Origin of the sequence: Methanoculleus sp. (genome assembly GCF_030019085.1) — an archaeon.
GTDB lineage: Archaea > Halobacteriota > Methanomicrobia > Methanomicrobiales > Methanoculleaceae > Methanoculleus.
In genome coordinates this window covers 1-56489 of record NZ_JASEFJ010000009.1, presented here as the reverse complement: position 1 = coordinate 56489, position 56489 = coordinate 1, and the positions used below count along the sequence as shown (strand labels likewise).

Annotated in this window: 56 protein-coding genes and 2 tRNA genes (1 of these 58 running past the window's edge); 29 read left to right on the top strand and 29 right to left on the bottom strand. The window is 60.6% G+C overall.

Going from position 1 to position 56489, the window contains the following annotated elements:
• On the bottom strand, window positions 1-652 hold the 5' portion of the coding sequence (locus QMC91_RS05680) for an adenosylhomocysteinase (protein ID WP_300236636.1). Its footprint begins 575 nt before the window's first position; only the first 652 of its 1227 coding nucleotides appear in the window; the start codon lies at window positions 650-652; its stop codon lies beyond the left edge, outside the window.
• Window positions 653-1197: 545 nt separating this feature from the next.
• On the opposite strand from QMC91_RS05680, the gene hisF reads away from it, so the two are divergent.
• The gene (gene hisF, locus QMC91_RS05675) at window positions 1198-2004 is read left to right on the top strand and encodes an imidazole glycerol phosphate synthase subunit HisF (RefSeq protein ID WP_300236633.1); all 807 of its coding nucleotides are present in this window, start codon (window positions 1198-1200) and stop codon (window positions 2002-2004) included.
• Here the strand turns inward: hisF and pheT are convergent.
• From pheT to endA, 4 genes are read right to left on the bottom strand one after another with little or no spacing between them, the layout of a single operon-like run.
• The gene (gene pheT, locus QMC91_RS05670) at window positions 1946-3601 is read right to left on the bottom strand and encodes a phenylalanine--tRNA ligase subunit beta (RefSeq protein WP_300236630.1); all 1656 of its coding nucleotides are present in this window, start codon (window positions 3599-3601) and stop codon (window positions 1946-1948) included. The two genes, hisF and pheT, sit on opposite strands and share 59 nt — an antisense overlap.
• A gap of 2 nt (window positions 3602-3603) precedes the next feature.
• Window positions 3604-5052 (bottom strand): phenylalanine--tRNA ligase subunit alpha, encoded by a 1449-nt coding sequence (locus QMC91_RS05665; protein WP_300236627.1) that lies wholly within the window; start codon window positions 5050-5052, stop codon window positions 3604-3606.
• Window positions 5053-5056: 4 nt separating this feature from the next.
• Window positions 5057-6313 (bottom strand): tryptophan--tRNA ligase, encoded by a 1257-nt coding sequence (locus QMC91_RS05660; RefSeq protein ID WP_300236624.1) that lies wholly within the window; start codon window positions 6311-6313, stop codon window positions 5057-5059.
• 10 nt (window positions 6314-6323) lie between these two features.
• Window positions 6324-7334, bottom strand: a complete 1011-nt coding sequence (endA, locus tag QMC91_RS05655) for a tRNA-intron lyase (RefSeq protein ID WP_300236620.1) — start codon at window positions 7332-7334, stop codon at window positions 6324-6326.
• Window positions 7335-7432: 98 nt separating this feature from the next.
• On the opposite strand from endA, the gene QMC91_RS05650 reads away from it, so the two are divergent.
• A complete protein-coding gene (locus QMC91_RS05650; RefSeq protein WP_300236617.1) occupies window positions 7433-8659 on the top strand; it encodes a hypothetical protein in 1227 nt (408 codons plus the stop codon).
• 90 nt (window positions 8660-8749) lie between these two features.
• A complete protein-coding gene (locus tag QMC91_RS05645) occupies window positions 8750-9265 on the top strand; it encodes an ASCH domain-containing protein (RefSeq protein WP_300236614.1) in 516 nt (171 codons plus the stop codon).
• Here the strand turns inward: QMC91_RS05645 and QMC91_RS05640 are convergent.
• A tRNA-Gly gene (locus QMC91_RS05640) sits at window positions 9258-9328 on the bottom strand. The genes QMC91_RS05645 and QMC91_RS05640 overlap by 8 nt on opposite strands.
• Window positions 9329-9576: 248 nt before the next feature.
• Here QMC91_RS05640 and QMC91_RS05635 point away from each other — a divergent pair.
• The 8 genes from QMC91_RS05635 to QMC91_RS05600 all read left to right on the top strand — a co-directional run bounded on the left by QMC91_RS05635 (window position 9577) and on the right by QMC91_RS05600 (window position 16499).
• Window positions 9577-10035: a 30S ribosomal protein S15 gene (locus tag QMC91_RS05635; protein ID WP_300236611.1), complete on the top strand. Its 459-nt coding sequence runs from the start codon at window positions 9577-9579 to the stop codon at window positions 10033-10035.
• Window positions 10036-10042: 7 nt separating this feature from the next.
• Window positions 10043-11260, top strand: a complete 1218-nt coding sequence (locus QMC91_RS05630; RefSeq protein ID WP_300236608.1) for a DHHA1 domain-containing protein — start codon at window positions 10043-10045, stop codon at window positions 11258-11260.
• Window positions 11257-11532, top strand: coding sequence for a KEOPS complex subunit Pcc1 (locus tag QMC91_RS05625; RefSeq protein WP_300236605.1), 276 nt, complete (start codon window positions 11257-11259; stop codon window positions 11530-11532). Before QMC91_RS05630 ends, QMC91_RS05625 begins: the two co-directional genes overlap by 4 nt.
• Window positions 11533-11545: 13 nt before the next feature.
• The gene (locus tag QMC91_RS05620; protein ID WP_300236601.1) at window positions 11546-12139 is read left to right on the top strand and encodes a 30S ribosomal protein S3ae; all 594 of its coding nucleotides are present in this window, start codon (window positions 11546-11548) and stop codon (window positions 12137-12139) included.
• A gap of 88 nt (window positions 12140-12227) precedes the next feature.
• Window positions 12228-13463 carry a 2,3-bisphosphoglycerate-independent phosphoglycerate mutase gene (locus tag QMC91_RS05615; protein WP_300236598.1) on the top strand — a complete coding sequence of 412 codons (1236 nt, stop codon included), beginning with the start codon at window positions 12228-12230 and terminating at the stop codon, window positions 13461-13463.
• 16 nt (window positions 13464-13479) lie between these two features.
• Window positions 13480-14334: a polymer-forming cytoskeletal protein gene (locus QMC91_RS05610; protein WP_300236596.1), complete on the top strand. Its 855-nt coding sequence runs from the start codon at window positions 13480-13482 to the stop codon at window positions 14332-14334.
• Window positions 14331-15161 (top strand): hypothetical protein, encoded by an 831-nt coding sequence (locus tag QMC91_RS05605; protein ID WP_300236593.1) that lies wholly within the window; start codon window positions 14331-14333, stop codon window positions 15159-15161. The genes QMC91_RS05610 and QMC91_RS05605 overlap by 4 nt, the downstream gene beginning before the upstream one ends.
• A gap of 117 nt (window positions 15162-15278) precedes the next feature.
• Window positions 15279-16499, top strand: coding sequence for an MFS transporter (locus QMC91_RS05600; protein WP_300236590.1), 1221 nt, complete (start codon window positions 15279-15281; stop codon window positions 16497-16499).
• 324 nt (window positions 16500-16823) lie between these two features.
• Here the strand turns inward: QMC91_RS05600 and QMC91_RS05595 are convergent, their stop codons facing one another.
• From QMC91_RS05595 to QMC91_RS05585, 3 genes are read right to left on the bottom strand one after another with little or no spacing between them, the layout of a single operon-like run.
• Window positions 16824-18836, bottom strand: a complete 2013-nt coding sequence (locus QMC91_RS05595; RefSeq protein WP_300236587.1) for a DEAD/DEAH box helicase — start codon at window positions 18834-18836, stop codon at window positions 16824-16826.
• Window positions 18833-19642: a winged helix-turn-helix transcriptional regulator gene (locus QMC91_RS05590; RefSeq protein WP_300236584.1), complete on the bottom strand. Its 810-nt coding sequence runs from the start codon at window positions 19640-19642 to the stop codon at window positions 18833-18835. Before QMC91_RS05590 ends, QMC91_RS05595 begins: the two co-directional genes overlap by 4 nt.
• The gene (locus QMC91_RS05585) at window positions 19629-20138 is read right to left on the bottom strand and encodes an ArsR family transcriptional regulator (RefSeq protein ID WP_300236581.1); all 510 of its coding nucleotides are present in this window, start codon (window positions 20136-20138) and stop codon (window positions 19629-19631) included. The genes QMC91_RS05590 and QMC91_RS05585 overlap by 14 nt, the downstream gene beginning before the upstream one ends.
• A gap of 57 nt (window positions 20139-20195) precedes the next feature.
• On the opposite strand from QMC91_RS05585, the gene hypF reads away from it, so the two are divergent.
• Together hypF and QMC91_RS05575 are read left to right on the top strand one after the other, a co-directional pair.
• Window positions 20196-22406: a carbamoyltransferase HypF gene (gene hypF / locus QMC91_RS05580; protein WP_300236578.1), complete on the top strand. Its 2211-nt coding sequence runs from the start codon at window positions 20196-20198 to the stop codon at window positions 22404-22406.
• Between the two features lie 235 nt (window positions 22407-22641).
• On the top strand, window positions 22642-22803 hold the full coding sequence (locus tag QMC91_RS05575; protein WP_300236575.1) for a hypothetical protein: 162 nt from the start codon (window positions 22642-22644) through the stop codon (window positions 22801-22803).
• 220 nt (window positions 22804-23023) lie between these two features.
• Here QMC91_RS05575 and rpl12p read toward each other — a convergent pair whose 3' ends face one another.
• From rpl12p to QMC91_RS05535, 8 genes are all read right to left on the bottom strand, one after another.
• Window positions 23024-23338 carry a 50S ribosomal protein P1 gene (gene rpl12p, locus QMC91_RS05570; protein WP_300236572.1) on the bottom strand — a complete coding sequence of 105 codons (315 nt, stop codon included), beginning with the start codon at window positions 23336-23338 and terminating at the stop codon, window positions 23024-23026.
• 26 nt (window positions 23339-23364) lie between these two features.
• Window positions 23365-24390, bottom strand: a complete 1026-nt coding sequence (locus tag QMC91_RS05565; protein WP_300236569.1) for a 50S ribosomal protein L10 — start codon at window positions 24388-24390, stop codon at window positions 23365-23367.
• Entirely contained in the window at window positions 24390-25031 is a 642-nt protein-coding gene (locus tag QMC91_RS05560) for a 50S ribosomal protein L1 (RefSeq protein WP_300236566.1), read from the bottom strand. The genes QMC91_RS05565 and QMC91_RS05560 overlap by 1 nt, the downstream gene beginning before the upstream one ends.
• Window positions 25032-25082: 51 nt before the next feature.
• Window positions 25083-25559, bottom strand: a complete 477-nt coding sequence (locus QMC91_RS05555; RefSeq protein WP_300236563.1) for a 50S ribosomal protein L11 — start codon at window positions 25557-25559, stop codon at window positions 25083-25085.
• A 148-nt stretch (window positions 25560-25707) separates the two neighbouring features.
• Window positions 25708-26181, bottom strand: coding sequence for a transcription elongation factor Spt5 (locus QMC91_RS05550; RefSeq protein WP_300236560.1), 474 nt, complete (start codon window positions 26179-26181; stop codon window positions 25708-25710).
• Window positions 26182-26186: 5 nt separating this feature from the next.
• The gene (locus QMC91_RS05545; protein ID WP_300236557.1) at window positions 26187-26393 is read right to left on the bottom strand and encodes a protein translocase SEC61 complex subunit gamma; all 207 of its coding nucleotides are present in this window, start codon (window positions 26391-26393) and stop codon (window positions 26187-26189) included.
• Between the two features lie 9 nt (window positions 26394-26402).
• On the bottom strand, window positions 26403-27500 hold the full coding sequence (gene ftsZ / locus QMC91_RS05540) for a cell division protein FtsZ (RefSeq protein WP_300236554.1): 1098 nt from the start codon (window positions 27498-27500) through the stop codon (window positions 26403-26405).
• The gene (locus QMC91_RS05535; protein ID WP_300236551.1) at window positions 27497-28810 is read right to left on the bottom strand and encodes a D-aminoacyl-tRNA deacylase; all 1314 of its coding nucleotides are present in this window, start codon (window positions 28808-28810) and stop codon (window positions 27497-27499) included. The genes ftsZ and QMC91_RS05535 overlap by 4 nt, the downstream gene beginning before the upstream one ends.
• On the opposite strand from QMC91_RS05535, the gene QMC91_RS05530 reads away from it, so the two are divergent.
• Genes QMC91_RS05530 through QMC91_RS05520 form a run of 3 tightly spaced genes read left to right on the top strand, consistent with a single transcriptional unit; the run spans window position 28800 to window position 32133 of the window.
• Complete coding sequence (locus QMC91_RS05530; RefSeq protein ID WP_300236549.1) at window positions 28800-29078, top strand: hypothetical protein; 279 nt, start codon at window positions 28800-28802, stop codon at window positions 29076-29078. The genes QMC91_RS05535 and QMC91_RS05530 overlap by 11 nt on opposite strands.
• Window positions 29075-30277, top strand: a complete 1203-nt coding sequence (gene glp / locus QMC91_RS05525; protein ID WP_300236546.1) for a gephyrin-like molybdotransferase Glp — start codon at window positions 29075-29077, stop codon at window positions 30275-30277. Before QMC91_RS05530 ends, glp begins: the two co-directional genes overlap by 4 nt.
• The gene (locus QMC91_RS05520) at window positions 30271-32133 is read left to right on the top strand and encodes a molybdopterin biosynthesis protein (RefSeq protein WP_300236658.1); all 1863 of its coding nucleotides are present in this window, start codon (window positions 30271-30273) and stop codon (window positions 32131-32133) included. The genes glp and QMC91_RS05520 overlap by 7 nt, the downstream gene beginning before the upstream one ends.
• On the opposite strand, the gene QMC91_RS05515 is transcribed toward QMC91_RS05520, so the two are convergent.
• Window positions 32060-32542 carry a TIGR00725 family protein gene (locus tag QMC91_RS05515; RefSeq protein ID WP_300236543.1) on the bottom strand — a complete coding sequence of 161 codons (483 nt, stop codon included), beginning with the start codon at window positions 32540-32542 and terminating at the stop codon, window positions 32060-32062. The two genes, QMC91_RS05520 and QMC91_RS05515, sit on opposite strands and share 74 nt — an antisense overlap.
• Window positions 32543-33042: 500 nt before the next feature.
• Here QMC91_RS05515 and ileS point away from each other — a divergent pair, with 500 nt between their 5' ends.
• Entirely contained in the window at window positions 33043-36225 is a 3183-nt protein-coding gene (gene ileS / locus QMC91_RS05510) for an isoleucine--tRNA ligase (RefSeq protein WP_300236540.1), read from the top strand.
• On the opposite strand, the gene QMC91_RS05505 is transcribed toward ileS, so the two are convergent.
• On the bottom strand, window positions 36208-36942 hold the full coding sequence (locus tag QMC91_RS05505) for a tRNA(His) guanylyltransferase Thg1 family protein (RefSeq protein WP_300236537.1): 735 nt from the start codon (window positions 36940-36942) through the stop codon (window positions 36208-36210). The genes ileS and QMC91_RS05505 overlap by 18 nt on opposite strands.
• Window positions 36943-36978: 36 nt before the next feature.
• Window positions 36979-37248 (bottom strand): PRC-barrel domain-containing protein, encoded by a 270-nt coding sequence (locus QMC91_RS05500; protein ID WP_300236535.1) that lies wholly within the window; start codon window positions 37246-37248, stop codon window positions 36979-36981.
• Between the two features lie 51 nt (window positions 37249-37299).
• Between QMC91_RS05500 and QMC91_RS05495 the strand changes: the two genes are divergently transcribed.
• A complete protein-coding gene (locus QMC91_RS05495) occupies window positions 37300-38433 on the top strand; it encodes a CBS domain-containing protein (protein ID WP_300236532.1) in 1134 nt (377 codons plus the stop codon).
• Between the two features lie 126 nt (window positions 38434-38559).
• Here QMC91_RS05495 and QMC91_RS05490 read toward each other — a convergent pair whose 3' ends face one another.
• The 4 genes from QMC91_RS05490 to QMC91_RS05475 are packed head-to-tail and all read right to left on the bottom strand — an operon-like array spanning window position 38560 to window position 42032.
• A complete protein-coding gene (locus tag QMC91_RS05490; RefSeq protein WP_300236529.1) occupies window positions 38560-39294 on the bottom strand; it encodes a DUF1614 domain-containing protein in 735 nt (244 codons plus the stop codon).
• 31 nt (window positions 39295-39325) lie between these two features.
• Window positions 39326-39925 (bottom strand): fibrillarin-like rRNA/tRNA 2'-O-methyltransferase, encoded by a 600-nt coding sequence (locus tag QMC91_RS05485; RefSeq protein ID WP_300236526.1) that lies wholly within the window; start codon window positions 39923-39925, stop codon window positions 39326-39328.
• On the bottom strand, window positions 39922-40785 hold the full coding sequence (locus tag QMC91_RS05480; RefSeq protein ID WP_300236523.1) for an RNA-processing protein: 864 nt from the start codon (window positions 40783-40785) through the stop codon (window positions 39922-39924). Before QMC91_RS05480 ends, QMC91_RS05485 begins: the two co-directional genes overlap by 4 nt.
• A gap of 35 nt (window positions 40786-40820) precedes the next feature.
• Window positions 40821-42032, bottom strand: coding sequence for a tripartite tricarboxylate transporter permease (locus tag QMC91_RS05475; RefSeq protein WP_300236522.1), 1212 nt, complete (start codon window positions 42030-42032; stop codon window positions 40821-40823).
• A 90-nt stretch (window positions 42033-42122) separates the two neighbouring features.
• On the opposite strand from QMC91_RS05475, the gene QMC91_RS05470 reads away from it, so the two are divergent.
• From QMC91_RS05470 to QMC91_RS05460, 3 genes are all read left to right on the top strand, one after another.
• Window positions 42123-42806 carry a uroporphyrinogen-III synthase gene (locus QMC91_RS05470; RefSeq protein ID WP_300236519.1) on the top strand — a complete coding sequence of 228 codons (684 nt, stop codon included), beginning with the start codon at window positions 42123-42125 and terminating at the stop codon, window positions 42804-42806.
• A gap of 6 nt (window positions 42807-42812) precedes the next feature.
• Window positions 42813-43721, top strand: a complete 909-nt coding sequence (locus QMC91_RS05465; protein ID WP_300236516.1) for an RNA-guided pseudouridylation complex pseudouridine synthase subunit Cbf5 — start codon at window positions 42813-42815, stop codon at window positions 43719-43721.
• A gap of 41 nt (window positions 43722-43762) precedes the next feature.
• Window positions 43763-43849, top strand: a tRNA-Ser gene (locus QMC91_RS05460).
• A gap of 86 nt (window positions 43850-43935) precedes the next feature.
• Here the strand turns inward: QMC91_RS05460 and QMC91_RS05455 are convergent.
• From QMC91_RS05455 to QMC91_RS05445, 3 genes are read right to left on the bottom strand one after another with little or no spacing between them, the layout of a single operon-like run.
• Entirely contained in the window at window positions 43936-45066 is a 1131-nt protein-coding gene (locus QMC91_RS05455) for a CPBP family intramembrane glutamic endopeptidase (RefSeq protein ID WP_300236513.1), read from the bottom strand.
• Window positions 45067-45103: 37 nt separating this feature from the next.
• Window positions 45104-46294 carry an MFS transporter gene (locus QMC91_RS05450; RefSeq protein ID WP_300236510.1) on the bottom strand — a complete coding sequence of 397 codons (1191 nt, stop codon included), beginning with the start codon at window positions 46292-46294 and terminating at the stop codon, window positions 45104-45106.
• A 35-nt stretch (window positions 46295-46329) separates the two neighbouring features.
• Window positions 46330-47661, bottom strand: coding sequence for a cobyrinate a,c-diamide synthase (locus tag QMC91_RS05445; RefSeq protein WP_300236507.1), 1332 nt, complete (start codon window positions 47659-47661; stop codon window positions 46330-46332).
• Window positions 47662-47789: 128 nt separating this feature from the next.
• Here QMC91_RS05445 and QMC91_RS05440 point away from each other — a divergent pair, with 128 nt between their 5' ends.
• The 6 genes from QMC91_RS05440 to QMC91_RS05415 all read left to right on the top strand — a co-directional run bounded on the left by QMC91_RS05440 (window position 47790) and on the right by QMC91_RS05415 (window position 53375).
• Window positions 47790-48482 carry an energy-coupling factor ABC transporter permease gene (locus QMC91_RS05440; RefSeq protein ID WP_300236505.1) on the top strand — a complete coding sequence of 231 codons (693 nt, stop codon included), beginning with the start codon at window positions 47790-47792 and terminating at the stop codon, window positions 48480-48482.
• Window positions 48479-48757 (top strand): energy-coupling factor ABC transporter substrate-binding protein, encoded by a 279-nt coding sequence (locus QMC91_RS05435; RefSeq protein ID WP_300236502.1) that lies wholly within the window; start codon window positions 48479-48481, stop codon window positions 48755-48757. The genes QMC91_RS05440 and QMC91_RS05435 overlap by 4 nt, the downstream gene beginning before the upstream one ends.
• Window positions 48758-48793: 36 nt before the next feature.
• The gene (gene cbiQ, locus QMC91_RS05430; protein WP_300236499.1) at window positions 48794-49570 is read left to right on the top strand and encodes a cobalt ECF transporter T component CbiQ; all 777 of its coding nucleotides are present in this window, start codon (window positions 48794-48796) and stop codon (window positions 49568-49570) included.
• Window positions 49567-50772 (top strand): ATP-binding cassette domain-containing protein, encoded by a 1206-nt coding sequence (locus QMC91_RS05425; protein WP_300236496.1) that lies wholly within the window; start codon window positions 49567-49569, stop codon window positions 50770-50772. The genes cbiQ and QMC91_RS05425 overlap by 4 nt, the downstream gene beginning before the upstream one ends.
• A 63-nt stretch (window positions 50773-50835) precedes the next feature.
• Window positions 50836-52320 carry a pyruvate kinase gene (pyk, locus tag QMC91_RS05420; RefSeq protein ID WP_300236493.1) on the top strand — a complete coding sequence of 495 codons (1485 nt, stop codon included), beginning with the start codon at window positions 50836-50838 and terminating at the stop codon, window positions 52318-52320.
• A 71-nt stretch (window positions 52321-52391) separates the two neighbouring features.
• Window positions 52392-53375 carry a cation diffusion facilitator family transporter gene (locus QMC91_RS05415; RefSeq protein ID WP_300236491.1) on the top strand — a complete coding sequence of 328 codons (984 nt, stop codon included), beginning with the start codon at window positions 52392-52394 and terminating at the stop codon, window positions 53373-53375.
• Here QMC91_RS05415 and QMC91_RS05410 read toward each other — a convergent pair.
• Window positions 53372-53920: a phosphatidate cytidylyltransferase gene (locus QMC91_RS05410; RefSeq protein ID WP_300236488.1), complete on the bottom strand. Its 549-nt coding sequence runs from the start codon at window positions 53918-53920 to the stop codon at window positions 53372-53374. The genes QMC91_RS05415 and QMC91_RS05410 overlap by 4 nt on opposite strands.
• A gap of 108 nt (window positions 53921-54028) precedes the next feature.
• Here QMC91_RS05410 and QMC91_RS05405 point away from each other — a divergent pair, with 108 nt between their 5' ends.
• On the top strand, window positions 54029-55273 hold the full coding sequence (locus tag QMC91_RS05405) for a hypothetical protein (RefSeq protein ID WP_300236485.1): 1245 nt from the start codon (window positions 54029-54031) through the stop codon (window positions 55271-55273).
• Here QMC91_RS05405 and QMC91_RS05400 read toward each other — a convergent pair.
• Entirely contained in the window at window positions 55248-55514 is a 267-nt protein-coding gene (locus QMC91_RS05400) for a hypothetical protein (RefSeq protein WP_300236483.1), read from the bottom strand. The two genes, QMC91_RS05405 and QMC91_RS05400, sit on opposite strands and share 26 nt — an antisense overlap.
• Window positions 55515-55633: 119 nt before the next feature.
• Here QMC91_RS05400 and QMC91_RS05395 point away from each other — a divergent pair, with 119 nt between their 5' ends.
• Complete coding sequence (locus tag QMC91_RS05395) at window positions 55634-56356, top strand: small multi-drug export protein (RefSeq protein ID WP_300236480.1); 723 nt, start codon at window positions 55634-55636, stop codon at window positions 56354-56356.
• Window positions 56357-56489 lie beyond the last annotated feature (133 nt).

The window sequence follows — 56489 nt, the reverse complement described above, 5'->3', positions numbered from 1 at the left end:
TCCTGGCCTTCTGCGCGAGTCCCCGGCCGCAGTAGCCGTATCCCGCGACAACGAGACGTTTCCCGGCAATGAGGACGTTTGTGGTGATCATGATCGATGCAAGCGAACTCTCGCCGGTGCCGTGGACGTTGTCGAAGAAGTGTTTCATGGGGGTGTCGTTGACGGCGACGACCGGGAACCTGAGCGCTCCATCCCGCGCCATTGCGCGAAGCCGGTGGATGCCGGTCGTGGTCTCCTCACAACCCCCGATGATCGTATCCAGCACCTCCTGGCGCTCCGTGTGGATGCGATGGATGAGGTCCATGCCGTCGTCGATTGTGATCGCCGGCCTTGCGTCGAGTACCCGGTCGATGGCCGCGTAGTAATCGTCCACCCCCACACCCCTGCGGGCGTAGGAATGGATCCCCTCACGGGTGTTGAGCGCGGCGGATACATCGTCCTGGGTCGAGAGAGGGTTGCACCCGGTGATGTGCACCTCAGCACCGCCCGCCGCCAGTGTCTCAACAAGCACCGCGGTCTTTGCCTCGACGTGTAACGCCATCCCGATTGTCATGCCGGAGAACGGCTTTTCCTCAACGAAACGGTTCCGGATGGACGAGAGTACCGGCATGTACTGCCGCGCCCATGCAATCTTAAGATCTCCAGACTCCATATAAAAATCACCAGACCGGTTATCCCGCCCGGATGCTCCTCCAGTTTGTCTCTAAAAGTATTCTTCAGGATGACTTAAACGTAGAGGAGTTTTACACGGGGAAGGTTGTGGGTGGAGAGGGGCTGACGGGGTGAGGGAGGCAGAGAGTGGGTGATGATAGGCCCGGATGGCCGTGCACATGGAAGAATAAGACGATCCGGAGGTTGCCTCTCCCGGAGACTGTATCGATAGGGAATCGCCACCCCCCGGGGGGAGGTGGGGCGGAACGCCCCCGCCTCCCGGCCTCTCATGGGAGCGGGCGGTCTGTGGCGATTGACCGGGGGCGGTGCACGGGGATGGAAATGGGATACCCACGGAGTTTCATGCGAGAACATGGTGAAACCCTCTTCCCGGCCGGCACTGCATCCATGGTAAATCACCCACTCGCGGCGTGTCGCCCGGAAACGGTATATTGCTTGCAGGACACCCCCCCTTCCCACGCCACCGGCGACAATTTCTCCCACCGAACAAAACCCTCATCAACTCACGCTCAATAACCAGTACCCATGGTTCTAACGAAGCGGATCATCCCCTGCCTTGACCTCAAAGATGGGCGGGTCGTCAAGGGCACGCACTTCGTCGGGCTGCAGGACGCGGGCGACCCCGTGGAACTCGCCCGACGCTACAACGAGCAGGGCGCCGATGAGGTGGTCTTCCTTGATATCACCGCCACCCGCGAAGACCGGGGCACCATCATCGAGGTGGTCCAGCGGGCGGCAGACCACCTCTTCCTCCCGCTCACCGTCGGTGGCGGCATCCGGAACATTGACGACATGAAACAGATCCTCCGTGCGGGCGCCGACAAGGTGAGCATCAACTCAAGCGCCGTCAAAGACCCCGACCTTATCACAAAAGGCGCCGAGAAGTTCGGCACCCAGTGCATCGTCGTCGCGATAGACGTCCGGCGCAACTACGATATGGCCCCCGGCAAGACGCCGATCAGCCTCGCCGACGGCCGGGAGTGCTGGTATGAGGTCGTGACCCACGGCGGCAGCAGACCCACGGGACTTGACGCCGTAAAATGGGCGATGGAAGCCGAAGAACGTGGGGCCGGCGAGATCCTGCTCACAAGCATGGAGACCGACGGTACCCGGGAGGGGTTTGATATCCCGATCACCAGAGCGATCTCGGAAGCGGTCGGGATCCCGGTCGTCGCAAGCGGCGGCGTGGGATCGCTCGAAGACTTCTACAAAGGGTTTACAGAGGGGAAGGCCGACGCCTGCCTCGCGGCAAGCGTCTTCCACTACGGCGAGTTCACCGTCCGCCAGGTGAAGGAGTACCTGGCGGAGCGGGGTATCCCGGTACGGCTCTGAGATCGAGCGCCAGCGCCGCAACCGGGTGCTCGAGATCGAACGCCCGCAACACCGCCGGATGGATCTCCCCGAACACCCCGACAACCTTTCCATCGAGAACTATATCACCGCGACGGCCATCGATGAACGCCGGGTCGGCCGACTCCCTGACACTGTAACCGATCGAGAGCTCCCGGCAGAGGACGTCCGCCGCCGCGTACGCCTCCGAGAAGTCCGCCGCCGGGTGGATGCTGACCGCCGCAACCTTCTGGTAGGTCAGACAGTCCTCCACCACATCACCAACCGCAAACAACCGCTGCGGCAGGTCACGGTGCTTGTTTGCAAGGAGCGCCTCCATCAACAGCGGCAACAGGTCAGTCCGAACCACCGTCTGCTCCTCGCTGATCGGGTGGAGCAACCGCAGCGTCCCCGGCAACGGAGGCCGCTGCATGTTCGTATACAGCACCCGCTCGTTCGTGAGGGTGAACGGGATCATCTCGATATACCCAAGCCCCGTCATCACCGCCCGCGCCGCCCTCTCGATCCTCGTGACCGGGTGCTCCACTGCTATGGTCGAGACCGCAGGGAGTGTGGCATCGAAGTTCTCAAACCCGTAGGCGATCGCCACATCCTCAAATATATCCCAGTCGTGGAGGATGTCCGCCCGGTAACATGGGATCTCAACCCGGATCCGTGAATCATCCGCAGGTTCCGCGCCAAACCTCATCCGGCCGAGCAACCGTGTCATCTCTCCCGGAGTGAGGGGGATCCCGAGGAGCGAGGAACACTCCTCGACCGAGACCAGCCTCTCCGACGGTGCAAGGGTGGGCATCTCTTCCCCATCCACGCTGACCGACTCGATGCTCGCCCCCGCCTCGGCGAGTGCTGTGCAGATGATGTTTACCGCCGTCATCACCGCCTTACGGTCGGTACCGGTGCAGTCGAGCAGGATGTTCTTTGTCGCCGTCGTTACCCGCGTAAGTTCGCCGTTGATGATCGGCGGGAACGAGAGCACCCGGTCGTCGGCATCGACGATCAGCGGGAACCGCGGGAAGTTCTCAACCAGGTGAGCGTAATCCCGGCCTTTTGGGTGGTCGACCAGGATCTCCTCCATCGTCATCTCCCTCTCAAAGTCCAGCGGGACGAACGACCGATCCCGGGGCGAGGCGATGTAATGGAATGGCGGCCTGACAGCGTCAAGGTCATGGACGCCGATCGCCACCTTGCCACGGCCGCGGCCGACCGCCCAGTGGAGGGCCTCCTGGAGACCCATAAGCGACTCGATCGACTCCTCGTCAAGGTTGACGTTCCGGATCACCGCCGATCCCAGGCACGGCCGTATATCTGCAAGCCCCGGATCGACGGAGAAGGTTATCCCGGAGGGGTGGACGTCGTAGACCGGCAACCCCACCTCGATCCCCAGGAACCCCCGCATCGCCCGTGCAACACCCTCCGGCGAGTAGAGGTCAGGCCTGTCGGGGAAGAACTCGACATCCGCGTGATCTTCCTCGACCCGCTCGATATCAGCCCCGATCATCGGGAGACGCTCTATGATCGTCCCCCGGTCAACCCCGGTTAGCCTTTCAAGGTACCTGTAGGAGAGCGTTATTATCGCCACTCTCACCGCCCCCCGCCGTAGATGGGCGTCTCCCGGATCCACTCAACGTCGCTCCTGTAGAGGTGCCGCAGATCACGCAACCCGAGCCTTAGCATCGCCACCCGGCTGATCCCGAGACCCCAGGCAAGCACGGGATGCTCGATCCCGAAGGGTGCCGTCACCTCTTCACGAAAGATCCCGGCTCCACCAAGTTCCACCCAGCCCAGACCCTCAACGTAGACCTCAGGCTCCACGGAGGGTTCGGTGTAGGGGAAGTAGCCCGGCCGGAACCGGACCTTATCAAACCCCATCTTCGCGTAGAACTCCTTCAAGAACCCGAGGAGATGACGGAAGTTCACGGTCTCGTCCATCACTATACCCTCGAGCTGCTCAAACTCCGCCAGATGGGTGGGGTCGATAGCCTCCCGCCGGTAAACCCGGCCGATGCAGAACGCCTTGACCGGCGGTTCCCGGTGCACCGCCAGGTGCTGGATCGAGAGACCGGTTGTGTGCGTCCGGAGGACGCACTGCTGCGCCTTCTCGGCGCTCCATCTCCCTCCCCATCCGGTGGACGAGGTATCCCCGCCGTGCTCGTGCATATCGCGGACGCGTTCGTAACCCTCGGGAAGAGGCCAGCGTTCGGCCAGGAAGAAGGTATCCTGCATCTCCCGCGCCGGGTGATCCTGGGGCTGGAAGAGGGCGTCGAAGTTCCAGAACGAACTCTGGACTATCCCGCCCGACATCTCGGCAAACCCCATATCAAAGAGGACGCGGCGCATCTCGTCGATGAGACGCTGGTAGGGGTGGGTCTTTCCAGGGTAGACGCGTCGCGGCAGTTTTGTGACGTCGTAGCGCCGGAGGGGGAGGCTCTCCCAGGCGCCGGAGAGGATCTGCTCCCGTGTGAGCGTCCCGACCTCCTCCCGGAGATCAAGCCCCGCGGCCAGGAGATCTCTACCCGCCGGTGTTAGCGAGATGGTGTAGTTGACGGCCTCCTCCTCCCGGATGAGACCGCGTTTCACGAGATCGAGAAGACCCTCCTCGCCAGCGGGAACCTCGCCGGTCTCTCCAAGCCGGGCAAACACGACCTCGTCCGGGCCAGGTGGAGCGTTACCGGTCCTGTGCACCACACCGTCGCGGATTGTGATCCAGCCCTTCCTGCGCATCCAGCCGATCCCGATCTTTGCAAGCGGGTGTTTCTGGAGGTCTCGCATCGGGATAGCGTCTCCGAAACTCTCGAACAACTGCCGCTCGGGAAGACCCTTCCCGATATAGGCCTGCCCCTCTTCCGTCGGCAGATACCGCAGGGCGACGTGTTTCTCGACCTCAACAAGCCCCCGCTCACTGGCGAGGTTCGCATACTGCACCACCGCCTCCGGCCGGGTCTTCATCCTCTCCGCAAGAGTGGTCGCATCGGCCGACCCGAGCGGGGCCAGGGCAACCAGGAGTTTCTTCTCGTTCTGCGTAAGTTCCACCGTATCAGACCTCCTCTGCAAGGTGCTCCACCGCATCCATCCGGTCCCGCAGGTCTGCAAGGAACGCCTGCACCCGTTCCAGGGTCTCTTTCTTGCACTGGCCGCAGGTGAGTTCACCGCTCTCGCAGCGGCGGCGCAGGTCAGCAAGTTCGATATCGTCCTCAAGCATGTGGAAGAGGTTCAGGAGGTAGATCGGACAGGAGTCCGGATCGCCGCCAAGACGTCTCTGCTCCTCAAGCGTCATCCGCCCGCCGGTAAGCGCCGCCATGACCTTCTTCTTTACCGAAGACTCGGATTCATAAAACCCGAAGAGGCTTCCCGGCACGCTGCTTGACATCTTCCCACCCTGAAGCCCGGGCATGAAGATATGGTAGGTCGAGGAGGGGCGGTAGAACCCGAACCCGCCGTGCTCGATCTCGATCCGCCGGACGATCTCTTCCACCTGGGTCTGCGTAAGACCCGGTATATCCACGTGGGCCGCATACTTCTTCGAGTCCGGGAACGCGCGATGAACCGCCTCGATAGCCCCTACAGGGGCGTTCTTTGAGCGGACGCTGATATACTCGCCGCGGTCCTCGACGGTGAACATCCGGAGTTTGTAGGCCACGTCCCGGGTTAGCCGGAGATGCGGGTCCTGGTCAAGGCCGACCGGGACGATCGTGGGCGCCGGACCGGCATCGACCTGCGGGAAGAGGATGTCAGCCACCTGGGTGACGACGCTCATGGCGTGAGAGAGCGACGTATCCGGGCCAAACCCGTATATTGCATTGAGTTCCGAGAAGTTTACCCTGGTTGATGCCTCGAAGGCCAGGTCCTTCAAACGATCGTTTCGGCTCTGGTAGTAGGTCGTGCCCTCGAACCCGAGGGCGTAGAGGGCCTTGAGGTACTCCTTCCCGTATTCCCGGCACTTCTCCCAGGAGACTCCGCGGACGGCGTGCGCCTCCCGGTCGGCGATGGCGACGTAGCCGGTCCCGCCCTGCTGCACGTGCCAGACGACCTCTTTCATGACCATCAGGTGCCCGAGGTGCGGGAGACCGGAGGGCATGAACCCGGTCAGGACATGAAACAGGGTTCTGTTCCGGATGGCGTCGGCGATCAGGTTGTAATCCCGATGCCCTACGACGATACCCCGGCGGATGAACGGCGGTATCTCTGGAAGGTTTCGTGCCACCTCACCTATAGGCTCGATACCAAACTCGGAAAAGAGTCGATCCAGATCGACGGTCTGGCTGTTTGACCACGGGTTGATCTCAGAATCCATGTAATGACGCTCACAGTTTTATTCTGGCAAATTCGACGTACCTGATACCTGTGTTATGTACGCAGGCAAACAACATCTTCTTTTTGACGCTGTGAGCGAGCCTGACGGAGCGCGAGACGGCACTCATCGGCATGGACGATCCTGCCGGTACGGCGTGGACAAGCATCTCGGAGTGGCTCTTCTTTCCGGAGTAGACACGGAAGTGGTGGCCGAACTTGTAGCCCGTCCTCGGGATGTAGCCTTTGTCCCGGAGGTCGGAAAAGACACGTTCTTTCTCGTGGATCTCGAGATCTGTCTGCGCAACCACGTCAAGGAGGGTCTCTGCGGTCATCTGCCCGCCGTCGTGAAGCACTTCAAGACAGCGTTTACGCATCAGGTAGATCGACTCTACGGGGCGGAAGAGGAGGCGTTCGGTATCGAGTCTCTTGCCATACCACTCCTCCTCAAGCTGGTTTCCTGGCGGCAGGTGGGCAAGGGCGTACGTTCCGAGGAGCCTGGCCTCCACCGGCGCTTCACAGGCCAGGGGGTTGCTGACCGGCGGGAGGTCCTGTAGCCGTACCTCGTAGTAGGTCAGTTCGTCTTCGTCGTCGACGACCGCCAGGAGGTACTGTTTTCGCATGTTGACCGCGGCGAGCGCGTCCTGATCCAGACGGTCGAAATCGACGAGATCGCGTTCTGAGAGAACCCGGATCAGGTATCGCGACTTTCCGGACCCTGGTTTATGACCCCGGTGGAAGACACGAAAGTCGTGCGGACCCGGCTGAATCACGTATCCCCGCTCACGGATGTCGCGGTAGACCAGGTACCTGCGGATGAAGTTCGGCCGGTCGGCGAAGAGACCGAGCAGGGTGTCAAAGTCGAGGTCTTTCACCTCGATCTTGTTTCGCTCCATGAGGTAGAGGGCTTCTTCGAGGGAGAGATAGAGACCGTCTTTCTCCGGTCTCCCGTAGCCACCCTGGTCGTAGAGCGTGCGCCCTTCGTTCTTCAGGTGCACCCATGTTCCGTCGAATGTCGCGAGCACGTGCTAGAACTATTGGGAGTCCACGTTCATTAAGGGATTGCCGGTGGCGCGAACCACCACACTTTTTGTGTGTCAGGCCCCACCTCTGATGGATCACCATGACAGAAAAATCTCGGGCCTTCTGGCAACGGGGGGCGATCCTTGTAGCACTGCTCTTTGCGGTGGTGTTGCCGGTGGGGGTCGTCTCTGCAACTGCGACCTCTCCAGAGGTCGTCTGGAACACGACGTTTACGCTGGAGAACGAGAACAAGTTTGATGCCGTTGCAGCCACCGCGGATGGCGGGTTTATCCTCATCGGTTCAACCCTGTCACGAACCATCGGTGGGGTGGAGGACGTGATGCTCGTGAAGACCGATGGCACGGGTAACCAGGTCTGGCTGACAAGGTTACCCGGGATGGCACCGGCCTCCGTTGCGGTGACAGCGGATGGCGGGTTTATCGCCGGTGTATACAACGTCTCAAGCGACGGGGGGACTGTATATCAGGGCACCTCGTTCCTGGTCAGGCTAAACGCTGCGGGTGAAGAGGAGTGGCGGGAGGTTCTTCCGGGGATGAAGGTCTCGTCGGTTGCAGAGACGCCTGATGGCGGGTATGTTGCCGCTGGCTGGCTCTGGAACGAGACGGGCTCTGAGAACGAGACGACGGGGGTGCTGGTGAAGACCGATGGGGACGGGACACCTGTCTGGAACCGGACGTTTCCGGGCACCGCGGTGAACACCGGGATTGTGACTTCTGATGGCGGGTATCTTATCGGGGGGACGTCATCGCCCTTCACGTACGATAAGGGGGACGGGTTCATCATCCGCCTCGATGCTGACGGTAACACCCTCTGGTACAGGAACTACCAGGTTCCGGTCATATTCGACCTCAAGGAGACCGGGGATGGCAGGTTTGTCTACTCCGGGAACTACTGGTATGGGGTTGTTGATTCGGACGGGGAAGAGGTCTGGGTCAGGAACATGGAGGGGTTCGCCGGTTACTCTGTCGCCCTCCAGCCCGCCGGCGGGTATCTGGTTGCAGGTACGGATGCAGTGAGCGGGGAGGGTCTTGCCTTCGGGACGGATTCTGACGGCGCCATCCTCTGGAGTATGAAGTTCCCGGAGAGCCGGGTGTATGCCGCCGCCAGCGTTCCTGATGGCGGTTATGTCCTGGCGGGTATCCAGATCGTCTCCTCCGGCAACAGCACCGCCTGGCTGGCCGTGATCACGGAGCTTGGAGTGGAGACGGGAGAACCGGTACCGACGACGACTGCACCGGGGTTCGGGGCGGCGACGGCCGGGGCGGCGCTAGTCTTCCTGGTCGCGACGCGGTATCGACGGGGGTAGAAACCCCTGCCATAACTTCTGGTGGGGTAGAATTCACAAGAATGGCCCTGCTTTTCAGGGGGGCATAACGTGGTTTTTCAGAGTTCTCGTATGAATGGATCAAGACTAATGGAGGAATCAATGAGAGTTTTACTGTCCATTAAACCAGAATATGCTGATAAAATCCTCTGTGGCTCAAAAAGATGCGAGTTCCGGAAAACCATCTTTAAAAACAAAGGGATCCGAGAGATCGTAATCTACTCCAGCAGCCCCGTGAAGAAAATTGTTGGAACGTGCGTGATAGGCTCGATCACTGAAGACCACCCTCTGAACCTCCGGGAGAGGTTCAGGGACGTCTCCGGACTCTGTGAGGAGGAATACTCTTCCTATTTCAGTGGTAAGGAAAGGGGGGATACGCCATTGAAATTGGAGGTATCAATAAATTCGATAGACCCGTGGACCCACGGGAATTCAACGAAGATTTTATTCCGCCTCAATCCTTCCAGTACATCACTGATTCATTTTATACAAAGATATGCGATCTCTCGTAAAGACCACGTGGGCACAGACGTAAATGCAGGGCCCATCTCGCACCAGAACGATCACACCAAAAACAGAATGCGATAGCCGGGAATCGAACCCGGGCTAGAGGCTTGGGAAGCCCCTGTCCTACCGCTAGACTACTATCGCATCTGTGTTACCAGATCTTGCCCTGAAAGCAGATAAATATTGGGCTCCACCACGACGCCCGGCCCCGGCAGAGGCCGATACCCTTAAGATTCTTCCAGGTAAATAAAGTAGAGCACTGTATGTGCTGGCTATGGTAAGTCCGACGTGCTCCCGGAAGCACTGCCCGCAAGGGCTCGGGATTACAGAGATTAGTCAGGAAACGGACTCTTTTCTGGACTTACATAGTTATACCTAACGGAGGTGCATGAATGGCAAGAATGTACGCTCGGCGTCGGGGAACCAGCGGTTCAGTCCGCCCCTATCGTAAAGAAGCGCCCGAGTGGTCAAACACGGATGTAGCGGAGATCGAGAGACTCATAATCGAGCTCCGCAAAGATGGCCTCTCGGCCAGCCAGATCGGGCTTGTCCTGCGTGACAGACACGCCGTCCCTGACGTCAAGCTCGCCACAGGCAAACGTATAACCGAGATTCTCCGTGAAAACGGTCTTGAATCTGAGATCCCCGAGGACCTCCGGAACCTGATGCAGAAGGCGCTCAGGCTCAGGAAACACCTCGCGGAAAACAAGAAGGACTACCACAACCTCAGGCAGCTTCAGATCGCCGAGTCCAAGGTCCGCAGGCTGGTAAAGTACTACGTCAAAACCGGCCGGTTACCGGCCAACTGGACATACAAACCGGAGACCGCGGAGATTCTGCTCACCCGCTGATCGACCCATGTCGCTTGACACCGCTGCTGCAACCCTGGCCAGCCACCTGCTCGAACAGGAGTTCGTGGAGGTGCTGGCACACCACGATGCAGACGGCATAGCCGCCGCATCCATCCTCTGTCACGCCATGTTCCGCGCAGGCGGACGGTTCAGACTGAGGATCCGCCACCACATCACCGCGGCCGATATACCGCGTGACTGCAGCGTGCTGTTATGCGACTTTGGATCGGCACTTCCGGACCTGCCAGACGACGTGATGGTGGTCGACCACCACCAGCCCCGTTTCGAGGGCGAACTCCACGTCAACCCGCACCTCGCCGGGATCGACGGCGACCTGAACCTCTCAGCGGCCGGCGCCGCATACCTTGTCGCCCAGAAGATGGGGGACAACCGTGATCTCGCCGGGCTCGCACTCCTCGGGGTCCTCGGCGACGACCAGGCCCTCAAGGGCCCGAACCGGGAGATCGCAAACGAAGGGATCGCAAACGGGTTCATCACGCCCGGTCGCGGCCTCCTCCTCGCCGGCAGAGGGCTCGTCGAACAGATCGCGCTCTCCATCGACCCCTACCTACCCGGGCTCTCCGGCGAACCGGACGCCGCCCGCACACTGGTCGCAGCGGTCACCGATGAAGACGAAGTCGATATGGAGATGCTCCTATCCCGGATCGTCCTCAAAGCAGCCAGGGAAGCATCAGTCACCGCCCTCTGCAGCCTCTGGGGGATCACCTACAGCCTTGGCCGCGAGGTGATCGACGACGCAGGTGACCTCACCGCCGTCGTCGACGCCTGTGGGAAGGCCGGGAAAGGCGATATAGGCGCATCACTCTGTCTCCGCTCGAGCCACGCGCTCCAGGAAGCCCGGGAGATCACCGCTCGATACCGGCAGTCGGTCATCGCGGGCGTCCGCGGAGCGCGGCGCCTGGACGAGCGCGCCGCCCTCTATGAGGTGGACGACGAGAGCGTCGCAAGCGACGTCGCGGATGTTCTCGCCCGAGACCTTGACCAGGACGGTCCCGTCTTCGTCATAGGCATGGGCGGCGACCACTGCTCAATCTCAGCACGCTGCCCGCCGGGCGTCGACCTCGACCTGGACGCGCTCATGCGGACGGTTGCCCGGGCATCCGGCGGCCACGGCGGCGGCCACCGACACAGGGCCGGAGCCCGGATCAGCGCCGCTGAGGTAGACCGGTTCAGACACGACCTCCTGGAGGCGATCCTCGCATGATCCGGGTCAGGGGAGTGATCGAGACGCAGCACAACCACCCCGCGTGCGTGGCCGCGGCGCTCGAACCCGACAACCTCACCCTCATCAGGACGGTCGCAACCGGGGAAGGAGTGCGTGCAGAGGTGGATGGAACCAGACTCCGGTCGATCATCGCAACGGTGGATGACTACCTCATGAACCTGGCAATAGCAGATGAAGTCTGCAACGCCGGCATGCGGCAACGAAAGGGTCAGGAAGTGAATTCAGGCTCAAAAGGGATGAAAAACCTATAGAAGAAGTGATACCATGGCAAAGAAGAAACAGGCTGGAAGAAGGCTTGAAGGCTGGAAAGCCAAGAAGTGGTACCGTGTCTACGTACCAGAGACCTTTGGCAAAGTCGAGATCGGCGACACCATCTCGGCCGACCCCGAGAACATGATCGGTCGCGTCATGACCACCACCCTCGGTGAGGTCGCACAGGACTACTCAAAGTCTCACATCAAGATGAGGTTCAAGATCAACAACGTGGCCGGCGACGCTGCCTACACCGAGTTCGTCGGGCACGAAGTGACCCGCGACTACCTGCGGTCGATGGTCAAGCGGCGGACATCCCGCATCGATACCATCCTCCCACTACTCACGAAGGACGGCAAACTCCTCCGGGTTACGGTCGTCTGCCTCACCCTCACAAGGGCCGACCAGAGCCAGGTCCACGCCATCCGCCAGGCGGTCACACAGATACTCACCGCAAGGGCAGCAGAGAGCGATTTCGATACCCTGGTAAAGGACATCGTCTCCGGCGACCTCGCCCGGGACATCTTCAAGGTTGTAAAGACGATCTACCCGATGCGCCGGGTCGAGATCACAAAATCAAAACTGGAGCAGATTGCGGCTGTATAAGCCCCTCTGCTCACCTTATTTTGCCACAACCGGGGATGGGCCACCGGCAAGAGTAAAGTAATCAGGTTTTAGATTACATCTCTTCATTATGATTGCCCAGAAGGTTCTATTCCTGGTACTGGACGGGATCTCAGACCGCCCCTGTGAAGCGCTTGACGGGAAAACACCGCTTGCCGCTGCAAGAACACCCGTTCTCGACAGGATCGCCGCAGAAGGGATATGCGGGATCATGGACACCATATCCCCCGGCATACGCCCCGGTTCCGACACCTCCCACCTTTCGCTGCTCGGCTATCCACCTCAGGACCACTACACCGGCCGCGGACCGCTCGAGGCCGAGGGAACCGGGATCCACATGACCGCCGGGATGATCGGGTTCCGCTGCAACTTCGCCACCGTCGACGAGAACGGTCTGGTCACCGACCGGCGGGCAGGGAGGATCTCCGGGACGAAACCCCTCGCGGAGGCGATCCAGGATAGCGTCGACCTATCAGCCCTGGGTCTTGAGTTCCGGTTCAACTCCGGCGCCGGCCACCGGGCTGCCCTGGCCCTTATCGGGGATGAACTCGGAGATAAGGTCTCCTCGAACGACCCAAAGAAGGAGGGTGTTCGCCCACCAGAGATCCGGGCCTGCACCGACGACCCCGCCGACGCAAAGACCGCCCGCGCCTGTAACGAGTTCATCCGCCAGTCGGCAAAGATCCTCTACCACCACCCCATCAACATCCAGCGGATGAAGGAAGGGCTGCCACCCGCAAACTACCTCCTGATCCGAGGCGCTGGAAAGATGGGCAGGTTCCCGCAGTTCTCCGAACGTTACGGGCTTTCCGGGAGCGTGATCGCGGCGGCCACCCTGATCGTGGGGATCGGGAAGGTCGTGGGGCTCGAACACATCCCGGTGCCGGGAACGACCGGATCGGTCAACTCCGATGTGGGCGCCAAGGTGCGGGCAGCGATAGGGGAACTCGGCCGTAAAGACTTCGTCCTTATGAACATCAAGGGCGCAGACGAGGCCGGTCACGACGGAAACGCCGCCCAGAAACGGGATTTCATAGAGGTTATCGATGCGGCTCTCGAACCGCTGCTCGGTCTCGACGACACCCTGATAGTGGTCTGCGCCGACCACAGCACGCCCTGCTCTGTCAGGGACCACAGCGCCGACCCGGTGCCGGTCGTCATACGCGGTCCCGGCGTCCGGGTTGACCGTGTCAGACAGTTCGATGAGGTCTCGTCTGCGGAGGGAGGATTGCACCGTATCCGCGGCTGCGATCTCATGCCGATCGTCATGGACCTAATCAATAAGAGTCATAAGTATGGCGCATGAAGATCATACTGAGTAAATGGAGACCAGGGTAGACCACGACCGGCTCAGGGGCTGCACCCTCCCGGACCACACCGAACTCCAGGAGAGGATGCTCAAGACCGAGCAGGACATCATAGTCGGCGAGAAATGCCGGATCGATTACGGTCTCTCGGGAAAGGATGTCGTGGTCTGTGAGTTCAGCAGGATCAACGGCAGCATCGTTGCGGCAGGCGATGCCAGGATCGATAACTGGTGTGAGGTCAACGGCGACGTTATCGTGGATGAGGACGCTTACCTCGGGGAAGGGGTAAAGATCCTTGGCAAACTGGTCGTCAGGGGCGACCTGGACATAGGGGACAACGTCCAGATAGAGCGCGGATTTGAGGCGAAAGGCTGGATCTCCATCCGCAACCCCATGCCGGTCATAATCTACATCGTGATGTACCTGGTGGCGATACTCGGGATCGAGAGAGAGGACGAACTGGGTTCAGTCCTGGAAAAGATCTTCGGCGACGATGATGATGAGACCCCTGCCGCAACCCCGCTTATGATCCCCGGCGGTTCCGTCCTGGATATGCAGACCTTCTCCGTCCCGGAGAGGATGGTCATCGGCTCGGGATGCCGGTTGCACGGGAACATCCGTGCCGGTTCGATCGTGGTCAGGGAGGATACGACCATATTCGGGAGCGTCAGCCTTCGAGAAGACGGGAACATCGCGAGAGGTTCGGTCATACACGGGGATCTCCAGAGCGACGGTGATCTGACGATAGAAGAGGGTGCGCACATCCTTGGAAACGTATCCTGCCGCCGTCTCACGCTGCACGAGGACGCCCGTATCGATGGGGTTATCCGGGCGCCTGGCGGATTGAAGATCGAGAGGGGGCCGGCATGAGGGTTGCGGAGATACTTGAGGTCGAGGGTTGCAGGCTCATAGAGCCCTCTTTTGCGGACCTGACGCTTGATTCCTGCACAGATTACCTGCTCCAGATCCGGGCGGACGAAGGCCGTCTCCTGGTCGACGAGGACGAGGAGGTGATCGCGCTTGCGCTCCACGACGAGAGAGGCTGGCACGCCGCCTCGTTCCTCTACCGTGACCCGACCCTTGCCGTCATAGAGTATTTCGAGGCGATCGACGGGGAGATCTACCAGGAGAGACGGGAGACCTGGGCGAGAGCCGTCCGCGAATACTACAGCATGGAACTCCTGGATACGACATCACCCGCCCTGGAAGACCTTCGCCCTGACCGGATAGAGTATATCCACGACCTCCTCCAGGAGGTCTGGGGCGACCGGAGCGGGGAACTCTGCCTTGACTGCTGCTGTGGCTCCGGGGTCGGTACCGCAGCGCTCCGGGCTGGCGGTCTGCGTACGCTCGCCTACGACAACGACCCGGCACTCTTGGCACTCGGCCTCTCGAAGGGGCGTCTCCTCCCGCCCGATACCATCTGTATCGACGCGCGGGAGGCCGACCGCTACGTTGCACCCGCTCCTCTTGGTATCATTCTCATGGCCGGGGAGATCTACCCTTACAACGCGAGCCTCTGGAGAGATATCATAACCACCCTCCTTGACCTCACCGACGAGACGCTGATCACCCTCGGCACGGAGGAGGAGGCGGCCATGGTGGAGTCGTGGTGCGCCGGACGGGATACTGAGGTCTTTGAGAACCAGCGTGACCCGCTCTACGACCGATGGTGCTGCGTTTCACGCCGTGACTGAACCTGCAAGGATCTAAACGTATATGGTGTAGATCCACCAAACACCTTTACTGCAACTTTAATTTTCAGCCACAGGATAGAGACTGTGGTCTTAAACAAAATCTCGGTGTAAAACTGCATGAAAACAGCCAGACGCATATACAATGTTTTATTCATCTCCGTCTTCGCCACGATGCTCGGGCTTGGCGTAGTCAGCCCGCTCCTCCCCATATACGCGGAGAACCTGGGTGCGACCGGGATCTGGCTCGGGATAATCTTCTCGGCCTTCGCGCTCTCCAGGTCGATCTTCATGCCGATCATCGGGAGGATCTCCGACCGCCAGGGCAGGAAGTGGATCATCCTCATAGGCATGTTTGCATACGCCGTCCTCTCCCTCGCCTACGTCATCGCCGGGAGCGTATACTCCCTCACGGTCGTCCGATTCGCCCACGGGATCGCCTCAGCGATGGTCGTCCCGATAGCAATGGCCTACATCGCCGACCTCTCAGAGCGGGGAACGGAAGGGAGTTATATGGGGAACTTCTCCATATCGATGTTCCTCGGCATGGGCGTAGGTCCGCTCCTTGGCGGTTTCCTCAACGACGCTTTCGGGATGGATTCGGTCTTCTACACCATGGCCGCGCTCTCGGTGTTTGCCACAGTCCTGGTCGCCATGTACCTGCCGGAGGCCAGGCGGGCTTCATCCACGATCGCGGAGGTGGAGCCTGCCCCGATCAGTGAGATCTTCAGGCTGCCGATCATGCGGGGTGTCATGGTCTTCACGTTCATCAGCGCTCTCGGCCGTGGGGGAACGATGGTCTTCATCCCGGTCTTTGCTCCGCTGATCGCGCTCAGCCCTTCCAGTGTGGGCGTCATCCTCTCCGTGAACACCTTCATCATGGCGCTGCTTCAGGTGCCGGTGGGGAGGCTCACAGACAGGGGGAACAAGATCGCCCTGATCGTTGTGGGATCGGCCATAGCAGCGATTGCACTTGCCATAATTCCCTTCTCAGGCTCCTTCTGGCAACTGCTCGTGGTGACCTCGCTGATCGGTGTGGGGGGCGCAATCCAGCAGCCGTCGATCATGGCCCTTACGGTCGATGCCGGCCGGACGCTGGGGATGGGAACATCGATGGGCGCCTACAACACCATCTTCGGGATAGGTACGATCATAGCCCCGTTGATGGGAGGTCTGTTCATGGACTACATCGGTATAGATGCCGTGTTCTACGCAGCCGGCGCGATAAGCCTCCTCGGGACAGCGGTCTTTACGGTGATGATGCAGAAGACCGGGGGCGAGGCAAACAACGGACAGAACTCCGGGATGATGGCTGGCCAGACCTCAAACGACCCACGCTAATAGCCTCAATCAGACGCCGGGATGGAGGTTGAGTCGTCGGGGAGAGTTGTGGATGTGAGGAACGGGAGTTTCACATCACCCCCCCCTGCGAGCCTCATGTATAACGCCTTTTGCTCTGGACACCACCCACAGGGGGTCGGGCAAGTATGCGGCGATTGGTGGTGGGAAGCCGTGCCGGGGAGGGTCTCGCTGTGATGGGAGAAGCACTCCCGGAGACGGGATCCATGGAAAAAATCGCCAACCGGCAGCGGAACACCCCCTCCTCTCTCATGGGGCACCCTCTTCCCCGGATGACAACCTCCGAACGGAACGCAATCCGATAGACTACCGCTCATCCTCGGTGGCACACTCAAGTTCTGCCACGATCCCGGCCGCATCGTCCATCCGCCGGACAAGGTCCCTGATCCCGATCAACCTTTCGGCGCCGATGAAGTGCTCTGCCATCACCCGGGCCATATCGGTGAGTTCGATTCGCCCTCCCCGCCGCCTGACCAGCCCGTAGTCGAGGAGCGTCGGGAGAGCGGGTTCCAGCGTCCCGACCATCATGCGGTTCATCCGGATGATCTGCTGCTCATCGCCGCCGCATACAACGGCGTTTGCAACGAACTCCTCCGTGCTCTGCTCCAGGTCATACTCCGGCGCCACCTCCTCCATCTCGCCCCGCAGGAGGGCGATGGCAACCTCCTCCTCAGTCTTCCCGGACGTTCGGGAGTAAGACCCGCCGGGCTCCGCCAGGATGACCACCCGGCCGAGGTCGTGGAAGTCCGGTCGACCCGCCCGGCCCATCATCTGGTAGAACTCCTGGACGGTGAGCCACTGGATCCCCATCGCAAGCGCATCAAAGATCACCTGGGACGCCGGGAAATCCACACCGGCGGCAAGCGCTGCGGTGGTCACGACAGCGGCAACCTCCCCCTTTGAGAACCGCCGCTCCACCTCCCGCCGCTCCTGGGCGCTCAACCCCGCGTGGTATGGCACGGCCATCTTACCCAGTGCGTCAGCGATGACGTGGCAGCGGGCCCGCGAGTTGGTGAAGACTATCGTCTGTCCCCGGTAACCCTTCGATGACCGCATCCGGTACTCCTCGGCGACCATCTGCTTGATGAACGCGATCTTCTTCTCCCGCTCGATAAATATGAGATGACGCTCAAGCGGAACCGGGCGCTCGGCGTAGCGGACAAGGTTCGCCCCGAGTTTCTCCGCAAGCAGCCCCGGAGCCCCGATCGTTGCCGAGAGGTAGAGGAACTGAGCGTCCGGAGCGATATGCTTGAGACGGGCGATCAGCCCGTCGAGGCGGTGGCCGCGCTCCGGGTCTTCGAGCATCTGGACCTCATCGATCACGACCGTCCCGATGTCTTTAAGAGTCTTCCCTGTCCTGAGGAGATGGTCGATCCCCTCATATGTCCCGACCACCACCGGAGCGTTGACGTCGCGGTCCCCTGCCGGTCGGGTCTCGGGAAGGTTGAGACGACTGACCCCAACCTGGAGGGCTACTCTGACAAGGTGACCGTATCGGTCGCGGAACCGCTGGTACTTCTGGTTTGCAAGCGCGACCAGCGGGACCAGAAAGAGCATCCTCCCCCGCCCCTCCAGGAAGTTCTTCATCCCGGCCATCTCCCCGATGAACGTCTTGCCGCTCGCCGTGGCCGAGACCACCAGCAGGTGCTGTCCCTCCAGGAGACCGCTCTGAACGGCCAGGTGCTGAACGGGCATCAGGTAATCGACCCCGGCAGCCTTCACGAACGCAGAGGGCAGAGAGAGGTCGGTGATATGCAGGGTCCTCTCGATCTCATGAGCATCAAGCCTGTCAAATAGTGTCCGCTTCCGGTCGGGGTGCTCGGGCCCCACCGATGCCAGCACACGGTCGAGATCACGGACCTGGGCAAGGAGTTTCTCGAGGTGGACCAGCACCGACCCGCCGAACCTCCCCATGTAGCCGAGTTCGCGACGCATCTCGCGTTTCGCGCACTCCATGCAGATCCACTCCCCACCGTAGCGCACCCCGGCCATCTTATCGACGGGGACGAACCTGTCCTCGAGCTGACAGAACCGGCAGATATTGATATGTGAAAAAGGGATCTGGAGATCGGAGAGGAAAGACTCGAACTCCGGACTCTCAGCCGCGAGGAGGACCATAGAACGGCGCAGCATGGCGATAAAGTCACGCGTCGGAGTGGGTGCTGGTTGCCTGCTGCCGCGACGACGCATCTTGAAGTTCTTAGGCCGCTGACCCTTCTGGGTCGCGGTAAGGGTTACGAAACCCGTTCCTTCAACGCGGTCGCCCTCAACAAAGAGCAGTTTGTACGCACTTTTCTGGGGCTGGACGATGACCTTCATGAGAGTATCAGGTCATGGATCGTGTAGGCGAGTCCCACGGTCTCAAGTCGCTTGAGAAAATCGGTAAACTCTTCATCGACGATAAGGATCGCACAATCAAGACCGTGGAACGCCGCCTCGATGACACCCTCCCTGGCACCAAAGAACATATCCGGGTCGATACCCGCCTTCTTCAGGGCCACATACGACTCAAGCCCGATGGCAGCCACAACCTCGGCACCCCGGACGGCACCCCGGAGGAGATTTAGATCGACCTTGCGTGACCCCCCACGTTCCACCCGCGGGACCTTGCAGACATGGACAGTCCCCTCCTTATGATCGATGATGCCGTTCAACCTGGCAACGCCGAGGTCTTCGCCGGGCCTGGCGTCCATCGTCGCGACACCCATCGCGCTCTGCTCCCTCTCTGTCGCATACAGCCAGCCTTTCCGCATGAAGACGCCTACAGTATCCCCCTTCCGGATCTCGTCCTCCGCAATGGCCGTCCAGACCGCCACCTGCTGGATGATATCGCGGGTGATGTGGCGGGCATACGACTCGAGGGCCTCGGCGTGTCGCATGATCCACTCTACCCCGCTCTTCGTGACCTCATACCTGCCCCGACCGTGAGCGGTAACAAGTCCCTCCTCCACCAGCTCACGGAGGTACTCGGAGATCGCCTGGGGTGTCACACCAAGTTTCTCGGCGATCTCCTGCTGGCGGATGGCGGGCTGGTGTTCGGCGATCTCGACCAGGATCTGAAACCTTGTTGCCTCCCGCTTGCTGCGCAGGATTATGTAGAGCGGGTCTTTATCAGGTTCGGTCAAGCAAAACCATCCCCTGCCCTCTCACATCGAGACCGGGGATCCTCTTTGCCAGCCCCCTTATGAAGATCTGGCTGACTCCGTATTTACGGGATATGTCACCAATAGAGGTTGTTCCGGTCATGATCTCCTGCTGAACCGCATCGACGATCGCACGGAGACTCTCATCGTTTGAGATGGCGATATGCAGCAGATCCCCGAGATCGCCCATGGAACACTGAAAACTGGCCCGGAACTTGCTGTATGTCGCCCTGTATTCTTTCGTGGGTTTCTCGCCGGGTTTCGGCATCCGCCATTGCTCCTCGATAAGGTTACCTTTCTTCAGGATCGCGAGACACTCCGTAACCGTGGACCTCGCCGCGTAGTCTGCGAGATCATCCTCGGTCATCCATGCTTTATTTAAGAGATCGTAGATCTTTTTATATTCTGCATTATTGAACGTTATAAGAAGAGGAACCAGTTCCACCGGATCGTTTAGAATTTTGATATGTCCCGTCACTGCGATACCCTATTATTATATGGGGCTATAACTCCATAAATTTTTGCTGAAATCCAGATGCGTAGAAGTGGCACAATTGTAATCAGGGGCATCGTTCAGGGAGTCGGGTTTCGCCCTTTTGTCTATGCAAAAGCCATGGAATTCGGGATCACCGGGACGGTCAAAAACCTGGGTAGCGAGGTGGAGATCCGTGCCTGGGGGGAGCGTTTTGAGGAGTTCCTGGAGGCTGTTTCAGGGGGTACACCCCTATCCCGCATAGATTCTGTAGATGTTTATAATCTGCGCGATGGGGAGGAGACTGACGGGTTTAGTATCCTCGAGAGCGAGAGGGGGAGTCTCACGGGATTCATCCCAACCGATGTCGCCATATGCGACGAATGTATCACCGATATATTTACGCCCGGTGGCCGGTATGAGGGCTATTGGGCGACGTCCTGCGTCAACTGCGGGCCTCGCTACAGCATAATCACTGACGTCCCATACGACCGGGAACGGACTTCGATGGCAGAGTTCCCGCTCTGCCCCGCATGCCAGAGGGAGTACTCCGACCCATCGTCTCGCCGCCATCACGCCCAGACGATTGCCTGTGCGGCCTGCGGACCACATCTGAGCCTTCTAAGAGCAGACGGGAGACCGGTTGCGGCAGAAGACCCTATACGGGAGACAGCCTCTCTGCTGGATGCGGGCTCGATCGTGGCCATCCGCGGCATAGGGGGGTTCCACATTGCGTGTATCGAGGAGGCAGCAGAAGAACTCAAACGCCGTCTTGGCCGGACGGCACAACCGCTCGCTGTGATGGCAGGACCGGAGGAGGTGGAGCGGATCGCGGTTCTCTCTCCGGATGACCGGCGGATCCTGCACTCGCGGGAGAGACCGATCGTGGTGCTCGAGAAGCGTGATCCGGAGTCGCACCGGACGATCTCGAGGCTGCACACCATCGGCTGCATGCTCCCCTACACCGGGTTGCACTATCTACTGTTTGCACACCTTGACCACCCGCTGCTCGTGATGACGAGCGCGAACCTGCCGGGCTACCCCATGATCACCGACCTCGGGATAGCCCTGGAACGCCTGCCGGGGCAGGTGGACTACATCCTCACCCACGACCGCCGGATCGTCAACCGCTGCGACGACTCGGTCATGAGGGGCGGTTACATCATCCGTCTATCCCGCGGTCTTGCGCCGAAACGGGAGGCGATCGATCTCGGTGACCTGTGTATCCTTGGCGTCGGCCCGGAACTGAACTCGAACATATCGATCTACAAAAACGGGTTCTGCGTCACATCTCCCCATGTTGGGAATGTCAGGAACCCCCAGACCCTGGCCTACCTGAAGGAGACTGTGGAGAAGATCGGGAAACTCACCGGAGCACGGTATGATCTGGTCGTCCACGACCTTCACCCGCAATTCCTCTCGACCCGCTATGCGAGGGAGGTTGCCGAGGCAAGCGGGGCGGAACTTCTTGCCGTCCAGCACCACCGGGCGCATATCGCTGCCGCGACCCCGGATGAGTGTGTGGGGATCGCTATCGATGGTGTCGGGTATGGCGATGATGGGACGGTCTGGGGCGGAGAGGTCTTTGCGGGAGAGGTTCCGTACCTTGAGAGGGTCGCTCACCTGGAGGTTGTTCCGATGCCGGGGGGCGATCTGGCCACCAGGTTCCCGGAACGGATGCTCTACGGCATCCTGCCGACGAGGGAGATACGTGACCTGCTTGCGTCGCGGGGCTGGAGCGAGATGGAGTTAGGGGTCATCAGCAGGCAGGTGGAGCGGGGGTTGAACGTTGCCGCGACCTCGAGCACCGGCCGCGTCCTGGACGCCGCTTCGGCGCTGCTCGGGATCTGCCGGGAGCGGACATACGACGGGGAACCGGCGATGGAACTCGAGTCGGTGGCATGGGCGGGGAAGCCTTCGGTCTGGGACCTCGAGTTCGGGCAGGAGAGAGGGTGCGAGTTTCTATCGACCCGCTCGCTCATGACGGAGGCATACAGGCGTCTGGTCGCAGGCGAGAGACTGGCCGATATCGCTGCATCCGTCCAGTTCAACCTGGCGCGTGGGATAACCGCGATGGCCATCGGGGCGGCAGAGGAGCGGGGGATCCCGCGGGTGGTGCTCTCGGGTGGGGTGGCATACAACCGGGCGATCCGGGAGACGATCCAGAGCGGGGTTCTGGCTGCGGGGCTTGAGTTCATCGTCAGCCGTGAGTACCCGCTGGGGGACGGGTGCATAAGTTTCGGACAGGTGGTATACGGGGGGAGTATGCGGTGATTACAGTGACTGCTCCCCTGATTGAGATCAGAGGCATCCCGGGTATTATCCCTGAGATCGCAGCCCCAATCTCGTGATATTACACGTGATCATATGGATTTATAATTTCAGGTGGACGGGCTGTATCGATCCTGAAACCAGTGAATTTGAGGCCAGAAAGAGGTTGTTAAAGTCTTTTGGCCCATTTCAACACCATTCGTCCGAGAATTCAACCTATGCGGCTTCAATGTCCGGAATGTTTGAACCTATAGGCACGATCGATTATGGCGAGATCTACCCCGCCGAGAACCCTTCAGTAGCGGAAGAGCAGAAAGGCATCACTCCCGTTGAGCGCGAGCCCCTTGAACTCTCGATGAAGAGTCACCGTCGGGCGATCGATCTCCTGGCTCAACATTAATCATACTCTTTCCTGGCAGTTTCCCCGGATCCAGCATTCTACGCCGTCGAGGTCATGCCTATGGTCGCAACCTCACGAAGATAGAGATTCTACATTCCCGCCAATCTGTATCCGCTCATTCCTTTTTGACCGCCCATAGCCCGGACTATTAGACCTGAGAGAGGATATGCAGAACGTGCGAGAGATAATGAAAAGAACACGACAAAAACAGGGAAAAAGTTTAGCCGAAGAGGGCCCCGAGACCGGCAAGACCGCTCTCCTCGTCCTCTTCCTTCTTTGACTCTTCCTTCTCCTCTTCCTCTGCAACCGGTGCAGCAGCAGCCGGAGCCGCAGCGGGTGCTGCAGCGGCGACAGGTGCAAGGGCGGCCTTGTTGATGGCCTCCTCGATGTTCACACCCTCAAGCGCAGCGACAAGCGCCTTCACGCGGGCATCCTGGACCTGGACACCGGCGGATTTCAAGACAGCAGTCACATTCTCTTCAGTAATTTCCTTGCCTGCGTTGTGCAGGAGCAGTGCAGCGTAGATATACTCCATATTTGATTCACCTCGTTTTTGAAATATCAGCCGAAGAGGGCCCCGAGACCGGCAAGACCGCTCTCCTCGTCCTCTTCCTTCTTTGACTCTTCCTTCTCCTCTTCCTCTGCAACCGGTGCAGCAGCAGCCGGAACCGCAGCGGGCACGGTAGCGGCAGCAGCCGTTACCGCTTTCAGGGTCTCCTCGTCAAGGTCGAACCCGTGAGCCTGCGCCGCGAGCGCCACAGCCAGCATATCGCGCCGGGCGCGCCCGATGATCAGGTCGATGATATCCTTCTCGTAGATGCCCGCCTCGACGCCGATGTTCCGCGCCTCACTTACCGCTCTGCCAATGATGGCCCCAATGGTAAGCCTGGTCGGGATTGCAGCGTTGACCGAGAGGTTAAACGCCTGCCTGGCCGCGAGCGCGATATTGTTCGCGTAGGCCTCCTCATCGATTGCAAGCATCTCCGGCGTGAAGACACTACCGTGGTAGTACGCAGCCTGAAGGGCAAGCCCGACATCCATCGGCTTGATCCCGAGTTTCGAAAGCGCCTCGGCGACCTTCCGGTTGATGACCTCACCCTTCTTCACGACCGTCTTCGTCTCACGAATCTTGACCTTGCCACCCTCGATGACCGCGGGTATGCCCACCTGCTGGAATTCGCCAACGATAGGGCCTGGCTTGAAGGTGGTCGGGCCCTTCTGAACAACGATATCCTCGGGCGCAATCTCTCCGGGCTTCGCGGCCATCTTCGTCTTGGTCTTCTCAAGCAGTTTAAAGAGCCTGAAAGGATTCTCGTTTGTGAAGATCAGGGCACTCTGTCCTTCAAAATGCTCGTTTAAGTCTGCAACGCTGCCCTCGAGTTCGTTCAGGGCTCGCTCGATGAGCGTGTTGCGGGACATCTTCACAGTCGCTGTGCCGCGGAGGTTCCGCCGGATATGCTGCACCTGCGAGGCGGGGATACCGTGCATATTCACGATACCGACGACCGAGTGCTCCTTGATGCCCCGCTTGATCTCCTCTACTTCATCTCTCTTCCACCGGGGCAGATGGTGCGTATAGAGTGCCATCAGACCACCCTCACTGCCGGCCCCATAGTTGTCTTCACGTAGACCGAGTGAATATTCATCGCCCCACTCTCCAGCACGGACTCAACCCTTCGGAGAATTGTATCGATGTTCTCAGCGATCTCCGCCGGATCCATCGCGGTGGTCCCGACCTTGGTGTGGAAGACCTTCTTGTCCTTCGTCCGGACCTTCACGGAACTCCTCAGGCGCTGAACGATGGGCCGGATATCGGTTCCCTGCGAGATCGGCATTGGCATCTTTCCGCGCGGACCAAGCCGGACACCGAGATAACGACCTACGAGAGGCATCATTGCCGTCTCAGCCAGGAAGAACCTGTATTCATCCGCAATCTTGCGTGCCTCCCGGGGTTCGCCCCCGAGCCGTTCGATATCCTCAGGACCCAGGATGAGGTCGACTTTGGCCTCTTTCGCCTGCGTGACGATGTCCCCCTTCCCGAGAACAACGATCTTGACGTTGTCAAAACCGTGCGGGAGGTGAATCGTCTCATCGATACGGTTCTTTGGCTGAGACATATCGATATTCCTGAGGTTGACGGTGAGATCCACGCTCTCCCTGAACTTCCGTTCCGGAGCCTTCTCCAGTGCCGTCTTCACGGCTTTCTGTATAGTGGTTGTGTCAACCATCCTTTGCCTCCATAGTACACGACCTCACGATCTTCTATGGTTGTCTGACATCTATGCGACGAGTACGTCGTCATACTCCCCGTTATTGATGGCCTGGATCACGTCCCGGGGCTTCTTCCCCTCGATGTTTACACCCACACTCATGCACGTTCCGGCGACCTCTTTGACCGCCGACTTCAGGTCGTACGAGAGCATACCATCAAACTTCATACGGGCAATACGGACGACGGCCTCCAGCGGCAGATCCCCCGCCACCAGTGTACCCGGCTCAGCCGAACCCTTCTCGATACCGGCCTCTTTCTTGATAAGCGCCGCGGTGGGCGGAATACCCACCTCGATCGTGAAGTTCCGCTTATCGTCGACAGTGACCGTCACCGGCACCTGCATGCCGTTGAATTCGGCCGTCTTTCTGTTGATCTCGTCAACGACAGCCTTCACGTTGATACCGAGAGGACCGAGCGCGGGCCCGAGAGGCGGGCCTGCAGTTGCCTTGCCACCGGGTACCAATACCTCGACCGTTTCTGCCATACAAATTCACCAGCTTATTCCTCAGGGGAATAGTTGCCTGGGTTATCTAAGGTTAACCTGAGAGGATTTAAAGTACAGGGCACGACCCACGGACAGCGGGCAGCCGTGGCATCTCCTGCACCATAAAAAAAAAGACAGGGGTCCTTCTTCAGGAAGCGTCTTCAGAGCGTTCCACAACGCGAACCGAGTCGCCCCTGACGGTGATCGGGATTGGAACCATGCTCTCGTAGAGTTCAACCGTGATCTCTTCCTTCCCGGAATCGATACGTTTTACAACCGCTTTCTCACCCTTGAACGGGCCGGCTATTATCTCGACGATCGTCCCCTCGGTAATGCCGCTGACAACCGGCTTTGGCACCAGGAAGTGTTCCACCTCGTTAAGCGAGGTCGAACCGCGCACAACCGCGCGCGCATGGGGGATCAGTTCCACCAGCTGCTCCATTCGGGCAAGGGAGTCCGGACTCTCCACAAGGACGTAGCCTTTCAGTTCCTCCGGGACCATGACGGCCGTCACACGGATATCCTTCTGCTCCCTTATCACCTTCTCTATATTGTCGGCTACCGTCCGCTCCTGCTTGGCGGTTGTCTTGACCGCGTAAACCCTGTTTTCACTCTCCGCCATATCCATCATCTGGGCAGTAGCAGCATTATCTCGTATATTATAAAGCCAACAAGGCCGATGAGCAGGATACCTGCCGCCGATACTATAGCGATCTTGGTGAACTCATCACGGGTAGGTCTCCGTGCCAGTTTCAGCACGCGCCAGTACTTCTTGAAGAGTTCCTCCTCGATCTTGAACGACTTTACGCTCTCAAGCGTCTCCTTATAGTCCATATTAACGGCTCACTTCAGGAAGTCTATCTCAAACTGTCTCATCGTGCGAGGCATACTCTTCTCGCTTCTACCATATATTTGTGGTGACCGGACACCGGTGACCACGAGAAGAGTCCGCATCTTGCCCTGCATCTCAGGGTCAACCTGCGCCCCCCAGATTATGCGGGCATCAGGATCGATCCGGTCATATACCTCCTGGATGACGCCTTCCGCCTCGGCCATCGTCATATCGGGGCCACCGACGACGTTGACGAGCGCTGCGGTTGCACCGGAGATATCGACATCGAGGAGCGGGGAACGCAGCGCCTTCTTGACCGAATCCGCGGCCTTGTCCTCGCTGTCGCTCTCACCCATCCCGATCATAGCGACACCTCCACGCTCCATGACCGTCCGGACATCGGCAAAGTCCAGGTTCACAAGACCGGGCATAGTGATCAACTCGGTGATCCCCTTGACCGCCCGCATCAGCACCTCATCGGAGACCTTGAAGGCAGCATGGAGCGGGAGACGGGGCACGACCTCGAGCAACCGGTCGTTCGGCACGACGATGACGGTGTCCGCCACCTCACGCAGGCGCTCAAGCCCTGCTTCCGCGTTCTGCATCCGGATAGCACCTTCCGCAGTGAACGGCAGAGTGACCACCGCGATGGTCAACGCACCCTCGTCTCTGGCGGCTTTTGCCACAATAGGCGCAGCACCGGTACCGGTGCCACCTCCGAGGCCGGTGGTGATGAAGACCATATCGCAGCCCTGAACAGCGCGCCTTATATCGTCCTCGTTCTCGAGGGCAGCCTCCTCGCCGACCTGGGGGATCGAGCCTGCGCCAAGACCACGTGTTCTCTGCCGGCCGATCAGGATTCGAGAATCGGCACGCGTCCGGACAAGGTGCTGGGCATCGGTGTTGAGGGCGATCAGCCTTGCACCGTTTATGCCTTCTTCCCACATACGGGTCACAGTGTTCGAACCACCACCACCGCACCCGATGACCGCGATCTCGGTCCGGAGTTCCATGAGGATCTCTTCGAGATCCCTGTCTACCTCCGGTGGTTCAGCAACGCGCTGCTCCGCCCCCGCCCGTGAAAGAGCTTCTTCTACGATGGATTTCATAAGTATCTCTCCAATCCCGGGATGTATATCCGTTTCACGCTGGTTGTCTGCACCGTATCGGGCGTGATCCTCCGCCCCTCGATCTCAACCGCTTCTCCACCGGCAAGCCTGGCATAAAGCGGCCCCTCTGGCACCCCCTGCCTGCGCGCCTTCTCAGGGTCAAACCGCACCTTGCGGAGGACGAGGTGATCACCCTCGATAACAGCATTCTCACAGATAAGTAGGAGTTTTATACACTGGGTAGTTATATCACTTGCGAGTCGGGACGAATCGTGCTCAAAACAGATGAACGTTGATGAGACCTCTGTTGAGCCCTGCGAGATATGGGCAAGGGGTAATCCCTCAAGCGCCTCAAGAAAACCCGATCTGCTGGATTTGAGTGCCTCTCTGACCAGTTCCGGGGCAACCTGAATCGCAACAGGCCTCCCTTCACCTCTCATGTTGTGGATGTGAACGCGTGAGCCCCTGGCGATCTCTTCAGCGAGACCCCTGACCTCGAGGTAGGTTGACCACGCGAGGCGCGAGGCCTCAAGGATCTCAGACTCGGTGAGGAGGGGAAGACCGGCGCTGGCAAGCATCCGTTCGATCCGCTCGCCCTGATCGGTGGATACCGATTTTCTGTCGATGTAGGCTGCCACCGCACCGCTTGCGTCCCGCATCCTATGGAGGGTGGCCGCATCAACGGCATCGATCTCGCGGCCCGGCACGATGTGGCCAAAAGCGGCGCGGGATGAGAGGGCGATCCCGGTCTGCCGGACGGCGTAGTGCGTTCCCCCGAACCCGATCAGGTTGATAGTCTCTTCCGGCACGGCGGAGAGTATGCTCTCTGCCACCGCACGCCCGGCAACGGGGTCGGCCCACTCTGTGGCCGCAGACCCTATCTCGACGAAGAACGAGGGGGTTGAGAGTTCTGTCGGGCCGTGGTGCGTAACCTCGTAGGAGACACGGTAGCCCGGCGGAGCGCGGGCATCAAGGTTCCGGAGTACGGCGTGCATCCATGCCGTGGCCGCAGGGGCGAGGTGGCCGGGTTCCCCGCCAAGGTCTGCACGCCCGTAGTTCCCGGTCACATGAACCGTGAGGGCGGGCATCGGTCGGACGCTCGAGTGCCGGGAGATAAAGATGATCAGGTCGGCACCGATCCCGGCGTCGATCCCGTCCTGGTGGATCAACCGGCCATCGACCTCCAGGAGGTCCAGGTCGTGAGCCTCCGCAAGCGGCCAGTGCCCGCCGGATTCAAGCAGATTCTTGAGATTGTTCCTTATGTTAACTCCTGCAGTGTCCTGTTTTGAGTTTACCAGCGTGATCTGCATCGGAGATATCTGGGTTGTGGAGGTGCTAAATGGTAGTGCCCGCGTAGTAAATCCTATCTTCATGCAGGCAAACGATCTGGGTACCATGGATGAGGAAGCTGTACGGAGAGCATTCGAGGCCTACGGTATAACAGACGAGATCACCTGTCCACAGGCCTTCGAGATAGCCGAGAGATACAACATACCAAAGATGGATATCGCGCGCTATTGCAACCAGCACGAACCGAGAATAAAGATCCGAGGGTGCCAGTTGGGCTGCTTCAGATGAGCCTCTTTCTTGAGGTCGTATCCGTCGATACGGCCGTGGAGACGGTTCGCAGGATCGCTCCTCCGGCGGGCTGCGAGGACGTTCCGCTTGAGGATGCGCTCCACCGCGTGCTTGCAAAAGACGTATGCGCCGATATCGATGTTCCGGGGTTTGACCGCTCAACAGTCGACGGCTACGCGGTCACCGCGGCCGATACAATCGGAGCCTCCGAAGCCATACCGGCGATGCTCCAGTGCCTGGGAAGGGTCAGTATGGGGAGCACCGATCCCGGGTGCATCTCCCCGGGGTCGTGCCGCTACGTCCCGACCGGTGGCGCACTCCCGGCGGGTGCAAACGCGGTTGTGATGATCGAGAACGCCGAAGAGCTCGGTGACGATCTCCTGGTTCACCGGCCCGTGGCGCCCGGCGAGAACGTGATCTTCCGGGGGGAGGATTTCAGAGCGGGGGAGGTTGTCCTGGAGCGTGGCCGCGTCCTCACGCCGAGGGAGATCGGCGTCGCCGCGGCGGTCGGGGCAGACAGGGTAAGCGTGGTTATGAGGCCGACGATCGGGATCATATCCACCGGGAACGAGGTCGTCCCCATTACAACGACGCCGGAACCCGGGCAAGTGCGGGACGCAAACTCATACCTTGCGGGCGCGTTTGTAACGGAGCGTGGCTGTCAGCCGGTATACTTCGGGATCGTCAGGGACGACCGTGCGGCGTTGAAGCAGGCGGTCACGGCGGCACTTGAGCGGTGCGACGCCGTCCTGATCTCCGGCGGGTCGTCAAAGGATGAGAGGGACAACACCGCTGCGGTCGTCGCGGAACTCGGCGAGGTGCTGGTGCACGGGATCGCCCTTGCCCCCGGGAAACCAACCATCATAGGGACGGCAGGGGGAAGACCGGTCATAGGGCTGCCGGGGCACCCGGCATCAACATTCGTTGTGCTCGTCGCCATCGTGGATCATCTGATTGCAGGCATGCGACAGACCACCGTCACCCGCCGAACCGTCCGGGCCAGGTTGACGCAGAACATCCCATCCGCGCGGGGGAGGGAGGACTACGTCCGGGTCAGCCTTGATGACGGCATGGCGACGCCGATCTTCGGGAAGTCAGGGCTCCTCAACACCCTGGTGCAGAGCGAGGGGCTGGTGCGGATCCCGGCGTCGAGCGAGGGGCTTGAGGTCGGCGAGGAGGTCGAGGTGATCCTCTGGTGAGACGCTACCTCTCGGTCATATCCCTTGAAGAGGCGCGGGCGCTGGTGGAAAGGTCGTTTCAGGCCGTTCCACGGGTTGTCCGGGCACCTGTGGGAACGGAACTGATAGGCCGGGTCACCGCCGAACCCATATTCGCCAGGTTCTCGGTCCCCGCGATTCATATCTCGGCGATGGACGGGATAGCGGTCAGGAGTGCCGATACAGTCGGGGCCAGCGAGCAGCACCCGGTGACCCTCCCGGATGCTGTGCCGGTCAACACTGGCAACATAGTCCCGCCCGGATACGACGCTGTGATAATGATCGAGGATGTCTGGGTCGAGGGGGAGACCTACACCATCCGTAAACCAGTCAGCCCCTGGCAGCACATCCGCCCGGTCGGCGAGGATATAGCCGAATCGGAGATGATCCTCCCGCGGGGACACCGGATACGGCCACACGAACTCGGAGCACTTGCAAACTACGGCGTGACCGAGGTTGCGGTCAAACACCTGCGGGCAGGGCTGATCCCCACCGGGAGCGAACTCGTGCCCCCCGGCAGTATGCCACCGCCCGGGAAGGTCATCGAGAGCAACACGCTCCTCGCCGCTGCCATCCTCGCCGGGGCAGGGGTGGAGGCCTTCCGTTACCCCATCGTCCTGGACGACTACAACGCCATAAAGGACGCTGTCAGGCGTGGCGTCGAGGAGAACGATATCCTGCTCGTATCTGCGGGGTCGTCGGCCGGGACGCGGGACTACACCGCCGACGTCATCCAGGATCTCGGAGAGGTGCTCGCACACGGTGTGGCCATCAAACCGGGGAAACCGGTGATCATCGGCAGAGTAGGGGATAAACCGGTGATCGGGCTCCCGGGCTACCCGCTGGCTGCGACGACGGTGATGCGCGAGATCGTTATGCCGCTCGTCGCACGATACGGTCTACCCGTCCCCAGGCCGGAAGGTCTTACCGCCCGGTTGACAACGAGTCTCCACTCGGATATCGGGACGGACGAGTTCGTCCTCCTCTCGGTAGGGAGAGTCGGGGATCGCTGGGTTGCGGTCCCGCAATCCCGGGGCGCAGGGATCCAGATGAGCGCGGTGCGGGCGAACGGCTACATGCAGATCCCGGCACCGAAGGAAGGTGTCGAGGCGGGGGAGATGGTGGACGTCATGCTGACCGTTCCGCGGGCGGAAGCGGAGGAGGCGGTGCTCATAACCGGGAGCCACGATCCATCACTCGATCACCTTGCCGACCTTGCCCGGCCGCGTGGCGTCGATCTCCACTCCACCCACGTCGGGAGCATGGGCGGCGTGATCGCCCTGAAGAAACGCGAGTGTCACGCTGCACCGATGCACCTCCTCGCCCCCGACGGCACATACAACACCCATTACCTGAGGCGCTACGTCCCTGACGCCGACCTCGTGCTCCTCTGCGTGGCGGAACGCCAGCAGGGAGTCATCTCCCGTGAGGGTCTGGGGTTTGATGACCTGCCGGGGCGGCGGTTTGTCAACCGGCAGAAGGGGTCGGGAACGCGGGTGCTCCTGGACTACCATCTGGCAGAGCGGGGCATTGATCCGGCCTCCATCCCCGGCTACGACCGCGAGGTTACGACGCACCTTGCGGTGGCGCTGGCCGTGAGGACGGGGGAGGCGGATGCCGGGATGGGCGTCTACAGTGCCGCAAAGGCGCTTGACCTGGCTTTTGTGCCGGTGGCAACGGAGCGCTACGAACTTGCGATGCACCGTGAGATGCTCGACGACCCGCGGGTCGCGGCCCTGATGGAGACGGTCTCCTCGGAGACGTTCAAACAGATCCTCCGCGATCTGGGGGGTTACGAGACCGCTGAGACTGGCGTGCTGCGCGAACTGCGAGGTTGACCGCTTCTTCAGGTCTGGAGCAGGCAAACACCCCCTCAATATTCCAGGTGCTAAGCCCGAAAACCGGTTTCCCCGTCTTGAGGGCGATGGCGATCTCCGAGAGGGTGCCGTAGCCCCCGCCGACGGCGATCACCGAGTCGGCCGAGTTGACAAGGATGACGTTCCTCGCCTGCCCCATCCCGGTGCGGATGACCAGATCGAGGTATGGGTTCCCATCCCCGGTGTCCGGGAGTATCCCCACCGTCGTCCCGCCGGCCTCTTTTGCCCCTCTGCAGGCGGCCTCCATCACCCCTCCAAGCCCGCCGCAACAGACGGTCCCGCAGTTGCCGGCGATTAAGTGACCTGCGGTCATTGCCGTTTCGTACTCCTCCGCGGAGCAATCTCCTCTCCCGATGACTGCGATCTGCATGGAGAAGTCTTCTGGCCGGAGGGATAAAAAAAGGCGGTGAGTAAAGGGGGGGTGTGGTGTTGGTCGACGAAAGGCCGTATTCCTGGAGACCTGAATGGACAGGGGAAGGGGACGCCGCGTCAGCCCCTCCCCGGATGGGGCGATTCTCCAGCTGTACGGTGTCCGGGAGGAGATTCCACCACGTTCCCATAGAAACCTTCTCCAATACCCCGTCTCCGTCCCCCATGCACGGCCTTCAGGGCCAATCACCACGCACTGCCCGCCTCCTTGAGGGGGCGGGGGGTAACCAGAGGGTGGAGACACCGTCCTGGAAACAGACAGAGACAGAATCCAGCGACAGGAAGTGAGAATCGTCTCTTCGTTCTCGCTGAGATCCCCCGTATCTCTTCTCCACTCGCAGGCAGGAGGCTCAAGCCCCGCCCCGGCGCCCAGTCGCGCAAAACGCTTTCACCCATCAGGGACAAAAGGTACACCAGAGTGCTGACCATGAGGGATACGAGGTGAAAGAGATCACCGGCAGTTATAACCCGCAGGAGATCGAGGCAGATGTCCAGGATTACTGGAGACGGGAGAAGATCTATCCACGCGTCCGGGAGATGCGAAAGGATGGAGATGCGTTCTTTTTCGTCGACGGGCCGCCCTACACCACCGGCAACATCCATCTCGGCACCGCCTGGAACAAGATCATAAAAGACACCATCCTCCGCTACCACCGGATGCAGGGCAAAAACGTCATCGAGCGGGCAGGCTACGACATGCACGGTCTCCCGATCGAGGTGAAGGTGGAGCACCAGCTCGGGTTCACCTCCAAGAAGGATATCGAGGATTACGGAATCGCCGCGTTCATCGAGCGGTGCCGGACGTTTGCGGTGACTCACATGGTGATCATGAGCGAACAGTTCCGCATGCTTGGCGTCTGGCTCGACTTTGATGACCCCTACCAGACCATCAAGAAAGAGTACATCGAGTCCGCCTGGTGGACAATCCAGCGGGCGGATGAACGCGGACTCCTGGAACGCGGGCACCGTGTCGTGAACTGGTGCCCCCGTTGCGAGACAGCGATCGCCGACTCCGAGGTTGAGTACTGGGACGAGACCGATCCCTCCATTTTTGTCAAGTTCCCGGTCGCCGGGCGCGAGAAGGAATACCTGGTCATCTGGACAACCACACCCTGGACGTTGCCGGCGAACGTTGCGGTGGCGGTCAACCCTGCGTTCACCTACGCGCGTGTGGCGGCAAAGAAGGACGGACAGGAGGAGATACTCTGGATCGCCGACGACCTCGTCGAGTCCGTCCTTAAAATGGGGCGCTACCAGAGTTACAACGTTCTTGAGCGCCATAGCGGGACCGAACTCATCGGAACAGAGTACACCTCCCCGCTCGCAAGGGAAGTCCCCCACCAGGCCGAGATCCAGCATCGTGTCGTCGCCGCTGATTTTGTCGAACTCGAGAACACCGGTCTCGTCCACATCGCACCCGGGCACGGGTGGGACGACTACCTGATCGGCATCCGGGAAGGGCTTGAAATCTTCTGTCCTGCCGATGCCGGGGGCTGTTTCACCCCCGAGGCGGGGGTTTTCGCGGATATGTACGTCCGGGACGCAAACGATATAATCATCGAAGCGCTCGGCAGCTCCTTGCTCGCCCGAAAGTCGATCACCCACCGATACGGTCACTGCTGGAGGTGCAAGACCCCCATTATCTACCGCGCAACAGCGCAGTGGTTCCTGAAGGCCACGGAGATCCGCGATGAAATGCTCGAGGAGATCGCCGGGGTGAAGTGGTATCCCCCATGGGCGGGGAGCGCCAGGTTCCACGACTTCGTCAAAGATTCGCGCGACTGGTGCATCTCCCGACAGCGCTACTGGGGTATCCCGATCCCCATCTGGCAGTGCGAGCGGTGTGGAAATTACATCGTCATCGGCACCATCGCTGAACTCGAGGAGCGGTCGGGAAAGGAGGTCACTGACCCCCACCGGCCCTACGTCGACGAGATTACCATCCCGTGCACCTGCGGCGGCGAGATGCACCGGGTTGTCGATATATTTGACGTCTGGTTCGACTCGGCGGTCGCCTCCTGGGCGACCCTCCGGTTCCCCCGCGAGCGTGAGAACTTCGAGCGTTACTGGCCGGCGGACTTCATCACCGAGGGCCAGGACCAGACCCGGGGCTGGTTCTACTCCCAGCTCGGCGCAAGCACCGTGGCGTTTGGCCGCGCACCTTACAAGAGTGTCCTGATGCACGGGTTCGCACTCGATGCCGAAGGCCGCAAGATGAGCAAGAGTTTCGGGAACGTTGTGACCCCGGAAGAGGTCATTAAGCAGTTCGGCGTCGATGTTCTCCGGTTCTACGTCCTCTGGGCAAACGCCCCCTGGGACGACCTGAAGTTCAACTGGGACAGCGTGAAGACCATACACCGGACGCTCAACATCCTCTGGAACGTCTACCGGTTCCCGTTCACCTACATGGAACTGGACATCTTCAGCCCGGCATACACCTATGGCGAACCGTGGGACGGGACATTCGTCCGTGCCAATATCAACAATATGCCAGACGAAGACCGCTGGATCCTCTCCCGCGTAAACTCGCTTGTCAGGACTACCACGACGGAGATGCAGGACTATAACCTCCATAAGGTGACACGGGCACTCGCCACCTTCATCCTGGAGGATCTCTCCCGCTGGTACGTGCAGATCGTCCGACCCCGGATGTGGCTGGAAGAAGACACACCAGAGAAACTTTACGCCTACGAGACCTTTTACTACGTCCTGCGCCGCCTGGTCGCGCTCCTTGCACCGTTTGTCCCCCATATCACGGAGGAGATCTACTGGAACCTGCGCCTGGATAGCGACCCTGAGAGCGTCCATATGCTCGACTGGCCGGTAGCAGACGAGCACCTCATCGATCAGGGGCTTGAGTCCGCCATGGAGATCGTCCGGTCGTTCGATGACGCGGTGGCCACCGCCCGACAGGCAGGGAGACGGAAACTCCGCTGGCCGGTCGCTGAGACGGTGGTCGTCACAGAAAGAGAAGAGATTAAGGCGGCCATTAAGGAGTTGAACGAACTCGCCAGGACCAGGGCCAACAGCCGCTCCCTCCGGGTTGTCACCGGAACGTGGGATCGAATCCTCTGGAAAGCCGAACCTGTTATGCGAGCCATCGGCCCGGAGTTCGGGAAAGAGGCGCCGAGGGTCAAAGCACTGATAGAGCAGGCTGACGGCACCGCGCTGAAGAACGCCATTGAGCGGGACGGAAAGGCCAGGCTCGACGGCTACGAGATCGAGGCGCGCCACGTCACCTTCTCGGAATCCCTGCCGAACGGCGTCTTTGCCGCCCCCATGAAAGACGCCACGGTCTACGTCGATGTCAACCTCACACCTGACCTCGAGGCCGAAGGATACGCCCGCGAGGTTATCCGGCGTATCCAGGAGATGCGACGCCAGCTTAACCTCAACGTCGACGAGTTCATCGTCGCGGACGTAAGTGTCGCCGACGACCGGGTGGCATCGCTCATAGAGGACGAGAGGTGGCAGAAGGAGATAGCCGGCGAGGTGCGCGCGACCGGTCTAAGCATCCACCACGGCGATAGCAACCGGCCCGCAGAAGAGACGTTCAGCCTTGAGAAGACCTGGGACGTGGAGGGCGTGCAGATGCGGATCGGCGTCTCACGCGCCGGTGAGTGACCGGATCAGGGCCTCACCCTCCGGGCTGGAGAAGAGGGGCGTCTCCACCAGTTCCCGGACACACCTCCGCGTGGCCAGGACGGTCTCCCCCGTCACCGGGTTATACCCCTCCTTCACACAATCTTCCCGGTATATGAGCGTCCCGCGCCTCTGCCAGGCGGGCGTCACCGCCAGGTTGAGACCGCGCTCAAACATCATCTCATGCATCTCCTCTGAGCGCATCCCCCGGAGCACCGCGGCAGCCTGTCGCGATGTCATGCCATCCTCGATCAGCGCGCTCTGGCAGTAGGCGTTGATGTGGTTACGCCAGGCCTCGTTCTGTCTCGAAACGAGATACTCAATCGCAAAATCTCCGGCTGCCGGGATCGTCCGGGCATCGAACGCAATGGGCTGGCTGCAACCAACCTCGATCGTTAGTTTGCTCGCCGCGACCGCAGCGGTCACGGAATCGAGTTTCTCAACCCGCCCGGAGAAGGGCAGCATATCGAAGTAGAGGCTTATCTCGTCGGAGAAGGTGTATGCAAAGACCGGGGAGAGCCCGCTATCCGTGAGGAGGTAACGGCAGACCGCCCGCATGTTCGCGCTGAAGGAGGGGTCAAACGGTTTTTTGAGGTTAAGCGCACGTGCCAGTCGGTGGAATGCACGGCCGTCGAGCCTGACGAAAACCGGGGGGAAGATGGTCAGGTTTGAGAAGATCTCCCGATCTCTGATATCCATATCTATGGGCAGACATTATCCGGACGGGCCGGGGAATCACGATTGCTCTTCCTTTGCCGGCGACCTGAAGAGCCCCGGGATGTGACGGACGATGATGATATCCCCGACGCTCTTTACGATGCGGAAGGGGATCTGCAGCCCGTTGTAGCCCTTCACCTCCCCGATCTCGGGGTTGAGGTCGCCGATCGCGAGGGCGGCTATCTTCTTCTGGTCAACGTCGAGCACAACATCGTCAACATTCCCGATAAAGACAGCCCTGTCGGTGTAGACCGGCAATCCGAACATCTCTGTGACCTGTGTTCTCATCGGTATCCTCTGAAGGTATATTACTATAAATGATAAAAAGATACTCATTTTATGGAAACGTCGCTACAGATAGGGAACATCGCTGGAATACCAGTCAAAATACACTGGAGTTTTCTCCTGGTGATCCCGTTGTTTGCCTGGATCATCGGGAGCCAGATCGTGCTCACGACCCAGTTGATAACGATCCTCTTCGGTGTCCCGATCGATGTGACGCTGATCGAAGCAGGGTTTAACCCATACATTCTCGGAACCGTCATCGCACTGGGCCTGTTCTTTGGCGTGTTTGTCCACGAGGTGGCCCATTCGCTCATCGCGAAGGCTAAAGGGATCAAGATCCACAGCATCACGCTCCTCATCCTGGGCGGGGTATCCCAGATGGAGGAGGTCGTGCCGGACCCGAAGGTGGAACTCCCGATGGCGCTTGCCGGGCCGCTCACGAGCCTGGCGATAGGTATCATCTGTAGCGCCCTGGTCTACGTCTTCCCCACCCTCCCTGACCCGGCCGTCGCCGGTGTCCTGGTATTCACCTTCGGCTACCTGGGGATCTTAAACGTCCTGCTCTTCGCGTTCAACCTGCTCCCGGCGTTCCCGATGGACGGAGGGCGCGTCTTGCGGGCGTGGCTCGCCCGGCGGATGCCTCTCTCCCGTGCGACCAAGATCGCTGCCGACGTCGGCAGGGCGTTTGCGGTCATCTTCGGAATATTTGGGTTCCTGATGTTAAACCCGATCCTGATCATCATCGCCTTCTTCATCTACATCGGCGCAAACCAGGAGGCCACATTCCTGCGCTACTATATCCTGTTGCAGGACGTCACTGTGGCAGACGCTATGAGCAACTCCGTCAGCACAGTGGAACCAACAACCCCGCTACCCCGGTTGCTGGAACTTATGTACGAGACGAAGCATCTCGGGTTTCCGGTGGTGGAGCGAGGGAATCTCGTCGGGATTGTTACGCTCAGCGACCTCCACAAGGTCTCACCGATCGACAGGGAGGCGATGCAGGTACGTGACGTCATGACACCCAATCCCATAACTCTCCCGCCATCGGCACCGCTAATCGACGCCCTGCGGATCATGACCGCCCAGGGCATAGGGAGGATCCCGGTCGTGGAAGGCGACACCCTTGTAGGGATTGTAACCAGGACGGATCTGCTCAGGGTTATGGAACTGCGAGAGAAGGGATAGAGGGCAGACTTATTCTAATGACAACCCATACCTTTGCTGGAACTGCCCCCCCTGTGATCCCAAAACAACTCAGCCGAATTGCTCTCTGAAGGTTTTACAGAACAAGGGGTTTCAAAGGGAGCCCCATTATGCCAGGAACGCCGCGATTATCCCCGTCAGGAATATTCCATCAAACGTCCCCGCACCCCCTATACTTGCCATCGGTGCCCCGAGCTCCGCGATATGATGGAGATTCAGCAGATCCGCCCCGATGAGGGTGCCTAGCGTCCCGCTCACATAGGCGATGATAACCGGCGCACCCGAAACGCCGCCCACAAGGAGCGGGAGGACCAGCGCCGCAAGGAGCGCCGCAAGCGGCGGGATGAAGATCGGTGTCGCGATCCCGAGTCCCGGCACAGGCCGGGCTACAAGTTTTGTTACGACCGTCACGATCGCGACCCCGAGAAGCGCGAGCCAGAGGATCTGGAACCCGCCGGTGAGCTGGATCGACTTATAGAGCAGGTAGAGCGATATCACGATCGGTATAAGGGCGCCGCCGACGTTTATCGCAAGGACTGTCCGCTGCACCGGCCGCGAGATACGGTAGAGGCGGCCGTAGATCGCGACGTATCGGTCGTAATCGGGAGTCATCGGCCGGCTCTCCAGCGTCCTCACCGGTATGTTTATAAAACTTCCCAGAAGCGTCAGGAAGAGTATGAGGAGCGCCTGCTGCCAGGAGAACCCAAGCCTCGTGAACGTCGCTCCGATCGCCGTCACGAAAACCAGGGGGAAGATGAGGATGGCGAATATGAAAAGCCCGATCAGCACGAGGAATATTATGATCAGCAGCGGCGAGAATGGGTTGAAGATGACCCTGTCCATGTGAGTCTCTCGCCCTCCCGGCTAATATATGCTACGCCCGCGTGCAGACGATCGCGGCGTGATCATGGTGATACGGCTCAAGCCACCGCGCCTCCACAACCTCAAGGTGGCGCTCAAGCAAGGCCAGCGTCTCCTCAAGCACCCCGGCCGGGTCCCTTCGAACATCCACGCTCCTTGTCTTTAACATCAGGATGAACCGGCCACCTGGTTTCAGGAAGACCAGGTTCCGTTTCGCGATCTCGACCTGGTCAGGCTGCGCCACGTCCTGGTAGATCAGGTCGACCGCCTCCATGAACGGCGCGTACTCCTCCGGACGGCTTGCGTCGGCCATTATCGGGACGATCCTCTTTCGCCGGCGGGCGACCTCAAGGAGGTCCTGCATCGGCCGGGGTGCAAACTCCACGGCGTAGACCGTCTCAACATAGTCGGCAACGTGTGAGACTGTGGTCCCGTTCGCCGCTCCCAGGTAGAGCACCCGCATCCAGGGTTCGAGGTCTATCCCGCCTCCGAGGGCATAGAGCGCCGCAAGTTTGCTCCGGTAGGGGTCCCAGACCCTGTAACCATCGAGCGTCCGCTCACCATACACCCCCGCCTCGCCGGGCGAGACCAGGACGTTCCCGATCCAGATCATGCCCTCGCCCCCGCCTCGTCGATCCGGGCCTGGGCCCCCTCGATGAACGAGGGCACCAGTTCGCCACGGTAGTAGTCTATTCTGGCAGCGATTGCAAGTTTCGCCGCAAGCACCCGGGCCACCCGACCCCGCACCTCTTTGGGGGCGTTGTGGACCCTGCGGTGCTGAAAGATTATCCCGTGTTTTGGCGGCGGCGAACCCCCCCGGAGGTGCGAAAACAGCGCCTGCTCCGAGCCGAGCACCTGTATGGTGCTCCCCGGCATCCTGGCAAGTTCAGCAAGCCCCCCGGCCCTGGAGAGGAGACGGGCCGCGACCAGCCCCCCGATGAGGGCGCTCACATTCGGCATCACCAGATCGGCCATTGCGGAGACCTCCCGCATCAGCCGTCTCCTCACCTCCGTGAGCCGCTCGATCTCGCCTGCAACCGCCGCAAGCCCTCCGTCTGCTCCTCTCCGGATCATCTCAAGCATCTTCTTTGCCGGCAGGGAGCGGTACTTCCGGGAGAACGAGGGGTCGGTGACCTGGTACCACTCGGCGGCACGTTCGGAGAGGAGATTGATGACGTTATCGAGTTCGTCAAGCATCCGCACCATCTGGAGGAGAGCGACGTCCCGCTCCTGGTATGATCGGGCGATCTTATGCCGGGCAATAATCATGCAGACCGAACGGAGGAGGGCGATGTACTCCTCCCGCGTCCCGACAACTCCGCAGTCCCTGGCGACCTCCCAGTTGATCGGGGTATACGACTCCATATCGGCGCGAAGGCCGGACGCCCGTTCCGCGAGCACGGCCGGATCGGTGCCTGCAGCCCGGCAGCACCCATCTTCATCGAGATCCCCGAACCAGTAGCGCTGCAGCATGGTTAGGGTACTTGCGCCCCTGTCGTATAAGAGGCTCACGCCAGGCCGAAGGAGTAGACCATCACCGGAAGCATGATCGCGCCCATGCAGTAGACCCGGCGGATGTTGACCAGCGCCGGGACGCAACCGACCGCCGTTGCCAGCAGGAGGACGAGGATCCCGAACGGCCCGCAGAGGAAGAATGAGAGCAGGACGATGAAGCCTATGACAGCGCGGTTAAGCGCCGTGACGTTCACCCCGGAGAAGATGCCGGCGGTACGCGAGAAGAGGATCGTCAGGAGGTATGCCCCGACCGCGGCGAGCGCCCCTGCGAGGAGGATGGCGGTTGCCGGGGGCATATCCTCAAGCGCCGAGATGGCCGCCATCACCCCGTTTCGCGTCCGGGATATGGCGTAGAACGCCGCAAGCCCGAGAAAAGCGTTCACGGTGTTTGCAGCGCTCGTTGCCAGGATGTACTCGCGGGGGTTTGAGTCGTAGCCGAGAACCGAGGTCAGGAGGGCGTTTGCAGTGGCGTTCGATAGCCCTGGAAGCCAGCCGACGAGAGCGCCGGCAGCTGAACCGAGGATAGACCCGCGCCGGAGAGCACCGGGCGGGAGGTCAAGCCCCTGGAAGTGCTGCTCTGGCATCTCCCCCTGCGACCCGCCGAGGAGGACAGATACCCCGAAGAGGCCAGAGAGGAGAGGCATCAGCACCCCGGACTCGCCGCCCGTCGACCAGGCCAGAAAGGAGTAGCCCAGCGCAAAGACTCCAAGGATCCCCGAGACCACAAAGACGGCAAGCGCCCAGCCCGGCGACTCTGAGACCACGACGAGGTAGCCTCCCACCGCCAGTATGAGGAGCCCGATCCCCCAGTCGATCGCCGGCTGGAGCGCGGGGAGGAAAAGGACAAACCCGAGCGCGAGGGGGAGGGAGAGAGCAACCCCGACAGCGCTCCCGAGGGCAGATATCCTTACCGCCTCCTCTCCCCGCCCATCGAGGCAGAGGGCGTGAGCAGGCAGGACGGCAAGCGATGTCTCTGCGTCGGGGACCCCGAGGAACGTGGCCGGGACGTTGTCGAGGAACGTATGCGTGACGAGTGTGGCAAACATGGCGGAGGCAACGACCACAGGGTCGAACCAGGCAAGCAGTAATGCCTGGAGCGAGAGTAAAAGGCCCGCTATCGTGTTTGCATGTACGCCTGGAACAAGACCGCTCACGGCGCCGCAGAGTAGGCCAAGGACGGTCCCGAGCACGATACTGAAGAGCACGCTTATCCATGGTCAGATTGAGCGGGGATAAACCAACCGGATTTCTTCTCCCGATACAGTCATATTCCACCGGGACGAAGGTTGTAGCGAATGAAGATCGCCATCACCCGCCTCGAGGATAAGGCAGCGGGCGACCGCGCCCTCTGCGTCAAATACGGTCACGACTGCTACACAGTCTCACCGTTACGGGCTGAGTTGCGCCAGGAGAGGATCGATGCCTTTGTCGAGGCCGTCCACCGCGGTGAGTTCGACTGCCTCTTCTTCGCAAGCGCCCTCCCCGCCGCGCTGATCGCACCGAGACTGGAACGATGGCCCAGGGTGATAGCGATCGGCCCAAAGACCGCCGGGGTCCTCCGCGACTCCGGGATAGAGGCGGAGGTTCTCCCCTCGTTCTACTCCCGGGAGTTTGCTCCCTACCTTGGCGACTGGCTCCGCGGCCGGACGGTCGGGATCCCGCGGGCCGACGTCCCGAACCCCGGGCTCATTGAGGCGATCGTCGCCGCCGGCGGGGTGGTTCGGGAGGAGCGGGTCTATGCTCTCGTCCCAACGGGAACCGAACTTGCGGTTGAGGGTGCCGACGCTCTCCTCTTTACAAGCGCCATGTCTTACCGGGAGGCGCGGTGGCAGCCTCGTGACGACCTACTACACCTTGCCATCGGCGAGACCACCGCAGATGCGATGCGGGCAGGCGGACACCCTCCCGCGGTCGTCGGTGACGGGTCGCTCGCAGGAACCCTTGGTGCACTGAACCGCTACATCGTGGAAGGCCGGTGATCGCAAATGTCCGGGCAGGAGTCATCTATCCCGGAATCCGGGATAGTCCTCATCGACAAACCCCGTGGCCCGAGCAGCCATCAGGTGGCCGCCTGGGTCGGGGAGATCCTGGGACGCCGGGTGGGTCACGCCGGGACGCTCGACCCGCAGGTCTCGGGGGTGCTCATCGTCATGTTCGGCCCTGCAGTCAGGCTGGCCCCCGTCCTTCTCTCGCACAACAAGGAGTATATCTGTTTGATGAGACTCCACGCCGACGCCTCGCGGGACAAGGTAGAGCGTGCAGCGACGGAGTTCGTCGGCCGGATATACCAGCGGCCGCCACGGAAGAGTGCGGTGAAGCGAAGCCTGCGGATCAGAAAGATCCAGGAGATCGAGATCCTGGAGATGGAGGGGAGACTTGTTCTATTCCGCGTCCGCTGCGACGCCGGGACCTACATCCGGACGCTCTGCGTGCATCTGGGCTACGCGATCGGGACGTGTGCCCACATGGAAGAACTCCGGCGGACACGCTCGGGACCCTTCGACGAGACAGGTGCTGTCACGCTCCACGAACTTGCCGACGCCGCTACGTTCGCACGGGAGGGCAACCCCGAACCCCTCCTGAGGATGATCCACCCCCCGGAAGCAGCCGTTGCCGGGCTTCCGAAGGTTATCATCCGCGACACCGCGGTCGACGCCATATGTCACGGGGCAGTCCTCGCCGGGGTCGGTGTCGCGGAGAAGGTGGGAGGGTTTGGAGAGGGCGAGACGGTTGCCATCATGACGCAGCGCGGCGAACTTGTAGGTCTCGGGCGTTCTCTTCTTGGATCGTCGGCGCTGAGACCTGGAGAACCCGGGTTTGTCGTCGCGCCAACAACCGTCCTGATGCCGGCCGGCACCTATCCCCGTGGCTGGAAGACGCACGCCGGAAGGTAATATTAATAGAATACACCGCCAACGTCTGATGCACCATCTGTGCTGAGGTAGTCTAGACCGGTAAGGCGCGGGCCTGGAAAGCCCGTGGGGCGTTGAGCCCCTCGGGAGTTCAAATCTCCCCCTCAGCGTTCTCTTATCACTGTTCTTCAACTCACACCCACCCGCGAAAGGGTGTGGGCCTCAGGCTATGCCATACCTTCCCTGGCAGAAGTCTTCATATCGAGATCCCGACCATAAGCATCGAGAAGAGCACCAGGTCGTATACCGTGTGCGTTATCGCCGATGTAGTGGTGTTCGAGCGGCGGCGGATAAAGCCAAAGATGATCCCGGCCAGGAAGACCGATATCAGCCCGTCCCAGCTGTACTGGAAGGCGTGGAGCGACGCAAACAGGAGCGCCGGGAGGAGGATCCCGAACCGTGGCTGGAGCAGACCGCGGATGCTCACCTCTTCGCCGAACCCTGCCGTGACGGATGCCATGATGATCCCGGGGATGGTGAGCACCCCGGAGAAGAGCAGGTTGACAGCCTCCTCATCGGTCACCGGGAGACCGAGGAAGCCCACAAGCGCGGCGAGCGCCTGATCGATGAAGTGGAACGCCGCAACGAGCACGAAAGCCGCGCCCACGGCAAAGAGAACCTCTCTCCACGTCGGCAGGACAAGCCCGAGTCGATCCAGGGTCTCGCGGGGTGACCGGCGGACGAACGCTCCCGCTATGAAGAACGAACCCACGAACGTCCAGAAGAGGGTGTAGGCGTTCAGTGAGACCGTCTCAGTAAGGAGGCCACCCGACTCGATCATGAACTCAAGGAACGGCGGCGACAGGTAGGGAGGAATCCCGGTGACCAGGAGCGGTATGGGCGGGATGAGGATCATTGCAAGGATGACGACGAGCGCGACGGTGTGGAGGAGCGAGTCGGGGTCGAACGGCAGGTAACCTGCAAGCCAGACCCGGAACCGGCGCGAGAACCCGATGAGACTTACAAGCCCGGCAACAAAGACGCCCAGGAAGAGAAGAGCAACGGCGGCGGCCAGTTCAGGGTTGAAGATCTCGGGGTCTACCTCCTCCGGCAGGATGGCAATTGCCCCGAGACTGGCCGTGACGGTCGCAAGCCCTGCAACCACGACAAACAGCCAGATGATGGCAACCCGGCGGTAGGCCGGGTGCCTCGTTTCGGCGAGATGGACAAGGAGCGCAAGAATGACAAAGAGCGCCACATCAAGCGCTGCGGCGAGAAATGCTCCCGCCTCACCTCCAACCTCCCCGAACGCTGCAAAAACGAAGATGAGCCCGAAGAGGGCGATCAGCAGTTCAGGGGTATGAAGGCGGCAGAACTCCTGAAACATACCCCACGTTTTGACCGGAGAGACAAAGAACGTATCTTCAGCGCCAGCCAGACCTCCCGATTGCTGACCAGCATAACACCCCTGCAACCACAATGACCGCTGCAAGCAGGTGAAATATCGTCGTGAGAGCCCACCTGCCCAGGATCAGCGCTCCTGCAAAGGGGCCCACAGAGAGCCCCATAGAGTAGAACGTATTGTATATACCGTAGGCGGCGCCCTGTGAACCGTGGTTACGGTAGATCTCGGCCAGGATCGGCATCACCGGCACGAGGGCAGAACCAAGCCCGATCCCCAGCATAAAGATTGTAACACCGGTGATGAGGAGGGTCTCAGCCTGCACGGCGGTAAAGATTGCAGCCCCGGCAAGGAGGAGACCTCCGGATATAAGGTAGCGACTGCCGCCGTAGCGGTCATAGATCCGGCCTGCGATTGGCTGTGCAATTATGGTCGCGACCGCCAGAACCGCAAAAATACCCCCGATCATCGCCGGCGGGGCAGAGAAGGCTGCATGGAGGTGGACGGGGAGGTAGGGGTCGATCACCCCATATGTCCCGGAGACCGCAACGGTCACCACCGCACAGACCGCGAGCGGGAGGAGAGAGCCCCGTGGGAGGAGGGGTGGGCGCTCCCGCCGGGTGCTGCAGACAGGGATTGCGAGGACGATAAGACCGATGATGCCTGCCAGAACCGCCGGGATTATGAAGGTCGCAGTGTGGCCGGCATACTCAAAGAGCAGTCCACCGGCGACAGGCCCGAGGACGGTGCCGAGCCCAACCGACGATAACGCGATCCCCATCTTCTCTCCGAGCCTCGCGGGATCGCATGTATCGGCGATGAGCGCAAGCCCCGCAGACCAGGTTGCCGCGGCCGATATCCCCTGGACCGTCCGGGCGATGGTCAGGTGCAGAACTGTGACAGAGAGCCCGAAGAGCGCTGTTGCGAGAGCAAGGAGGAGCATCCCGCCGGCTATGAGGGGTCGGCGTCCCACCCGATCGGAGAGGAGCCCCATGGGTATGGAGAATACAAGAAGCATGGCGGCGTAGAGCCCGAAGATGACCCCGACGACCGATTCATCCACGCCAAACCAGACGGCATACTGAGGGAAGATCGGGATCAGGAGGCCGTAGATCATCATGTCCATGAAGATGACGAGCACGACCATCACCAGGATCGCATCAGGCGACGCGGCGATACGCTCACGTAGGCTCTGTGGTTCAGCGATTCTCAATCGTCCATCCTCCTGGACGCTTCCAGCACAGGATTCTAAGACCGCCTGTGCTCAGCGGCGGCATCGACCAGCGTTTGCACAAACCCGTCCGTGAAGTAGGCGTGGGTGTACTGCCCGACCGCGTTACCGGCGACGAGGCCGTCCCTACCGCCGTCGATCCCGCGGCCGCGTATGAGGTCCAGGACGAACCTTGCGTCGCGGTCACACTCCAGGCGCGAGTAGTGAAACTCGTGACCCCGGAAGAGGGAACCCGGCACAAGGAGGGGTGCACCGCCAAGAACCCTGGCCTCCACATATCCGAGGGCCTGGATGCGCCCGGTCATCTCCGCGGTCGCCGGGAGGATACCCGCCATCGGGTAGTCCACCCCGTCGGTGGTGAGCCGATCGCTCAGGTATATGAGTCCGCCGCACTCCGCGTATACGGGCATCCCGTCCCCGACCGCTCTGCGCAGATCTTCCCGGCACCTGGACGAGGATAGAGCCTCCGCGTGGAGTTCCGGGTAGCCGCCACCGAGGTAGAGGGCATCCACACGAGGGAGACGGTCGGCCATCGGCGAGAAGAATACCAGATCCGCCCCCGCCAGGACGAGTCTCTCCAGGTTGTCGGCGTAGTAGAAGCAGAACGCCGCATCGTCTGCAACACCGATCCTCGCCCTGATCTCCTGGCGGGGCGTCGTCGTTCCCGGATCCTGGAGCGGCGGGGCCGAGGTGGCCAGGTCGATGATCGCATCGAGATCGCAGGTCTCTTCAACCACAGCGCCGTATCGCGCCATCGCCCCGGTCTCGGTTGCCATCGCAAGCCCGAGGTGCCGGCTCTCGACCGCGAGATCGTTCCGTCGTGGGACCGCCCCGTATATCGGGAGGCTCTCTGTCTCCTCGATCATGGCGAGGTGCCGGGAGCTCCCGATCCGGTTGAGTATGACCCCGGCAACCCTGAGATCAGGGTCGAACCCCGCATAGCCCCTGACCATGGCATGGACGCTTCGTGACATGCCCTCCACGTCCACCACCAGGATGACCGGGGCATCCAGGATCTTTGCAACGTGTGCCGTGCTTGCGATATCAGTCCCCTCAAGACCGTCGTAGAGCCCCATCACGCCCTCGATGACGGCGATGGAGGCGCCGGTGGAGCCCCTGATAAACGTCTCACGCACCCCCGCCTCACCCATCATGAACGGGTCGAGGTTGCGGCATGGCCGGCTGCAGATGGCCGAGTGGTGCGTGGGATCGATGAAGTCAGGGCCCACCTTGAAGGGCTGGACAACGAGCCCCCTCGCGACGAGTGCCGCCATCAGCCCGCTTGCAATCGTGGTCTTACCGCAACCGCTGTGGGTTCCGGCGATAACGATGCGTGGAATCCGGTGCATAGGGATCCAGGAGTGTTGAATACCGGAGGAGATAAATATGACCACAAATAACCATGATATATCAAAATGTGTTACATTATATCAACAAAAATTGTTTTATCCCTACGACAGCGGTCGGGAGTGATCATATGCACATAATGGAAGGATTCTTGCCCAGTCCATGGTGGGAGATCTGGTTCCTGGTCTCCCTGCCCTTCATTGTATTCGGTGTCTACCAGCTAAACCGGCTTGTAAAAGAGAGGCGTGAGACGCTGCCGCTCCTTGCTGTTGCAGGCGCCTTCGTCTTTGTCCTCTCATCCCTCAAACTCCCCTCGTTCACCGGGAGTTGCTCCCACCCCACCGGGACGGGGCTTGGAGCCATCCTGTTCGGCCCCTGCATCGCAGGCGTCCTTGGACTGATAGTCCTCGTCTTTCAGGCGGTCTTCCTGGCGCACGGCGGGATAACCACACTCGGGGCAAACGTATTCTCGATGGGGATCGCCGGCCCGGCCGTCGCCTACCTGATCTACAAAGCCGGGACACGGGCGGGCGCGAACACATACGCCACGGTCTTTGCCGCTGCAGCGCTTGCGGATCTCTTCACCTACGTCGTTACATCCATCCAGCTTGCGCTTGCTTTCCCGGGCACCACCGGGTTTCTTGGAGCGTTCATGGCATTTGCGGCGATATTTGCCGTTACCCAGGTTCCGCTTGCCATCATCGAGGGTGCGATCATCGCGCTGGTCTTCAAGTACATAGTCCACCTCAAACCCGAGATCCTTATCCGTCTGAACCTCCTCCCTGAGAGCACCATCCAGAGACTGAAGGAGACTGCCGCATGAAGTATGGTCTGGAGATCGCGGTAATCACACTTATCATCGTCTTTGCCGGCATATTCCTCTTTCAGGACGCCGCCGGTGAAAACTCCTGGGGTGGGGCTGACGGCGAGGCCGCAGAACTCATCGAGGCCACGGGCTACGAACCCTGGATCGAACCGTTCTGGGAACCTCCGAGCGGCGAGATAGAGTCGCTCCTCTTTGCCCTGCAGGCCGCCATCGGGGCTGTTATCATAGGTTACGTCTTCGGCTACTGGCAGGCCAGCAGGAAGAACACCTGAATCTTTACCCTGCACCGATAAACCTGGTGAGAGATTATGCACGAGATGCTCGAAGACTTCGCCCGGAGAAACGAGCTCCGGGAGACAGCCCCCTGGCTCAAGTTGTTCCTGGGGGTCGCGAGCATCCTCATCTGTGTCTCATCGCCCGGTCCCATCGCGCCCCTGCTGGTCGCGGCCTCGATGAGCGCCGCCATCCTTCTTCTTGCAAAGATCCCTGCACGGTTCTACACCCATCTTCTCCTCATCCCGGTCTCGTTTGCTCTAATGAGCATCATAGTCGTCCTCTTTATCACCGGGGGCGGGAGAGTCCTCGTGGATCTCCCGGCCCTCCCGCTCGCGGTCACGACGGAAGGCGCAAACCTCGCCATCCTGATCCTTGCCCGGGTCTTCGGGGGTATGTGCTCCCTCTACTTCATCGGGCTCACGACACCGATGACCGAGATCTTCGATATACTCCATCGGCTCCGGGTGCCCACCGTTCTTGTCGACCTGGCCATGCTCACCTACCGGTTCATCTTCATCCTCATCGATGAGGCCGGCCAGATCTACCGCTCTCAGGTGATGCGGCTTGGGTATGGCCGGTTCAGGGAATCGGTGAACTCCCTCGGGATGCTTGCCGGCACACTCTTCATCCGGACATGGGAGAGCGGAGAAGCCCTGATCATGGCGATGGACGCCCGCTGCTACGATGGATTACTGGCAGTCCCTGAGGAAAACCAGACCGTCTCCGGTCTATCGCTTACGGTGGCGCTGGTCTACATCGGGACGATGCTCTGGGTATCGCTCACAAGCGGAGGTATGCAGATACTATGAAACCACTCATCGAGACCGAGAACCTCACCTACACCTACCCGAACGGGCCAGCTGCTCTCGCCGGTGTGAATCTCCGGATCGAGGCCGGGTCAAAGACCGCCATCGTCGGCCCTAACGGCGCCGGTAAGTCAACGCTCCTCCTGATGTTCAACGGTATGCTCCGGCCGGACAGTGGAGAGATCCGGTTCTCCGGTAGACCGATCGCATACGATAACCGGAGTCTCCGCGACCTCCGGCGCCGGGTCGGGTTCGTCTTCCAGAACCCCGACGTCCAGATCATCGCCCCTACGGTCGAAGCGGACGTGGCCTTCGGGCCGTTGAACCTGGGTCTCCCGCCGGATGCCGTCCGGAAGGCGGTGCGGGACGCTCTCGGCTACGTTGGTCTCCAGGGCTACGAGAAACGGCCGCCCCACCACCTCTCCGGCGGGGAGAAGAAACGGGTTGCAATCGCGGGTATACTCGCGATGGAACCGGACGTCCTGGTCTTTGACGAACCGACGAACACCCTTGACCCTGCAAGCGCCGAGGAGGTGATGGAACTCCTCGACGAACTCGCCACCAGCGGCAGGACGGTGCTCATATCCACTCACGACGTCGAACTCGCCTACCGCTGGGCCGACTCGGTAATACTGATGGAACGGGGGAGGATCCTTGCCCGGGGGCCGCCCGGAGAGGTCTTCTCGGACTCCCGTCTCCTGGCGGCCGCAAGGCTAAAACCGCCGGCCCTGCTCGACCTCTACAACGAGCTCGGTCTTCGGGGCATCATCGACCCGGACGCTCCTCCAAAGAGCGTGCTTGAGTTCACCGACAGGATCGAGCGTATGATCCACGGCCGTGCCGTGACGGGGGCGCTGACAGGGAGGGTCTACCTCTGCGACGTCGAGAGGGTATGCGGCGATGAACTGCGAGGGTTTATAGAGTCCGGGGCGGTGGAGCACGTCGGTGCCATGGGGACGCGTGCAAAGGAGTTTGCCGGCCACGAGCGGATCTACCCTGACTACACCTACGGTGTCATCGACAGGTGTATCCTGAAGGCCCTGATAGGGGAGAACTCGCTCATCATCACCAGCGGTGGGATGGTGGAACACGTCAAAAAGCGGATCGGCGAGTACAGTGCCGAGAGCGGGCAGACGATCGCGGTGATCCCGCTTGGCAGAGGTAAAGGGCACCCCGGCGCCACCGGGGGAGAGATCCCCTCCTGACGGCATCTCCAGAACCGCGGCGGGGGAAGGTTAATCCTATAGTGCTGCTCGAAGACTACTGTAATGATGCACCAGAGAACCGTGGGCTCTGGAGGGGTGAGGATAAGCCTGCCAGACCACAGGACGAAGATCGTCTCTACCATAGGCCCGGCATCTCGATCCCGGGAGGTACTTGTCCGGATGATCCAGGCCGGCATGAACGTTGCCAGGCTCAACCTTGCCCACGGATCTTTTGAGGAGCACAGAGAGAACATCGGTAACATCAGGGCGGCCTCGGAGGAGACCGGGTTACCTGTCACGATCCTGCTCGACCTGCCGGGGCCAAAGATCCGGGTTGGAACCCTCGCAGAGGAGCCCATGGTCCTCGAGAAGGGCGAGAGCGTCACCCTGGTTCCAGCCCCGTCATCAGACGATCTTTCCACGATCCCGGTAGATTTTGAACAGTTTCCGCAGATGGTCTCGCCGGGGTGCACACTATACCTGAACGATGGTTTCCTGCAGTTGCAGGTCGAGGAGGTCGGGGAACAGGAGGTCCGGGCAACGGTGGTTCTCGGAGGGCCGCTGCTGTCCCGGAAGGGCGTGAGCGTTATAGGTGGCGAGGGTAATATGGCGGTCAGTGCCCCGACCCGGCGGGACCTTGAGTGTATCGAGTTCGGTCTCTCGGAGGGGGTTGATCTCTTCGGCCTCTCTTTTGTCAGACGGGCGGAGGATATCAGGGTGGCGCGGGATCACGCAGCGCGGTTCGGGAAAGACATACATGTGATAGCAAAGATCGAGCGGGCGGAGGCTCTCTCAAACCTCGATGCCATCCTCCAGGAGGCCGACGGGGTCATGATCGCGCGGGGAGACCTGGGCGTCCAGACGCCCATCGAGGACGTCCCCATTGTGCAGAAACGGATCATCCTGAAAGCCAGCATCCTGGGTCGTCCGGCGATCACCGCCACCCAGATGCTGATGTCGATGACCGAGAACATCCGGCCAACCCGGGCGGAGGTTACAGATGTCGCAAACGCCATCCTGGACGGCACGGATGCTCTCATGCTCTCGGAAGAGACTTCCATCGGGAACTACCCGGTCGAGACGGTCGCGATGATGGCAAAGATCGCCCGTTCGACCGAGGCCAACCGCTCTGTTACCGGGGCGCGGTCTGCCGCCATCGAGCACCTCCGGCAGGGAATGGAACGGGAGAGGATCACCGTCAACGATGTTGTCTCGCTCAATGTCATCCAGGCGCTGGACGCACTTGGTATCCGCTACGTCCTTACACCTACCCGTACCGGGACGACGCCACGCAGCATCTCCCGTTTCAAGCCAGAGGCCTGGATCCTGGCGTTCACCCGAAACCCAGAGACATTCAGATTCCTGGCTTTCTCCTGGGGGGTTTACCCGTTCCTGGTAGAGGGCGAAAAGGAACACTGGCATGAGGCGATCCTGGAGTTGATCAGGGACTCGGGACTGGTAACGCCCGGCGAACGCGTGATCCTGACGGAAGGGATCTTCCCAGCTGGCAGGGGGACGAACTCGCTCGTCATCCTCACCCTCGAGTGAGGAAAAGTAACCGGGATCCGTCTCACAGGGACGCAAACCCTATCCCGGTGGATGGGAGATAATCATAGGGTATGGGAACAGTCGCTGCGGGAGATAGGGACGATATACTGAAGGAGAAGACCGCACGCCTCTCCGTTGTATCGAACACGCTTCTTGTCGCGACGAAACTTGCTGTAGGTCTTGCGATCGGATCGGTCGGGATCATATCCGAGGCGATCCACTCCGGAATCGACCTGATGGCCGCGGCCATCGCCTACTTCTCGGTAAGGCAGTCGGCCCGCCCTCCTGACGAGTGCCATACCTTCGGGCACGGGAAGTACGAGAGCCTATCGGGGCTCATAGAGGCGATCCTGATCCTGGTTGCGGCCGTCCTGATCATAAACGAGGCGCTGCGAAACCTCTTCGGCGGAGAACCGACTCTAGATATGGAGGGGCTCTGGTTTGGTATCGCCGTGATGCTGCTCTCTGCCGTGGTGAACCTCTTTGTCTCTTCCAGGTTGATGACGGTGGCAAAGAAGACCGAGTCGATCGCGCTTGAGAGCGACGCCTGGCACCTGCGCACGGATGTCTACACCTCCCTCGGGGTTGTGGCAGGGCTTTTACTGATCCGGTTGACCGGTCTTGTGATACTCGATGCGCTCATTGCGCTTGCGGTCGCCGTCATAATCCTCAGGGCGGCCTATGACCTCATCCGCCGCTCGTTTCAGGACCTCGTCGATCAGAGCCTTCCCGCCGGGGAGGAGGAGAGGATCCGGGAGATCATACGCGGGCACTGTACGGACGTCATCGATTTCCATCGGCTCCGGACACGCCGGTCAGGGCCGAACCGGTTTGTAGACCTTCACCTGATAGTCCCGCGGACAGCGACCCTCGAGGAGGCTTACGGGATCGTGAGACACCTGGAGGACGATATCAGGCATGAGTTTCCGCGGACAAACGTCACGATCCGCGTTCAGCCCTGCACCGGTGAGGACTGCTCGACCTGCGGGGTATTCACGACCTGTCCGGATTGTGATCATCACAGTGCCGATGGAGAGACGGGGGACCACGCCTAAAGCAACACCGTGAGGATGACACAGGCAACGACCGGCACGATCAGGTTGTCGTCCACGGGGCTCAAGAGTTCGGCAAACGCAGCGACTGCGGCGGTGAGGAGGGCGGCGCCTTGCGGGACGAGGAAGAGGAGAGCTACGGTCGTCACCAGAAACCCTGCGAGTGTGGCCTCGATGGATTTCTGGTTGTAGATCCGTGTCCTGCCAAACCTGAGGCCGACAAGCGTGGTGATGCTGTCGAGGAGAGAGAGCACCACGAGGCCTACGAAGGTGACCTCTTTTGAGAAGAAAGTCAGGCAGAAGAGCGCACCGAGCGCAAAGAAGAGCGCTCCCTTACCCGGCATGACGTCCCGCCGCTCCATGGTTGCGATTAACGTTGATACCACCGGGATTTTGTAGCCACGGGAGAGGGCATCAGAGAGGATGAAACCCGCAAAGAGGGCAAGGACAAGGGCGTAGAGGGCGAGTTCGCGCTCAGAGATGAGGATGAAACTGGCGATCGCCAGACCGAAGATGAGGTGGACAACCTTCCGGAGCGGTTCGTTCATCACCTGGAGGTGGGGCGTTGGAGCGGTTAAACCCTCTGCAACGAGAGTACGCGCCTCACGGCGGTGTTAAGTAGCGGTGGAGCCCATAAGTCTCCAGGAGGGGGGTGGATGAAGCCTTCAACATACATTGGAGAGAGCGCTGCAGATATAGACGCTGTCGCGCGATTTTACGTCAAATGCGTGCTCTGGCTCGGGGTGCACGACCCGATCTATGTGGAGGCCTACTTCGGCCCGGAGGCGGTGCGAGAGGAGGCGCTTACGGTCAGCGTTCCGCCGGATCGAATCGCAGGTTACGCCACTGATCTCATTGCCACCCTTGACCGGATCGATCCAGAACATCTGGATGGGGCCTGGAGGAGGCGCCACGCCTATCTCCAGGGGATGATCCGGGCGCTTGAGGCCCGTGCCGGGATCATGGCCGGGAAGCGGCCGGGCTTCGATGCAGAGTTCAGAGCGCTCTTTGGCATCGCGGCACCGGAGGATGATCCGGATTACTACGGGGAACTGCATACAACGCTTGATTCGCAGTTACCCGGCACCGGGGACCTGGCATCCCGTTACAGGGCTTTCATGGACTCGTTCATTCTCCCGGCAGACCGTCTGGAACCGGTCTTTGCAGCAGCGTTTGCCGAAAGTCGCCGACGGACAGCAGCGCACCTGCCGCTTCCTGCAGGAGAGCGTCTTGAGATCACCTGCGTCAGCGATGAGGGCTACAACCGCTACCTGGGTGACGGGAGAAGCCAGGTCGGGGTAAGCACCACAGCCCTGACCATAGACCGGGTTCTCGCTCACGCCTGCCGTGAGGGCTACCCGGGCCGTCATACGGTCCGGGCGATCCGGGAGACGGCGCTTGTCCGTGCCCGTGGCTGGATCGAGCATTCGGTCATTCCGCTTCTATCACCGTTTACGACGGTTGCTGAAGGCGCTGCGCTCTATGGGGAGGAGATGGTCTTTCCTGACCGCGATCGCGTTCGGTTCTATGAGGAGGTTCTATTTCCGCTGGCGGGGTTTGACCCGGCGGACGCGGGTCTCCTGGATACCGTTGCCAGCGCGGCCAGATCTCTGGAACTTGCGGGGAACGCCCGCGTTGGCCGCGGGTATCTCGCCAGCCTTCTATCACGGGAGGAGGCGTGCAGGATCCTCCAGGACGTCATGCTCCTCGACCGTGATGGGGCAGAGGCCCGTCTCCGGTTCATAGAAGAGTTTCGGGGATACCCGGTGGCTCTCTCCAGGGGTTACCGGCTTGTCCGGGAGTATGTGGGGAGCGGTGCTGACCGGTGGGATCGTTTCGCCAGAATAATCACCGAGCCACTGTTGCCCGGCGATCTCACCTCGAGCGGCAGTCCCGAATGAACTGACGTGCCTCGTCGTCGGTGATCGCGTAGGTTGCCTGGGTGTCGAGCGCGATGGCGCGGAGAATCACCGCTACATCGTCGAGGCGACGCTTGTGGTCTCCGCGGACGTGTTTTCGCACCTCCCGCAGTGTCTCGAGTGCTGTCGCAACGTTCGCAATGGTGCAGAGGGCGCTCTCCCGGCTCCCGGCCTCGATGCGCGGGAGGTTGCGGGGCGATCGGGTTGCAGGAGGAGGGCTCATGCTACCTATCCTTGCGCTCCGTGAACTTGAAGGTGCTGGATCGGTCTTCCGGTAATGTATTATCAGGGAGCCTCCAGATGTAATGGGAAGACTTCCCGACAGGGGAACGAGGAATGAGCATGAACGATACAACGGGCGTATCCGGACGGGTATGGTGGAGGATAATCCTCGATCACCCTTACATCGCCGGTCCCATAAAGTTCCTCCTCCCGTTCGGGATCGGGATTACGCTCTTTGCGACCCTGTACCTGCTCCTCCCATACCAGGATTTCCTCAACCTCTCGGGACTGCTTGGCGCATACTTCATCCCCCCGGCCGGGAAGGAGTCGATCATTCCCATAGCGATCATGATGGGCTACCCCTGGTGGCTTGTCACGTTCGCGGTCTTCATGGTGGATGCAGCGGTATCGCTCTTTATCGTCTGGAACTTTGATCTGGCGCTGAAGATTCCGCTCATAGGCAGGTTGCTTGAGAGCGGGATGAGGGGAGGCCAGGAATATTTTGATGCACGACCATGGGTCAGGCGGTTCTCGACGATCGGGCTTATCCTGTTTGTCTTCTTCCCATTCCAGGGGACAGGGTCGACGAACGGATCGCTACTTGGCCGGTTGCTGGGGCTGGAGAAGGCATGGGTCTTTCTGTGTGTCTGCACCGGCTCGTTTTTGTCCAGCCTCCTGATATCTCTTGGCGCTGATGTCATGCTGGATATCTATCGACAGAACAACGCCCTGGGACTGGGTCTCCTGGCCGTGGTACTTGTCACGATCGTTGCCGCCCTGGTGGCCCTGAGGCTGCGCAAAAAACGGTTCAGGGAGCGCAAACGTAAGGCAAGGGGATGGTGAGGGGATATTAATCATACACCGGTCTGAGGCAAAACAGGTCACTGACGACGTAGTTGAGGCGGTCGTTGCAGATTCCGATAGCCCCCTCCAAAACCATCTGGATCTCCAGCCTTATTTTACCGTTGGATTCGCG

Bases quoted from the DNA above. Each gene is read 5' to 3' on its own strand.
- hisF (WP_300236633.1), top strand. From the start codon at position 1,198: ATGGTTCTAACGAAGCGGATCATCCCCTGCCTTGACCTCAAAGATGGG.
- QMC91_RS05660 (WP_300236624.1), bottom strand. From the start codon at position 6,313: ATGGATTCTGAGATCAACCCGTGGTCAAACAGCCAGACCGTCGATCTG.
- QMC91_RS05650 (WP_300236617.1), top strand. From the start codon at position 7,433: ATGACAGAAAAATCTCGGGCCTTCTGGCAACGGGGGGCGATCCTTGTA.
- QMC91_RS05645 (WP_300236614.1), top strand. From the start codon at position 8,750: ATGAATGGATCAAGACTAATGGAGGAATCAATGAGAGTTTTACTGTCC.
- QMC91_RS05635 (WP_300236611.1), top strand. From the start codon at position 9,577: ATGGCAAGAATGTACGCTCGGCGTCGGGGAACCAGCGGTTCAGTCCGC.
- QMC91_RS05630 (WP_300236608.1), top strand. From the start codon at position 10,043: ATGTCGCTTGACACCGCTGCTGCAACCCTGGCCAGCCACCTGCTCGAA.
- QMC91_RS05625 (WP_300236605.1), top strand. From the start codon at position 11,257: ATGATCCGGGTCAGGGGAGTGATCGAGACGCAGCACAACCACCCCGCG.
- QMC91_RS05620 (WP_300236601.1), top strand. From the start codon at position 11,546: ATGGCAAAGAAGAAACAGGCTGGAAGAAGGCTTGAAGGCTGGAAAGCC.
- QMC91_RS05615 (WP_300236598.1), top strand. From the start codon at position 12,228: ATGATTGCCCAGAAGGTTCTATTCCTGGTACTGGACGGGATCTCAGAC.
- QMC91_RS05610 (WP_300236596.1), top strand. From the start codon at position 13,480: ATGGAGACCAGGGTAGACCACGACCGGCTCAGGGGCTGCACCCTCCCG.
- QMC91_RS05605 (WP_300236593.1), top strand. From the start codon at position 14,331: ATGAGGGTTGCGGAGATACTTGAGGTCGAGGGTTGCAGGCTCATAGAG.
- QMC91_RS05600 (WP_300236590.1), top strand. From the start codon at position 15,279: ATGAAAACAGCCAGACGCATATACAATGTTTTATTCATCTCCGTCTTC.
- QMC91_RS05595 (WP_300236587.1), bottom strand. From the start codon at position 18,836: ATGAAGGTCATCGTCCAGCCCCAGAAAAGTGCGTACAAACTGCTCTTT.
- hypF (WP_300236578.1), top strand. From the start codon at position 20,196: ATGCGTAGAAGTGGCACAATTGTAATCAGGGGCATCGTTCAGGGAGTC.
- QMC91_RS05575 (WP_300236575.1), top strand. From the start codon at position 22,642: ATGTTTGAACCTATAGGCACGATCGATTATGGCGAGATCTACCCCGCC.
- rpl12p (WP_300236572.1), bottom strand. From the start codon at position 23,338: ATGGAGTATATCTACGCTGCACTGCTCCTGCACAACGCAGGCAAGGAA.
- QMC91_RS05565 (WP_300236569.1), bottom strand. From the start codon at position 24,390: ATGGCACTCTATACGCACCATCTGCCCCGGTGGAAGAGAGATGAAGTA.
- QMC91_RS05560 (WP_300236566.1), bottom strand. From the start codon at position 25,031: ATGGTTGACACAACCACTATACAGAAAGCCGTGAAGACGGCACTGGAG.
- QMC91_RS05555 (WP_300236563.1), bottom strand. From the start codon at position 25,559: ATGGCAGAAACGGTCGAGGTATTGGTACCCGGTGGCAAGGCAACTGCA.
- QMC91_RS05550 (WP_300236560.1), bottom strand. From the start codon at position 26,181: ATGGCGGAGAGTGAAAACAGGGTTTACGCGGTCAAGACAACCGCCAAG.
- QMC91_RS05545 (WP_300236557.1), bottom strand. From the start codon at position 26,393: ATGGACTATAAGGAGACGCTTGAGAGCGTAAAGTCGTTCAAGATCGAG.
- ftsZ (WP_300236554.1), bottom strand. From the start codon at position 27,500: ATGAAATCCATCGTAGAAGAAGCTCTTTCACGGGCGGGGGCGGAGCAG.
- QMC91_RS05535 (WP_300236551.1), bottom strand. From the start codon at position 28,810: ATGCAGATCACGCTGGTAAACTCAAAACAGGACACTGCAGGAGTTAAC.
- glp (WP_300236546.1), top strand. From the start codon at position 29,075: ATGAGCCTCTTTCTTGAGGTCGTATCCGTCGATACGGCCGTGGAGACG.
- QMC91_RS05515 (WP_300236543.1), bottom strand. From the start codon at position 32,542: ATGCAGATCGCAGTCATCGGGAGAGGAGATTGCTCCGCGGAGGAGTAC.
- QMC91_RS05505 (WP_300236537.1), bottom strand. From the start codon at position 36,942: ATGGATATCAGAGATCGGGAGATCTTCTCAAACCTGACCATCTTCCCC.
- QMC91_RS05500 (WP_300236535.1), bottom strand. From the start codon at position 37,248: ATGAGAACACAGGTCACAGAGATGTTCGGATTGCCGGTCTACACCGAC.
- QMC91_RS05495 (WP_300236532.1), top strand. From the start codon at position 37,300: ATGGAAACGTCGCTACAGATAGGGAACATCGCTGGAATACCAGTCAAA.
- QMC91_RS05490 (WP_300236529.1), bottom strand. From the start codon at position 39,294: ATGGACAGGGTCATCTTCAACCCATTCTCGCCGCTGCTGATCATAATA.
- QMC91_RS05485 (WP_300236526.1), bottom strand. From the start codon at position 39,925: ATGATCTGGATCGGGAACGTCCTGGTCTCGCCCGGCGAGGCGGGGGTG.
- QMC91_RS05480 (WP_300236523.1), bottom strand. From the start codon at position 40,785: ATGCTGCAGCGCTACTGGTTCGGGGATCTCGATGAAGATGGGTGCTGC.
- QMC91_RS05470 (WP_300236519.1), top strand. From the start codon at position 42,123: ATGAAGATCGCCATCACCCGCCTCGAGGATAAGGCAGCGGGCGACCGC.
- QMC91_RS05465 (WP_300236516.1), top strand. From the start codon at position 42,813: ATGTCCGGGCAGGAGTCATCTATCCCGGAATCCGGGATAGTCCTCATC.
- QMC91_RS05455 (WP_300236513.1), bottom strand. From the start codon at position 45,066: ATGTTTCAGGAGTTCTGCCGCCTTCATACCCCTGAACTGCTGATCGCC.
- QMC91_RS05445 (WP_300236507.1), bottom strand. From the start codon at position 47,661: ATGCACCGGATTCCACGCATCGTTATCGCCGGAACCCACAGCGGTTGC.
- QMC91_RS05440 (WP_300236505.1), top strand. From the start codon at position 47,790: ATGCACATAATGGAAGGATTCTTGCCCAGTCCATGGTGGGAGATCTGG.
- QMC91_RS05435 (WP_300236502.1), top strand. From the start codon at position 48,479: ATGAAGTATGGTCTGGAGATCGCGGTAATCACACTTATCATCGTCTTT.
- cbiQ (WP_300236499.1), top strand. From the start codon at position 48,794: ATGCACGAGATGCTCGAAGACTTCGCCCGGAGAAACGAGCTCCGGGAG.
- QMC91_RS05425 (WP_300236496.1), top strand. From the start codon at position 49,567: ATGAAACCACTCATCGAGACCGAGAACCTCACCTACACCTACCCGAAC.
- pyk (WP_300236493.1), top strand. From the start codon at position 50,836: ATGATGCACCAGAGAACCGTGGGCTCTGGAGGGGTGAGGATAAGCCTG.
- QMC91_RS05415 (WP_300236491.1), top strand. From the start codon at position 52,392: ATGGGAACAGTCGCTGCGGGAGATAGGGACGATATACTGAAGGAGAAG.
- QMC91_RS05410 (WP_300236488.1), bottom strand. From the start codon at position 53,920: ATGAACGAACCGCTCCGGAAGGTTGTCCACCTCATCTTCGGTCTGGCG.
- QMC91_RS05405 (WP_300236485.1), top strand. From the start codon at position 54,029: ATGAAGCCTTCAACATACATTGGAGAGAGCGCTGCAGATATAGACGCT.
- QMC91_RS05400 (WP_300236483.1), bottom strand. From the start codon at position 55,514: ATGAGCCCTCCTCCTGCAACCCGATCGCCCCGCAACCTCCCGCGCATC.
- QMC91_RS05395 (WP_300236480.1), top strand. From the start codon at position 55,634: ATGAACGATACAACGGGCGTATCCGGACGGGTATGGTGGAGGATAATC.